Origin of the sequence: Streptomyces sp. NPDC029674 (assembly GCF_044903205.1) — a bacterium.
Taxonomy (GTDB): Bacteria; Actinomycetota; Actinomycetes; order Streptomycetales; family Streptomycetaceae; genus Streptomyces.
Genome location: NZ_JBJDPY010000003.1, coordinates 290053 through 345684, shown reverse-complemented (window position 1 = coordinate 345684; position 55632 = coordinate 290053). Strand labels below are relative to the sequence as shown.

Sequence of the window (55632 nt, the reverse complement as noted above, 5' to 3'; positions counted from 1 at the left end):
GGTCCGCGAACTCCTCGCGCACGGCGCCGACCCGAACCTCCGCGAGGACGACGGCACGGGTGGCTCGCCCCTGCGCTGGGCCCGCCAGGGCGCATCGGGCCCGCACCCGGAGACGGAGGCGGTCTTGGTCGCGGCAGGGGCGACGGAGACGCCGCGGGCCGCTGGCTAGGCTGCCCGCATGGTCACCGAAGAGAGCACAGGCAGCACAGGCACACCCGAAGCGCCCGTCACGTTCATCAACGTCTTCGAGATCGAGGCCGACGACGTGGACGCGTTCGTGGCGAAGTGGGAGGAGCGGGCCCGCCTCATGCGGGACAAGCCCGGCTTCATCGACTCCCGCATGCACCGGGCCCGTTCGACGGAGTCCCGCTTCCAGCTCGTCAACGTCTCCCACTGGGAGACCCGCGAGGCATGGGAGGCGGCCACCTCGGACCCGGCCTTCACGTCCCGCACGCAGGCCGCCCGCGAGCAGACCACCCGCCCGGTCACGCCGAACGCCGCGGTGTACGACGTAGTGGTGGAACTGACGGCGCCATAGGGCCAGGCCCACATAGAGCCACGCCCGCACGGGGCAAGGTCCACCGGGTGGAAAACCGTCACTCGCCTTCCCTTGCCGCGCAGTTCACGGCTCAATACCAGGGTTGCACGCACCACCCACGTCACCACCGACACCCTGGGGAGCCGCAGCATGTGTGAGGACGTACACCAGCCGGAGACGCGCGGGCCGAACCGGCGCGGACTGTTCGTGACGGGAGCCGCCGCCGCGATTACGTTGGGCAGCGTGAGCTTCGCAAGCGGCGCCGAGCGGCGCGCTCCCGCGGGGGACAGGGCGCCGGGGAGCAAGGAGACGAGAACGGTCCGCGGGACGCTCCCGCCCGGCTCCCCCGACTTCGTGTACCTGCCGGTCGAAGTCCCGGACGGAGTACGCGAGTTCCACGCCTCGTACACCTACCAGAAGCCGACCGTGCCACCCGGCACCCAGGGCAACGCCCTCGACATCGGCGTCTTCGACGAGCGCGGCACGGAGCTCGGCGGCAAGGGCTTCCGCGGCTGGTCGGGCGGCGCCCGCACGGAGTTCTTCATCCGCGCCGACGACGCGACGCCCGGCTACATCCCGGGCCGGATCCGCGCGGGCACCTGGAACATCGCGCTCGGCCCGTACACGGTCGCGCCCGAGGGCCTCCCGTACGAGGTGACGATCACCCTCACCTACGGCGCGCCGGGCCGCACCCCGAAGCCCGTCTACCCGCCGGAGCGCGCGAAGGGCCGCGGCCGCGCCTGGTACCGCGGCGACTGCCACCTGCACTCCGTGTACTCGGACGGCAGGCGCACCCTCGCCGAGATCGCCGCCCTGGCGCGCGCGGCGGGCCTCGACTTCATCAACAGCTCCGAGCACAACACGCACTCGGCGCACGCGCACTGGGCCGAGCACGCGGGCGACGACCTCCTGATCATGCTCGGCGAGGAGGTGACGACGCGCAACGGCCACCTGGTCGCCCTCGGCACGGACCCCGGCACGTTCGTCGACTGGCGCTACCGTGCCCGCGACAACCGCTTCGGCAGGTACGCCCGCCGGATCCGCGACGCGGGCGGCCTCGTCGTCCCCGCCCACCCCCACGCCACCTGCGTCGGTTGCAACTGGAAGTTCGGCTTCGGCGAGGCGGACGCGGTCGAGGTGTGGAACGGCGCGTACACGCCCGACGACGAGGTCTCCCTCGCCGACTGGGACAGCATGCTCGTCGCGTCCGTGCGCGGCGGCAGGCCCTGGATCCCCGCCATGGGCAACAGCGACGCGCACCGCGACCCCGACCGCATCGGCGGCCCGCAGACCGTCGTCCTCGCCGACGACCTGACCCGCGAGGCCATCCAGGACGGCATCCGCCGCGGCCGCTCCTACATCGCCGAGTCCAAGTCCGTCGAGCTCACCTTCACGGCCGCGGGCGGCAAGGGCAGGCACGCGGGAATCGGCGGCCGCCTCGACGTCGCCCGCGACGCCCCCGTCACGGTCCGCCTGGACATCAAGGGCGCCCCCGGCTGCACCCCCCGCTTCGTCACCGACCAGGGCGTCCTGCACACGGGCCCCACCCTTCCCGCCTCCGGCACCGGCACGCTGGAATGGCGCACGACGGCGTCCTACGCCGCCTACGTACGAGCGGAAGTCCGCCACGCCCCGGTGACACCGGGCCTCCCGGGCCCCCTGTGCGCGTTCACGAATCCGATCTTCCTGGGCGACTAGGGCGACCCGGCCACCCCGGCCCGGCTGGGGTGATCCCTCACCCCGGCCAGACCACCGACTGCAGTTCGCTGTACGCGTGCAGGGCGTACGAGCCCACGTCGCGGCCCACGCCGCTCTTCTTGAAGCCGCCGAACGGGGCCTCCATGTTGCGGCCGATCGTGTTGACGCCGACGCCGCCCGCGCGCAGGCGGTGGGCGACGCGGAAGGCGCGGGCGATGTCGCCGGACCAGACGTAGTCGATGAGGCCGTAGTCGCTGTCGTTGGCGAGGGCTATGGCGGTCTCCTCGGCCTCGTCGGGGGTGGTGGCGTCGAAGGGGACGGCGGAGACCACCGGGCCGAAGATCTCCTCGCGGACCACCCGCATGTCGGGTGTGCAGTCGGCGAGGAGGGTGGGGGCGACGTAGAAGCCGGTCGTGAGCGGTGGGCGTGCGCCGCCCGTGACGACGCGTGCTCCCTCCTTGCGGGCGTCCTCGACGTACGCCTCGATGCGGTCGCGGTGTGCGGCGGAGATCACCGGGCCGACGACGGTGCCGGGCGCTGCGGGGTCGCCGACCGTCAGGTACCCGGCGTAGGCGGTGAGCTTGTCCAGCAGCTCCTCGTACACGGCCCGTTGGACGATGACGCGCGTCGGGGCCGTGCAGATCTGGCCGCTGTAGAAGGAGAACGTCGTGCCGATCCCGGCCACCGCCGCGTCGAGGTCCGCGTCGTCGAGGACGATCGCCGCGCCCTTCCCGCCGAGCTCCATCAGCTGCCGTTTCAGGTCGCGGCCGCACACCTCGCCGATGCGCTGTCCGACGGCGGTCGAGCCGGTGAAGCTGACCATGTCGACGTCCGGGGAGGCGACGGCCGTCTCGCCGACGGCCACGTCCGTGCCGGAGACGACGTTCACGACGCCGGGCGGGACGCCCGCCTCCTCCAGGGCCGCCGCCATCCCGTACACCGACAGCGGGTCCTGCGGCGCCGGTTTCACGACGACCGTGTTGCCCATCGCGAGGGCGGGCGCCACCTTGCCCGCGGGGTTGGCCCACGGGTTGTTGTAGGAGGTGATGCAGGTGACGACGCCGACGGGGCGGCGGACGGCGAGCGCCCCCATGACACCGGCCCTCCCCATGGGCCCTGCCTCGTTGATCTGCGGCGGGAGCGCCGACTCGACCGGCTCCAGCGCCCCCTTCGCGTACCGCTCGAAGCGCGAGACCGCCACCGCCACCTGCATGCCGCGCGCGGTCGCGGCTGTGGCGCCGCTCTCGGCCCGCGCGAGTTCCGCGTACGCGGTGGAGTCGCGGCGCAGGATCGCGGCGGTGCGGGACAGTACCGCCGCGCGCTCCTCGGGCGTCGTGCGCGACCAGCTCGCGAAGGCCTCGCGAGCCGCCGCCGTGGCCGCCAGGACCTGCTCGGTGCTCGCCTCGGGCGCGAGACCGACGACCTGCTCGGTCGCCGGGTTCACCACCTCGTGATGACCGCGGTCGGGCTCGACCCACTCCCCGCCGATGAACAGCCGCCGCGCCCGCCCGGGTTCACTCACTTGGTGCTCACCGTCCGCGTGTCGCGCCCCGAGCGCAGCACCTTGCCCGGCACGGCGCCGGTCACCACGTCCTCGCGGATCGTCTCGACCCCGTTGACCCAGACCGCGTTGACGCCGATCGCCTTCGAGTCCAGGCGTGGGCTGTCGCCGGGCAGGTCGTGGACGAGGGTGGCCTTGCCCGCGTCGATGAGCTCGGGGTCGAAGAGGACGAGGTCGGCGTGGTAGCCCTCGGCGATCCGGCCACGCTCGCGAAGCCCGAAGAGCTGGGCCGGGTCGTCGGTGAGCATCTTCACAGCCTGTTCGAGGCTCGCCAGCTTCCGGCCGCGCAGGCAGTCACCGATGAACCGGGTCGTGTACGGGGCGCCGCACATGCGGTCCAGATGCGCGCCCGCGTCGGAGCCGCCCAGCATGACGTCCTCGTGCTGCCAGGTCTCGGCGCGCAGGGCCCACGAGTCGGGGTCGTTGTCGGTGGGCATGGGCCACAGGACGGTGCGGAGGTCGTCGGCCGCGCAGATCCCGACCAGGCACTCGAACGGCTCCTGTCCGCGCTCCGCCGCGATGTCGCCGACGACGCGGCCGGTGAGGCCTTCGTTCGCCGCCGAGTACGTGTCTCCGATGACGTACCGGTCGAAGCGGGAGAGCCGCCGGAAGACGCCCGCCTCCTTGCTGCCCGCACGCCGCAGCATCTCGGCGCGCACGTCCGGGTCGCGCAGCTTCGCGATCCGTTCGGGCACGGGCAGGCCGAGGATGTCGCCCCAGCCCGGGATGAGGTTGAGGGCGCAGAACGTGCCGAGCGACATGTTCATGGGCGTGAGGATCGGCATGGTGAGCGCGACGACGCGGCCGCCGGCCTTGCGGGCGCGCTCACTCGGCACGAGCTGGCGGGGCACGCGTTCGGGGACGGCGGCGTCGATGGTGAGCACGTTCCAGTTGAGCGGCCTGCCCGCCGCCGCGCTCATCTCCACGAGCAGGTCGACCTCGTCGTCGCTGAACTGGTCGAGACACCCCGCGACGATGGCTTCTATCTGCGTGCCCTCGTGCTCGCCGACGGCCCGGGACAGCGCGAGGAGCTCGTCGGCCTTCGCGTGCCGCGAGGCGACGGGCTGCCCGTCGCCGTCCGAGTGGGTGGACGACTGGGTGGTGGAGAGCCCCCAGGCCCCCGCGTCCATGGCCGCGTGGAGGAGGCTCAGCATCTCCTCCAGCTGGTCGCGGGTGGGCTGCCCTCCGACGGCATCCGGCCCCATCACGTACCGGCGCAGCGCGCAGTGCCCCACCATGAACCCCGCGTTGACGGCGATGCGCCCGTCGAGGGCGTCCAGATACTCCCCGAACGAACTCCACGACCAGGGCGTGCCCTCCTCGAGCGCCACCAGCGACATCCCCTCGACCTTCGACATCATCCGCCGCGTGTAGTCGGCGTCGCCGGGCCGGTCCGGATGCAGGGGCGCGAGCGTGAACCCGCAGTTGCCGCCCGCGACCGTCGTCACGCCGTGGTTGAGCGACGGCGTCGCGTACGGGTCCCAGAACAGCTGGGCGTCGTAATGCGTATGCGGATCGACGAACCCGGGCGCGAGGACCCGCCCCCGCGCGTCCTCACTGGTCCTGGCCTCCTCGCCGACGCTGCCGGGCTCGGTGACGACGGCGATCCGCCCGTCCCGTATCCCGACATCGGCGACGCGCGCGGGGGCGCCGGTCCCGTCGACGACGGTCGCGCCCTGGATGAGGTGGTCGAGCATGACGGGAGGTCCCCTTTCGGAAGGCGTAAGGAATTCAGCCCGTCCGGCGTTTGAGGACGAGCCCGCAGGGCGATGGACGGGGTCCGGGGCGGGGCCCCGTGTCGGCAACCACCACCCCGCCCCCGCCCCCGCAAGGGCCCCGGCCTCCGTCCGGGAGGGGAAGCCGGGGCGGTCGGAGGACTACGCCCCGGCAGCCTGCCGGAACCGCGTAGTGCGGTGGACGGGATCCGTGTCGATCTTCGGAATCACGTGCTCACCGATCAGCCGGATCGTGTTCTTCGTGTCCTCGGGCGACACTCCGATCGGCAGCCCGAAGCTGAGCTGGTCCGCCCCGGCCTGCTCCCACCGCTTGCACTGGGTGAGCACCTCGTCCGGATCGCCGCAGATCATCAGCTCCTCGGCGATGAGGAGCTCGATGAGCTCCTCGGTGTACTCGGGGAGCAGCTCGGGCCACTCGGGAATGCCCTCGGGCCGCGGGAACGTGTCGTGGTAGCGGAAGAGCAGCGACTGCAGGTAGTTGAGCCCGCCGCAGACGGCGATCTCGACGGCCTTGGCGTGCGTCTCCGCACAGATCGCCGTGGACGTCACCATGACGTTGTCGTTGACGAAGCCGCCGATCGCCTCCGCCTCCTTCACGGCCGTCTTGTACGACTCGACGACCCACTCCATGTCGGAGACCTTCTGCACGCTGAAGCCGAGGACGCCGAGCCCCTTCTTGCCCGCCATGGCGTACGAGGAGGGGGACCCGGCGGCGTACCACATGGCCGGGTGCGACTTCCCGTACGGCTTGGGGAGGATCTTGCGCGGCGGCAGCGACCAGTGTTTGCCCTGGAAGCCTACGTACTCGTCCTGGAGCCACATCTTGGGGAATTCGGCGATGGTCTCTTCCCATATCTCCTTGGTGTGGTTCATGTCCGTGATGCCCGGCATGAAGCCGAGGATCTCGTGCGAACCGGCACCGCGCCCCGTCCCGAACTCGAAGCGCCCTTCGGAGAGGTGGTCGAGCATGGCGACCTTCTCGGCGACCTTCACCGGGTGGTTCACGGGCGCGAGCGGGTTGAAGATGCCCGAGCCGAGGTGGATGCGGTCGGTGGCGTGGGCGAGGTATCCGAGGAAGACGTCGTTGGCGGAGAGGTGTGAGTACTCCTCCAGGAAGTGGTGCTCGGACGCCCAGGCGTATTTGAAGCCGGACTTGTCCGCCTGGATGACGTACTCGGTCTCCTCGATGAGCGCCTTGTGCTCCGCTTCGGGGTCGACCTTGGCCCGCTGGGCGGGCACGTATCCCTGTACAAAGAGACCGAATTCCAAGGAGGTTCACCGTCCTCGTGAGGTCCGACGGTTTCTGACGAACCGTCAGATTGCGATGCGTCGACTGTTCCACCGCCCCGGGAGGCCGTCAAGGGGCGCGGGCCCGGCTCGCTGACGTAGCGTCAGATGACGCTCACCCCGGCCAGCCACCCCCCGTCGATGACGAACGGCTGGCCTGTGATGTACGCCGAGTCCTCCCCGGTCAGGAAGAGCGCGAGGGCGGCCACCTCCTCGGGCCGGCCGACCCGGCCGAGCGGCACGAGCTTCTTGTAGAGCCCGGCGACCGCCTCCCGCGCCTCCGTGGGGTCGGCGGTGGGGTCCAGCTGCGCGGGATTGGTCATGGGGGTGTCGACGGCCCCCGGGCACACGGCGTTGACGCGGATGCCCTTGGCGGCCAGCTCCAGGGCCGCGACCCGGGTGAGCCCGAGGATGGCGTGCTTGGTCGCGGCGTACGCGCCCACGTACGCCATGCCCGTGAGCGCCGTGTACGAGGCGGTGTTCACGATCGTGCCGCCGCCCGCCGAGCCGATCTCGGGAGCGACGGTACGGATGCCGAGGAAGCAGCCGATCTGGTTGACCTGGATGATCTGCTGGAACTCTTCGAGGGGCGTGCTGACGATTTCGTTGAACCGGAGGATGCCGGCGTTGTTCACGAGCCCGTCGATCTTCCCGAAGGTGTCCTTCGCGATGGCCGTGGCGGCCTGCCAGTCCGCCTCTGCTCCTACGTCCAGGTGGACGTAGACCGCGGAGTCCTCACCCAGCTCCTTGGCGAGCGCCTCGCCCTGCTCGTCGAGCACGTCGGCGATGAGTACGCGGGCGCCCTCCTCCACGAAGAGGCGCGCCTCCTGCTCGCCCTGTCCGCGCGCGGCGCCGGTCACGATGACGACGCGGCCGTCCAGCTTGCCCATGTCCTGCTCCCTGCTCTCGTCACTCTCGTCGTCAGTCGTTGAGGTTCGGGGCCACGTCGGCGGCGAAGGCCGCCATCTGGTCGGTGAGTTCGGTACGGCTCCGGGTGCGGAAGCGCACCTGGATCTGGTCGACGCCCATCGCGGCGTACTCGCGCAGGGACTCGGCGAGGGCCTCGGGCTTCCCGGAGAGCGTGCGGCGGCCCACGGGGTGGGCGGGCTCCCCCACGTACAGCACCTCGGTGATGGCGCCCACGGTGACCGGCTCCCGGACCCCCGCCTCCTCGCGCAGTTGCTTGAGCCGGGCTATCTGCGCGGGCAGCGCGTCGCGCAGGTCGCCCTGCGGCAGCCAGCCGTCGCCGCGGGTGGCCGCCCTGCGCACGGCGGCGGGCGATGAGCCGCCGACCCAGATGGGGACGCGGGCCTGGGCGGGGCGTGGCCGCTGCGCGAGATCCTGGAAGCCGAAGCGCCGGCCGTGGTGTGCGGGGTACTCGTCCGGGCCGAGGGCCGCCCTGAGCGCGTCCACGGTCTCGTCGAGGATCTGGCCCCGCCGCGCGAACTCGACGCCGAGCGCCTCGAATTCCTCCTGTACGTGTCCCGCGCCGACCCCGAGGATCAGACGCCCGGCGCTGAGCCGGTCCAGGGTGGCGTACTGCTTGGCGGAGAGGAGCGGGTGCCGGAGCCCGACGATGGCGACGTGACTCATGAGGCGGACGTTCTCGGTGACGGCGGCGAGGTGGGCGAGGGTCGCGACGGGGTCGTACCAGACGGTGCCCATCGCGTCGGCGAGGCGGCGGGGGATCGCGACGTGGTCGCAGGTGGCGAGGTAGGCGAAGCCGGTGCGGTCGGCGGTGCGGGCGATCTCCACGAGGTCCTCGGGGCCGGCTTCGGCCTCCCATGGCTCGGCGTACAGCGGGCTCTGCGACTGGACCGGCAACTGCATTCCGTAGACGACCACGGGCGCCTCCACGCTCTCCGTCTTGACCTGACGCCCCGTCATGCAAGGCGCTGGGCCATAGTCGTAGCTGACGCTGCGTCAGACAAGGGTTCTGGCGGGGCGCGCTTGGCGGGTGCGGGTGGCGCCTATTGCCCGTCTGTGGGGCGGGGGCGCGGGGGTATGTGCGTACTCGCCATCCCTGCGCCACGCCTCAAGTCCAAAGACGCCAGAGTGCGCTCGGTGCTCCGTTCGCACATACCCCCACACCCCCTCGGGAGCGTGTGCGGCTGCGCCCCGGTGGGGCGACTCGCTCCTACTCCCGCGGGGCGTCGCGGGGTGCACGGGCGGGTGGGTGGGATACATCCGCCGCGAAGCGGCGGGCTCGGTGCTCCTACCCCCACAGGACGTCGCGGGGCACACCCCGCTCCTACCCCCGCGGGACGTCGCCGGGCGCACCGGCACCCGCCCCAGGCCAGAGGCCAGCCCCCGTAAGGCCGAGAAGCTCGACCGCGTTGCCGCGGACGATGCGGTCGACGACGCCGGGGTCGAGGTGCCCCATCTGCGCCTCCCCGACCTCCCGCGACTTGGGCCAGGTCGAGTCGGAGTGCGGATAGTCCGTCTCGTACAGCACGTTCCCCACCCCGATGGAGTCGAGATTGCGCAACCCGAACGCGTCATCGAAGAAGCAGCCGTATACGTGCTCGGTGAAGAGTTCGGACGGCGGTCGCGTGACCTTGTCCGCGACCCCGCCCCACCCCCGGTTCTCCTCCCACACGACGTCCGCGCGCTCGAGGATGTAGGGGATCCAGCCGATCTGCCCCTCGGCGTACATGACCTTCAGGCGGGGGAAGCGTTCGAACTTGCCGCTCATCAGCCAATCGACCATCGAGAAGCAGCAGTTGGCGAAGGTGATCGTGGAGCCGACGGCGGGCGGCGCGTCCGCCGACGTGGACGGCATCTTGCTGGACGAGCCGATGTGCATGGCGACGACCGTGCCGGTCTCGTCGCAGGCGCGCAGGAAGGGGTCCCACTCGTCGGTGTGGATGGACGGCAGTCCGAGGTGGGGCGGGATCTCGGAGAAGGCGACGGCCCGTACGCCCCGCGCGGCGTTCCGCCGTACCTCCGCGGCGGCGAGCTCCGCGTCCCAGAGCGGAATGAGGGTGAGCGGTATGAGGCGGCCGTGGGCCTCGGGCCCGCACCACTCCTCCACCATCCAGTCGTTGTACGCCTGGACGCTGAGCAGGGCGAGCTCCCGGTCCTTCGCCTCGGTGAACGTCTGCCCGCAGAAGCGCGGGAAGGTGGGGAAGCAGAGGGCGGACTGGACGTGGTTGACGTCCATGTCGGCGAGCCGGTCGGGGACGGAGAAGGACCCGGGCCGCATCTGCTCGTACGTGATGACCTCGAGTTTGATCTCGTCCCTGGCGTAGCCGACCGCGGTGTCGAGGCGGGTGAGGGGGCGGTGCAGGTCCTCGTAGATCCACCAGTCCCCGATGGGCCCGTCCTCGCCCTGCTCGCCCATGACGGGGGCGAATTTCCCGCCCAGGAAGGACATTTCCCGCAGCGGGGCGCGGACGATCCTGGGGCCGCGGTCCTGGTACTTGGACGGGAGCCGGTCCCGCCAGACGCTGGGGGGTTCGACCGTGTGGTCGTCCACCGAGATGATCTTCGGGAAGGGCTGCGGGACGGTCTGCGGGCCGGGCTGCGAGAAGGTCTGCGGGCTCTCCGTGGTCTCCATGAGGCTCACGGTAGCGCCGATCTGACGACCCGTCAGCTGGCTGTGATGCGGAATGTCGTGCGAGGACCCTGTGAGAGCCGTCTCCCACGGCTGACGCATCCGCCATGGACAAGGCAAACTGGCGGGGAGCAAGAACCGGGCACGGAACCACAGCACCACAGAGCAGCAGAGCCACACAGCAACAGAGCCACAGGCATACGCACCACCGCGGGCGGGCAGACCCGCGACCGGCAGGATTGGGAACGGCAGGGCGGCAGGGGGAGCGATGGTCGATGTACCGCGCGTACCGGAGCAGCGGCGTCCGGCCTCGGGGGACACCCCCGGGGAGCGGACCGAGGGGCACCCCCCCGAGGTTCGGACGCCGCGCTTCAGCGTGCTCGGACCGGTGCGCGCGTGGCACGGCTCGGAACAGCTCAACACCGGATCCCCCCAGCAGAGGGCGCTGCTCGCGGCCCTCCTCCTGCGGGACGGCCGCACGGCCACCGCGTCGGAGCTGATCGACGCGCTCTGGGGCGAGGAGCCGCCGTCGCAGGCGCTGGCAGCGGTACGTACGTACGCGTCCCGGCTCCGCAAGGTGCTGCCTGCCGGCGTCCTCGTCAGCGAGTCCGGCGGCTATGCCGTCCAGGTCGGGGACGGCGCCCTCGACCTGGCCGTGGCGGAGGACCTCTGGGCGGCGGCCGAGAAGGCCCGCAGCGTCGGCGACCTCTGCCAGGCGCGCACGCTGGTGAACAAGGCACTGGGGCTCTGGGACGGCGAGCCTTTGGCCAACGTTCCCGGTCCCTACGCGGACACCCAGCGCACCCGCCTCGACGAGTGGCGCCTGCAGCTCGTCGAGACCCGCCTGGACATGGACCTCGAACAGGGCTGCCACGCGGAGGCGGTGTCGGAGCTGACGGCCCTGACGGCGGCGCACCCGCTGCGGGAGCGGCTGCGCGAGCTGCTGATGCTGGCGCTCTACCGCAGCGGTCGCCAGGCGGAGGCCCTCGCCGTCTACGCGGACACGCGCCGCCTGCTCGCCGACGAACTCGGCGTGGACCCGCGACCGGGCCTCAAGGAGCTCCAGCAGCGCATCCTCCAGGCCGACCCCGCCCTCGCCGAGCCCGCCGCCCCCGACCAGGAACCGGCGACGACGGCGGTACGCCCGGCACAGCTCCCGGCGACCGTCCCCGACTTCACGGGGCGCGCGTCCTTCGTTGACGAACTGAGTGACATCCTCTCCACCTCCGAGGGCCGCGTGATGGCGGTCTCGGCGCTCGCGGGCATCGGCGGCGTCGGCAAGACGACCCTCGCCGTCCACGTCGCGCACGTCGCGCGCACCCACTTCCCCGACGGCCAGCTGTACGTGGACCTCCAGGGCGCGGGCGCGCGGGCCGCCGAACCGGAGACGGTCCTCGGCGCCTTCCTGCGCGCCCTCGGCACGGCCGACTCGGCGATCCCGGACTCCCTGGAGGAGCGGGCGGCCCTGTACCGCTCGGTCCTGGCCGGCCGCAGGATCCTCGTCCTCCTGGACAACGCGCGCGACGCGGCCCAGGTCCGCCCGCTGCTCCCCGGCATGGAAGGCTGCGCGGCCCTGGTGACCAGCCGCGTCCGCATGGTCGACCTGGCGGGCGCGCACCTGATCGACCTGGACGTGATGTCCCCCGAGGAGGCCCTTCTCCTCTTCACCCGCATCGTCGGCGAGGAGCGGGTGACGTCCGAGCGCGAGGCCGCCCTCGACGTGGTGGCGGCCTGCGGTTTCCTGCCGCTCGCCATCCGGATCGCGGCGTCCCGCCTCGCGGCCCGCCGCACCTGGACGGTCTCCACGCTCGCGGCGAAGCTGGCGGACGAGCGGCGGCGCCTCGACGAGCTCCAGGCGGGCGACCTCGCGGTCAAGGCGACCTTCGAGCTGGGCTACGGCCAGCTGGAGCCGGCCCAGGCCCGCGCCTTCCGCCTCCTCGGCCTCGCCGACGGCCCCGACCTCTCCCTCGCGGCCGCCGCGGCGGTCCTCGACCTCCCCCTGGAGGAGACGGAGGACCTCCTGGAATCCCTGGTCGACACGTCCCTGGTGGAATCCGCCGCCCCCGGCCGCTACCGCTACCACGACCTCGTACGCCTCTACGCGCGTGCATGCGCCGAACGCGACGAGCAGCCCCCCAGCGAGCGGGACGCGGCGATGTCGCGGTTGCTGGACTTCTATCTGGCGTCGGCGGCGCGGGTCTACGCGATCGAACGCCCCGGCGACCGCACGGTGGACCACCTGGCGCCGACGCAGCACGCGGGCCAGGACTTCACGGACGACACGAAGGCCCTGGACTGGCTCCACTCGGAGGCGGCCTGCATCCTGGCCTGCGTCCAGCAGTCCCTGGGCGCGGGGACGCTGCGGCGGGCGGTGGACCTGCTCCTTGCCTCCAAGGATCTGGCGGAGTCGGGGGCGAGTTCGCTGCGGTACGAGGCGGCGACGTGCGCGGCACGGGACGCGGCGGCGGAGGTGGGCGATGCCCGTGCCGAGGGCCGCGCGCGGGTGACGCTGGCCCAAGTGCACAGCAACGCGGGGCGGTTCGACGAGGGCAAGCTGGAGGCGGAGCGGGCGCTGGCGCTCGAGGGCACCGCGAACGACCCGTGGACCAGCAGCAACGCGCCGAACGAACTGGGGATCATCGGCAACTGCACCAACCAGCTGGAGGCCAGCGAGGCCTACCTGCTCCGGGCGATCGAGGCCTTCCGCGCCGACGGCAACCGGCCGGGTGAGGCGAGCGCCCTCTGCAACCTCTCCCGCGCCCTCGTCGACCTGGGCCGCACGGCGAAGGCCATCGAGCTCGCCCGGCAGGGCATCGCCATCTACGACGACCTCGGTCTCACGTTCCGGCTGGCCAATGCCCGGTACGCGCTCGGGGTCGTCCTCGGCCATGCCGGTCGCCACGGCGAGGCCCTCGACCAGCTCACCGAGGCGCTGCACGTCTTCGCGGAGAACCGGCAGCGCCTGTGGGAGGGGACCACGCACTTCCGCCTCGCGCAGGTACACCTCTCCTCCCACCGTGCGGCCCTGGCGGCCCAGCACGCGGAGCAGGCGCTGACGACGGGGTGCATGGGCGGCGACTGGATGCGGGCCAACGTCCTCGTCCTGCTGGGAAGGTGCCTCGACAGCCTGGGCCAGGTCGACCGGGCGAGGGCCTGCTGGCGAGAAGCCCTGGTCATCCACGAGAGGGCCGGCGCCGCCGAGGTCGACGAAGTACGCGGACTCCTCGGCCCGCTGGCCGCCGCCTGACGCTCCCCCTCGGCGCGTTCATCGAACGTTTATGGCGGGCTGCCACTCTCTACTTATCGATCCGTCGCGTCGGGGGGCAGACGGGTCGCCTCGGGCCCCACAGATAGGGTGAGCGGCCCTGGAACACCCGTTCAGCGACCCTCGGGGGAGTTGCTGAGCGGGTGTTCTGCCCCAGCGAACCGTCACATCCCTTAGGAGTTCCGACATGAGCGACGCCAAGACGAACCAGGGCATCACGACGATGGGCGACAGCCACACGCCGGCTCCGCCGAAGGACGGCGGGGCCACCACGCAGGGCGACAGCCACACGCCCGCCCCGCCGAAGGACGGCACGGCCACCACGCAGGGCGACAGCCACACGCCTGCCCCGCCGGCCAAGGACGCCTGAGAACTTCATTCCCGACGGGGGTCGGCCGCGGCGGCGCGGTGGGGGAGCCGCCGCGGCCGACGCATGTCCGGACTCGGTTCAGGCCAATCGCTGGCGGGAACCAGGCAAGCAACCCGAACAGCCGTGCCATTCACCAGTAGCGTCCCCAAGCAGCAACAGTTGCGCTTTTCAAGGGAGTTGGAATGACCCGCACCAAGAAGGTCTTCGTCACACTGGCTGTCGCGGCCGCCGTCGCCGGTGGCGCCGCGAGCCCCGCCCTCGCCACCGACGGCCACACCCCGGTCACCCCGCAGGGCGACAGCCACGTGCCGGCCCCGCCCCGCGACGGCCACACGCCGACCGCGCCGCAGGACTGACCGGGGGCCACCGCCGCGGCGTGGGGCGCCGGACCGGCGGTGGCCGCCCGCGCGCGCCGACGCCGTGGCTCCCCTCCGATGTCGGCGCGCGCCTGCCCTCACGGCGTCGGGGAGTGCGGGAGAACGCCCCGTTCGGAACTGGCCGGGAGGGCACGAACCGGAGCCGACGGGATCGGTGGCACAGCTCCGGCCGTCCGTGGGCCGATGCGCGGCCCCTCTCGACGTCACCCCCTTGCTGTGGGGAAAGGGCAGAACGACGCGTCCGGGGTCCGGGGACCGGGAAGAGCGGCGACCGCGCTGCCATGCTGCCGCAGGCTCTCCTCCTTTGTGAGGCTAGGCCTGTACGCGACGGGGCGGAAGACGGGACGCGGCACCAGCCGGTCTGCGTCAAACGGCTGAGGTGAGGGACCTCTTCAGGGCCCCCTTCAGGGCCGACACGAACGTGTCGCGCGCTTCCTCGTCGAGGAGGTCCAGCGAGAGGTACGGGTTGAGGTCCTCCAGTTCGACGAGGAGGAGCTCCCCGGCACGGGTCCTGCACGCGTCGACGCGCTGGATGCCGTGGTCGACGGTGTTCCAGTCGACGAAGGCGCGGGCGAAGGCCAGGTCGGCCGCGGTCGGTTCGTACCGCTCCAGGTGCCAGCGCCTGGCGGGGTCGGGCGCGTGCAGCGCGTACTGGAAGGTGTGGTCGACGAAGTAGAACGAGACCTCGTACGTGAAGTCGACGCACGGCTGGATCAGGATGCCGGACTCGGGCCGCAGCCCCGCCAGCTCCTCGCGGGACAGGAATTCCAGGCCTATGGAGTCCGCGCCCGCCTTCGGCTTGACCACGTACGTGGCGGTCTCCGGGAGGCGGCCGACGTCCCGGGGGTCGTCGACCGTGGGGATCACGGGGTAGCCCGCCGCCGTCAGGTCGAGCAGGTACTGCTTGCCGGCCATGTCGGCCTTGCCGGTGAGCTGGTTGTAGACGCGGGCTCCGCACCTCGCCGCGCGTTCCTTGAAGTCGTTCCACTGCGCCTCGTAGTGGAGGACCGGGCCGCTGTTGCGGACCACGACGGTGTCGAAGGCGCCCGTCTCCATCAGGGGCGCCGCGTCCAGCGGGTGGCACAGGGCCACGTCGAAGTCCTCGCGGAGGCGGGCGGTGAGGTAGACGTCCTCGTCGCAGTAGCGGCGGCCCTTCGCCTCGTAGGCGAGGTCCGTGACGAAGAGGATGCGGGGGCGGGCGGCCGAGTCGGGTCGTGCGGTGTGCATCGGGCAATCCTGGCAGAGTCGCTCACCCGTTCGTGGCAGAGTCGTGGGCATGGTCCCCTCGACGTATCGAACCCACCGAAGACGCCTCAGTGCCTGTGCGCTCCTCCTTGGGGGCGGTCTCGTCCTCACCGCCTGCGGTGACGAGCGACCCGGCACGGATACTGCCGCCCCCATCACCGGCACCCCGTCCGCCTCTCCCGAGACCACACCCACGCCCTCCTCCGGCGCCTCCCCCTACGTGGAGCCCGGAGTCATCGACGGCGCGCCCCACAACGGCGAGAACAACGCCTACCGCCGCCCCGGTGAGATGTCCGCGGCGGACGCGGAGGCGGCACGGGCCGAGGCGGCCCGCATCAAGCCCGTCCTGAAGCGGCTGTGGAAGGCACAGAAGTGGGACCCGGACAGCGTGCGCGCCGCCCTCACCGGTGAGCTCGGGTACGAGGTCCGGAAGACGACCGAGAAGGGCGAGCTGGTCGGCGGCGAGCTCGACGTGCAGGCGATGAACTCACGCTACGAGGACGGGGACCAGGTCACCCCGGAGGGTGCGGTCGTCGGGCTCTACGTGGGCGACAGCGCCTGCATCACCGCCTTCGTGCAGAAGACCAACTACGAGGCCACGGCGAACGGGCGCTTCATGGAGACCGGCTGCTTCGAGCCGCCGTCCGGCCACTAGAGCCCGACTGTATTTCCGTGGACAACCCCGCCCCGCACCGCGAATAGTGCCGCCCATGACTTCTCGCGTGCGCCACCTCACGTTCGACGCCCACGACGCCTACCGGCAGGGCACCTTCTGGGCCGAGGTGCTCGGCGGCAAGCTCGCCGACGACGACTTTCCCGGTGATCCGGAGGCCCTGGTCGAGGCGGACGGCATCACGCTGCTGTTCGTGACCGTCCCGGAGACCAAGACCCTCAAGAACCGGGTGCACGTCGACCTCCAGCCGCAGGACCGCACCCGCGACGAGGAGGTCGAGCGGCTCCTCGCGCTCGGCGCGAAGCTGTACGAGGACCACCGGAAGCCCAGCGGCCGCGGCTTCGTCGCCCTCACCGACCTGGAGGGCAACGAGTTCTGCGTGGAGTGCAGCGCCGCCGAGCGCGCGGCACTGACGGCCGCAGGCGTATAGCCGGCCGCAGGCGTATAGCCGGCCACTGACGGGTGGCCCGCCGGCTAGCGCGTGCGCCGCCCCCGCAGCTCCCCCTTCACCACCTTCCCGCTCGCGTTCCGCGGCAGTTCCGCCATGAACTCGACGGTCCTCGGCACCTTGTAGTTAGCCATCTCCCGGCGCGCCCACGCGATCAGGTCGTCCGCCGTCACGACGGCCCCGGGCCGCCGCACCACGTACGCCTTGCCGACCTCGCCGAGCCGCGGGTCCGGGACTCCGATCACGGCGACGTCGGCCACCTCCGGGTGGACGCCGAGGAGTTGCTCTATCTCGGCTGGGTAGGCGTTGAAGCCGCCGACGATGAACATGTCCTTGATCCGGTCCGTGATACGGAGGTTGCCCTCCTTGTCGAGGACGCCGACGTCGCCCGTGTGCAGCCAGCCGTCCGGCGTCAGGCACTGTGCCGTGCCGGCCGGGTCCTCGAAATAGCCCCGCATGACGTGGTGGCCGCGGACGAGGACCTCGCCCGGGTGGCCCGGCCCCAGCGGTTCCCCGGCGGGACTCACCACCCGTACCTCCGTGTCGGGGATGGCGCGGCCCGACGTCGCCGCGATGACGTCGGCCGGGTCGCCGCGGCGGCACATCGTGACGATGCCGCTCGCCTCCGAAAGTCCGTACGCGGTAAGGACGGTGGCGATGCGAAGCTCTGCGCGCAGCCGCTCCACGAGCCGCAGCGGCACCACCGCGGCACCCGTCACGACGAGCCGCAGCGCGGACAGGTCGTGCTGGTCGCGCGATGGGTGGTCGAGGATCGACTGGTGCAGGGTGGGCGGTCCCGGCAGGACGGAGATGCGTTCGGCGGCGACGTTGGCGAGGACCGTGTCCACGTTGAAGACCGGCTGCGGGATCATGGTCGCGCCCCGCATCAGGCAGGCGATGATCCCGGCCTTGTAGCCGAAGGTGTGGAAGAACGGGTTCACGATCAGATAGCGGTCGCCCTCGCGCAGCCCGGCCAGCTCGCTCCACACGTCGTAGCAGCGCAGGGTCTGGGCGTGGGTGATGACGGCACCCTTGGGGCGGCCCGTCGTGCCCGAGGTGAAGATGATGTCCGAGGGCGCGGAGCCGTCGACGGACGCGGCCCGGGTGCGGACCGCTTCACCGGTCACCCGGCCACCGCTCGCCAGGAAGTCCTTCCAGGTGCGGAAGTCCTCCGGGGCGTCGTCGGAGAGGACGACCACCTCTTCCAGGTGCGGCAGGCCCGGCAGCGGGCCGTGCCCGGGGCCGTCGGCGGCGGCGCGGCGCAGCGAGGCGACGTACGACGTACCGAGGAACGTGCCGGTGACGAAGAGGAGTCTGGCCCGGCTGCGCGCCAGGACGTCCGCCGCCTCGGCGCCCTTGAAGCGGGTGTTGAGGGGGACGAGGACCGCGCCTGCCGAGACGGCGCCGAGCGCGGAGACGATCCAGTCGAGAGTGTTGGGCGCCCAGACGGCGACGCGGTCGCCGGGTTCGACGCCGTTGGCCATGCAGGCCGCCGCGGCGTGCTCCACGCGTGCGCCGAGTTCCGCGTACGTGACGCGGGTGCGGCCCTCGACGACCGCCTCCCGCGGGCCGTACCGCTCGGCGGCCGCCCGTACCAGTCCCGGGATGCTGCCCCACTCCAGGTCGCCGCGCATCGCAAGCCCCTCCCGCAGAGAACCCAGTAGCTGACTAACCGTCAGATTAGCTGTAGCCTGACGCGCTGTCAGCAGTGGTGACACGCTCGCGACCCGGCGGAGGTGCCGTTGCCCATGGCTTCACTCAAGGACGCTACTGCGATAGTCGGGATCGGCCAGACCCCCTTCGCCAAACAACTCCAGGAGTCCGAAAAGACGTTGGCGTGCCGCGCCGTCATCGCCGCGCTCGACGACGCCGGCATCGCCCCGTCCGAGGTCGACGCCTTCGCCTCGTACACGATGGAGGAGACCGACGAGGTCGAGGTCGCCAAGGCCATCGGCGCGGGCGACGTCACCTTCTTCAGCAAGGTCGGCTACGGCGGCGGCGGTTCCTGCGCCACCGTCGCCCACCTCGCCGCGGCCATCGCCACGGGCCAGGCGAGCGTCGGCGTCGCCTGGCGCTCCCGCAAACGCGGCAGCGGCCCCCGCCCCTGGAAGAACACCACCGTCCAACTCCCCACCCCGGCCCAGTGGACGCGCCCCTTCGGCCTCCTCCGCCCCGCCGACGAGATCGCGATGCTCGCACGCCGCTACATGCACGAGTACGGCGCGACCCGCGACCACCTCTTCAACGTCGCCCTCGCCTGCCGCAACCGCGCCAACCAGAACCCGGCCGCGATGATGTACGAACGCCCGCTGACCCGCGACATGTATATGACCTCGCGCTGGATCAGCGAGCCGCTCTGCCTCTTCGACAACTGCCTGGAGACGGACGGCGCGCTGGCGTGCGTCATCGTCTCCGCCGAACGGGCCCGCGACTGCCGCCGACGCCCCGTCTACGTCCACTCCGTCGCCCAGGGCCTGCCCGCCCAGCACCACGGCATGGTCAACTACTGGAACGACGACCCGCTCTCCGGCCCGGCCTGGACAGCGGCCCGCCACCTCTGGAAACAGGCGGACTTCGGCCCCCAGGACGTCGACGTCGCCCAGATCTACGACGCGTTCACCCCGCTCATCCCCCTCTCCCTGGAGGGCTACGGCTTCTGCGGCCGAGGCGAGGGCGGCGCCTTCACGGAGGGCGGCGCCCTGGAGAGCGGCGGCCGCCTCCCCATCAACACGGGCGGCGGCGGCCTGAGCGAGGCCTACGTCCACGGCTTCAACCTCATCAACGAGGGCGTGAAGCAACTACGGGGCACGTCCACGGCCCAGGTCCCGGACGCGAAGACGTGCCTGGTGACGGCAGGCGAGGGAGTCCCCACGTCGGCGCTGCTCCTGAGGACCTGACAAGCGCCCTGGGGGCCCCGCAGGGGCCTTCCAGGGGCGCGGGGAACTGCGCGACCAGCCACAACAAACCCGCACCCGGCAGAGGACGATCACATGGCAGACGCGACGACCGAACCCCTCCTGACGCCAACCATGGACGACGACGGCGCCCCCTTCTGGGCCTACGCCGCCCGAGGCGAACTCCGCATACAGACCTGCACCGCCTGCCGCGAACCAAGATTCCCGCCCCGCCCCTGCTGCCCCCACTGCCAGTCCTTCGAAAGCGAGTGGCGGCTCATGAGCGGCCACGCCCGCATCTGGTCGTACGTCTTCCCGCATCCGCCCCTCCTCCCCGCCTACGCCGAACAGGCCCCGTACAACGCGATCATCGTCGAGCTGGCCGACGCCCCCCGCATCCGCCTCGTCGGCAACCTCGTCGCGGCGCCGGACGCCCCCCTGGACTCCGTCGCCCCGGAACGGCTCCGCATCGGCGCGAAGGTGCAGGTCGTCTTCGCGGACGTCGGCGGAACCGTGGTCCCGCGCTGGCTCCTGGAGCGCCCGTGACCCCGGCCGCCGCCGCCCTGCGCACGGCGGTCGACGAGGACACGGGCGTGGCGGTCCTGACCCTGGACCGCCCCGGGCGCCACAACGCGATCGACGTACCGACGGCGGCCGAACTGGCCGCGACCTGGCGGCGGTTCAGGTACGACGACACCGTACGCGCGGTCGTCGTGACCGGCGCCGGCGAGAAGGCCTTCTGCACGGGCATCGACCGCGACGCGGACGTCCCCCAGCCGCCCTCCCCCTACACGATCGACGACCCGCTGATCGCGATCGGCCCGAAGGCGAACGACCTCTGGAAACCGGTGATCGCCGCGGTCAACGGCATGGCGTGCGGCGGCGCCTTCTACCTCCTCGGCGAGGCGGAGTTCGTGGTGGCCGACGAGCACGCCACGTTCTTCGACCCGCACACCACGTACGGCATGGTCAGCGCGTACGAGACGATCCACCTCGCGCAGCGCATGCCGTTCGGCGAGGTGGCGAGGATGGCGCTGATGGGCACGGCGGAACGGATCTCGGCACGTCGGGCGTACGAGACGGGCCTGGTCTCCGAACTGACGTCGCCGGGCGGCGCGTTGGCGGCGGCGGTCCGTGCCGCGGAGACCATCGCGTCGTACCCGACGGAGGCGGTGCAGGGCACGGTCCGGGCGATCTGGTCGGCGAAGGAGGCCTCCCGCACCCAGGCCCTGGCCCACGCGCCTCACCTGATCGCCTTGGGAAACCTGCCCCCGGACCGCCAGGCGAAGCTGTTCGTACAACGCCGCGGGAACGACTTCCGGACCAGGTAAGGGGGTGGCTCCTCAGCCCCTCAGCTCGGCCACCCGGGGCACCCGGGCCTTCGGCGAGTCCAGGCTGAACGCGCGGGCGTCACCGAGCTCGTCGCGCACGAACGACTCCGTGGCGGTGACGGCGGCCCGCAGCGCAGCATCGTCCCGCAGCGCCGCGTCGAAGACGCGCCACACCACCTCGGCCGCGTCCACGTCGTACTCCCAGAGCCCGACGAGCCGCCCCCGGTCCACGATGATGTGCGCGGGCGCGTCGGCCAGGCCGCCGAGCCGCTTGCCGCCGAACTCCCGCTCCGCGTCGGCCGGTTCGATGATCCTGCCGAGGTCGCGGTGCAGCAGGTGGATGCCGTCGGTGCCGGCGAGGAGGGCGTACGAGGGTTCGTCGGGCACGGCGTACGCCTCGAAGGCGTCGACGAGCCCCGGCGGCATCAGCAATCCCTCCCCCACGTCCACGAGCCCGAGCCCGGCCACCGCAGCCTTCGCGGCCGCCACCGTGCAGCCGGAGAACCAGCGGAAGTGCGCGAGGGAGGCGGGCGCCGCCCAGTCGAAGTAGCGGCGGGCGAGCTCGGCGCGGGCGGTCTCCGGGGTGCGGCCGCCGAGGTCGAGGTCCCAGGCGACGTATCCGTACCGCTGCTGGTCGAGGCGCCCGCTCACCGGCACGCGGCGGATCCGCCCGCGCGCCTGCAGCAGTCCGAGGGCGAGCGGCAGGGTGGTGCTGAGGCCGCGCTTCTTCCCCTCGGGGCCGAGGCCGCGGACGGCGTCGCCCGTCGCGGCCTTGATCTTCGCGGGGTCGAGCGGTACGTCGCCGAGTGCGCCCCGCACGGCCTCGCACAGGCCGTCCAGCTCCGCCGGGGTGACCCCCAGGTGCTTGGCGGCCTGCCGGGCCTCCGCCTCCGGGGCGTGGGCGCCGACGGTGAGGCCGAGGGCGTAGTCGGCGGCGGGCAATACATAGGCGCAGCCGCGCGCGGACGGCAGCTCATGGATGTCGACCCGCGCGACAGCGGCATCCATGTCCTCCCGTGAGGCCCCGCACCGGGCCCGCAACCCCAGATACGGCCCCGAGCCGCCGACGGACCTCGCCCAGCCGGTCCGGGCGAGCACCTCCGCGGGCGGGGCGCCCATGAGCGCCCCGTCGAGCCCTTGCCGGTGCGCCCACCAGGCACGGAGGCGGTCGCGGCGGTGTCGTTGCGCATCCATGGACATGGGCCAAGTCTCGCCGCATGGCGATGCCCACGCACCCGGCGTAGCGTCGATCTTGAGAGACGCGTACGGATGCGCACAGCGAGTCGCACGCACAGGAGGAGGCCCCATGGTCCGCAACGTCCTCGGGTCGATCTTCGCTCTCGCCGGAGCGACGGCCGCCGTATGGAGCCCCTTCCGAGCCTGGTACGACGGCCGTCACGGGCGCCACTTCCGCATCGACGAGCTCTTCTCCGGGGGCGGGGTCACCGACGCGAAGGCGGAGCTGTTCGGCTCGGTCTTCCTGCCGTTCGCCTTCGCCGCCCTGCTGACGCTGATCGGGCTCGTGCTCAGGTCACGGCTCCTCGTCGCTCTCGCGGGCGTGCTCGTGCTGGGCTTCACCGTGCTGTGGATGGTCCGGCAGGGGCAGGCGCGGGGCAGTCTGGCGGTCGCGGGTGACGGTTCGGGCCTCGGCCAGGGCGTGCTGCTCGGCCTCGGTGGCGGGGTGGCGCTGCTGCTGGGCGCGGCGCTCATGGCGGGGCGGCGTCGCAGGCGCGGACGTGAGCGTGACCTGGAGCCGGTCCCGGCTCCGGACCCGTACCCGGAGCCCCCTCCCTACGGCGACCCCTACTACCCGCCGGCCCCGTACCCGTCGGACCCGCCCACCGCCCCGCCCCCTTGGCAGGACCCGGACCCGCCGACCACACCCCCGCGCTGAGCGCCCGCTATGCCCTCGGCGACGTCCCCGTCCCCCGCTCCGCGTCCAGGGCATACACACAGCGGTCCTTGCTGCACGCGTAGACGACGCCGTCCCGCACCACGGGGGCGCCCGTGATCTCGCCGCCGGTGGCCAGCTTCCAGCGGAGGCGGCCGTCGTCGGCCTTGAGGGTGTAGAGCAGGTGGTCCGTGGAGCCGAAGTGGATGCGGCGGTCGGCGACGACGGGTGCGCCGACGACCTCGCCGCCCGCCTGGAAGCGCCACTTCGGTGTGCCGGTCACCGCGTCCAGCGTGTAGAGGCCCTTGCCGCTGCCCACGTGGACGTGGCCGTCGGCGACGAGGACCGGTTCGATGGAGGAGCGGGACTCCGTGGCGATGCGCCACCGGTCGCGGCCGTCGGTCGCGTCGAGGGCGTACACCGTGCCGAGGTAGTCGGCGAGGTACACGCCGCCGCCGGTGACGGCGGGTCCGGGCGCGAAGGCGGGCGGGCAGAGGAAGGCGGCGGGTGCCTCGAAGTGCCAGCGGACGTGACCGCTGGCGACGTCGATGGCGAGGACACGCGTGCCGGCGGCCACGTACACGTAACCGTCCTGCGCCTGCGTGAGCCGCACGGGCACGCCGCCGCAGGAGGCCGCGTCGCCGACGGGGTACGACCAGCGTTCGTCGCCGGTCCGCGCCTCCAGGGCCCGCAGCCGCGCGCCCTTCCAGACGTACACCGTGCCGTCGGCGACGAGCGGCCCTGCCTCGGGCGTCTCGAAGTCGGTCTGCGCCCCGGTGATCTCCCAGAGCTTCTCGCCGTTGGCCGCCTCCCACGCCTGGACGCCGCCGCCGCGCGTGCCGGTGACGACGGTGCCCCGGTCGGCCTGGAGGGAGTACACCCAGGCGTCGGTCGGCAGCCGCCACAGGTCGGAGCCGTCGGCGCCGTCGAGGGCGTAGAGCGTGGGGCCGTCGGACGCGTGGATGCGGCCGTCGGCGACCGCCATGGACCAGGCGACGTCCCGCGTCTTGAAGCTGCGGCGGCCCGTGCCGACGTCCAGCGCGTGGACCTCGAAGGAGGTGACGTAGACGAGGTCCCCGGCGACGGCGGGCGTGCCCCAGACGTCGTTGGACATGCGGAAGCGCCACGGGCGCCACGACGTGGCGGCGTCCGGGGCCGGTGCGGGGGCCGGTACCGCGGGCGCCGGGTCGGCGCCGTTGCCGGGCGGCCGGTGGCCCGCGGAGCGGGACCAGGAGGCGGCGAGCCCGGACGCGCCGGGCGGCGCGACGGCCGGGCGTGCGTCGGCGACCCTCGGTCCCGGCCCGATCGGCACCTTCGCCCCGGCGAGCCGCACGGGCCCGGAGTCGGGGCCGCCGCCGAAGGGCGGCCGGGAAGGCGGCGCGGGCGGCGGCTGCTGCGGGGGCGGCGGCGCGGTGACGGGGGCCGCGGACATGGCGGGGGCGTGGGCGGCGGCGCCACGGCCGCCGCTGCGTCCGGCGGAGACGGGCACGCGGGCCGGCGGGCGGCCGCCGCGCCGGGCCTCGATGAGGGCGACGGCGCGCTCGGGCAGCCACGCGGACGCGGTGCCGCTGTCGTCGTTGTCGGCGCTCTCGGAGGCGAAGAGGTGCGGGGCGAGCTGCGCCTGGAGGTCGGCGGGGCTGGGCCGCAGCGTCGCCTCCATCTGCATGCAGGACTCGATGAGGGGCCGCAGCTCGGCGGGCAGGCCCTCGAGGTCGGGGCCCTCCCTGAGCAGCATGAAGACGGTTTCGACCGGGTTGGCGCCGTGGAACGGCGCGTGCCCGGTCGCGGCGAAGACGAGGGTCGAGCCGAGCGAGAAGACGTCGCTCGCGCCGGTCACGCTGCGGGAGTCCTTGGCCTGCTCGGGCGACATGTAGGCGGGCGTGCCGACGGCGACGTTCGTCATGGTGAGCCGCGTGTTGGAGACGCCGGACGCGATGCCGAAGTCGATGACGCGCGGCCCGTCCTCGACGACGAGGACGTTGGACGGCTTGAGGTCACGGTGGACGAGGCCCGCGCCGTGGATGGACTCCAGGGCCTCGGCCACGCCCGCCGCCAGCCAGCGCACGGCCTGGGTGGGCAGCGGCCCGTGTTCGTTCACTATTTCTTCGAGGGAGGGCGCGGGGACGTACGCGGTGGCGAGCCAGGGCACGGCGGCCCGCGGATCGGCGTCCACCACGGCCGCCGTATAGAAACCGGACACGGCGCGGGCCGCCTCGACCTCGCGCGTGAAGCGGACACGGAACAGCTGGTCCTCGGCGAGCTCGGTCCGCACCGTCTTGATCGCCACGCGCCGCCCCGACGCGGAGCGCGCGAGATAGACCAGACCCATGCCACCGGCGCCCAGCCTGCCGAGGACCTCGAACGGGCCGATCCGCCTCGGATCGTGCTGCGTCAGCTGATCCACCACTTGCCCTGCCACCTCCCCGTACGCGGCCGCCGAAGAAGACAGCCCCGTGCAGCGTCTCACCACCGAGCCGCTACGGCGGCACGCACCCTGATTCTTCCTGTCCGGGGCGGCGGTGGCGAACCCGGGGCGGGATCGGGGTGTCTACGGACAAATTGTCCGGCCTTCAGTCCTGGAGGACCGCGAAGGTGGCTCCTTGGTTGTCGGTGAACACCGCGATCCGCCCGTACGGGGTGTCGTGGGGCGGCACCTGTACGCGTCCGCCGAGGCGGGTCACCGCGGCGGCGGTCGCGTCGGTGCCGTCGACGTTGAAGTAGACGAGGAAGTGGGCGGGCATCTCCACGGGGATGCGCATACGGGCGCCCGCGTCCCCGGCATCCGGGGCCGGGGGGATCAGGCTGCGGCCGCCGATCGCCGTGTCGGGTCCCGGCTCGGCGCCCGCGGGCGACCAGGTGCGGAAGTCCTCGCCGTCGAGGTCGAGGTCGAAGCCGCCGTAGCCGAAGACGCGCTCGTAGAACGGGTCGACCAGGTCCTTGTCCCGTGAGTACACCTCGGCCCAGCAGTACGACCCGGGCCGCTGTTGCTTGCCGAAGCCGCGGTGCGTGCCGGCCTGCCAGAGTCCGAAGACGGCGCCCTCGGGGTCGGCGGCGAGCGCCGTCGTCCCGGCGGGCCCGACCTGCCTGGCCTCGGTGATCACGGAGCCGCCCGCGTCCCTGACGCGTTCGGCCAGAGCGGCCGCGTCGGGGGTGGCCAGATACACCGTCCATACGGTGGGCATGCGGCCGTCGGCCTTGGGCGCGAGCGCGGCGACGGGCAGGCCGTCGCTGTACGCGTACGCGTACGCATGGTCGAAAGTCCACCCGAAGAGCTCACCGTAGAACCGCTTGCCGCCCTCGACGTCGGGCAGCATCGCGTCGACCCAGCAGGGCACGCCCTCGGCGTAGTCGCCCCCGGTGTACCGGTGGCTGCCCCCTGTGTCCCGGTCCGCGTAGTCCATGACTGTCAAGCTAGCCGCCCGCCCCGGCCCCCGCAGCACGGAGACCCGAACACTTGGCCGATTCCTGTAGGCGGACGTCGAGGTGCGCCCCGCGCCGCTCTCACGCGCCCCAACCCCATTTGCACTCGGCCGAATCGCGCTCCGATCACCCCTCGGTAAGCTGACGGCATGACAGGACAGGTACGTACCGTCGACGGCCGCGTGGCCGGCCGGCGCGGTCAGGCGACGCGACAGAAGCTGCTCGACTGCCTCAGCGAGATGCTCAGCTCCTCGCCCTACCGGGACGTCAAAGTCATCGACGTCGCCCGGAAGGCGGGGACTTCACCAGCGACCTTCTACCAGTACTTCCCCGACGTCGAGGGGGCCGTCCTGGAGATCGCGGAGCAAATGGCCGCGGAGGGCGCCGAGTTGACCCAGCTCCTCGACGGACGCTCGTGGGTCGGCAAGGCCGGCTGGCAGACCTCCCAGGACCTGGTCGAAGGCTTCCTCGACTTCTGGCGCAAGAACGACGCGATCCTCCGCGTCGTCGATCTGGGCGCCGCGGAAGGCGACAAGCGCTTCTACAAAATCAGGATGAAGATCCTCAACTCGGTCAACAACTCCCTTACGGACACCGTCAAGGAGCTCCAGGCCAAGGGCAAGGTCGACAAGGACATCAGCCCGGCGGCCATGGCGGGCTCCCTGGTCGCGATGCTCGCGGCGGTCGCCTCCCACCAGCGGGGCTTCCAGACGTGGGGCGTCAAGGGAACCGAACTGAAGCCGAACCTGGCGATGTTGGTACATCTGGGCGTAACCGGCAAAAAGCCGACGAAGTAGCGTTTCCTTCCTGTCAGCCGTGGCGGATCACCCCTTGGTGATCCGCCGCTGTGCTTTCGGGGGCGGTCCTTCTGCTGCGGGTCCGCTGTGGTTGCTCGCGCAGTTCCCCGCGCCCCTTGACCCCCTTACGGGGCCGTCAACGGGGGGTCAGGCGGAAGAGGCGGATCTCGCGGTCTATCCGGGACTGGTAGGCGGCGTACGGGGGCCAGAAGCGTAGGGCGGCCGCCCAGGCCGATGTGCGGGCCTCGCCCGTGAGCAGTTGTGCACGCACCGGGATGTCCTTGCCGTGCCAGTTCACCTCGGCGTCGGGGTGGGTGAGGAGGTTGGCGGTCCAGGCGGGGTGGCCGGGGCGGCCGAAGTTGGAGCCGACAAGCACCCAGCTCGCGCCGCCTTTCCCGTCCTCCTCCGGCATGCAGGCCAGCGGCGTACGCCTCGGGAGACCCGTCTTCGCGCCGCGCGCGGTCAGGATGACGCCGGGCAGCATCCGCGCACTGAGCAGCACCTTGCCTCGGGTGAGGCGGTGCACCGCCCGGTCCATGGCGGGGACGAAGTGCGGCGCGATCTTCGCGAAGGTCCGGGTGGCCGACACCTTCTGCACCAGCCGCAGGCCCACCGGCATCAGACCGCCTCCCCGACTTCGGCGGGCTCGAAAAGACCCGCCCGGTCCGCCGCCCGCGCCCGCAGCCGGTGCACCGGACCGAAGAGCAGCTCGTCCCCGGCCGCCCGCTTGAAGTACAGATGCGCCTCGTGCTCCCAGGTGAACCCGATGCCGCCGTGCAACTGCACCGCCTCGGACGCGGCGGTCCGCAGCGCGTCGAGGGCCTGCGCGAGCGCGAGCCCGCCGGCCCGTTCGGCGCCCTGCCCGCCGAACCCCGCGGCCTCCGCACCCGCGGCCCACGCCGCGTAGTACGCGGCGGACCGCGCCGCCTGCACCTGTACGTACACGTCGGCGAGGCGGTGCTTCACCGCCTGGAACGACCCGATCACGCGCCCGAACTGCTCACGCTGCTGCACGTATTCGACGGTACGTTCCAGGGATCGTTCCGCCGCTCCGACCGCCTCGGCGGCGACGACGGTGGCCGCGACGTCCCCGACGCCGCAGAGCGCGGCCGGTACATCCGCCTCGTCGACGCCCAGCAACTCACCCTCCACGTCGCGCAGTTCGACGCGCGCCTGAGTGCGGGTCTCGTCCAGCGCGGTCTGCCGCGTCCGCACCATGCCGGCCGCCCCCTCGCGCACGAGGAAGAGGAGCGTACGGGACCTGGCGAAGCCTCCCGCGTGCGCGGCGACCACGAGCAGCCCCGCGCTGTGCCCGTCGATGACCTGCTCGGCCTGCCCGTACAGCCGCCACACCCCACCGGTGAGCCGCGCCTGCACGCCACCCGCGCGCCCGCCGCCCGCCCAGTCGCCGCCGTTGTCACCGACGAGACCGAGCGCCGTGGCGAGCCCGGTGCCGGGGACGGCGAGGGCGGCGGTCAGCTCTCCGGCCGCGATGCGGGGAAGGGATGCGGCGCGCTGCTCGTCGGTGCCGAGCGCGAGGATCAGGGGGGCGGCGAGGACGCTGGTGGCGAAGAGGGGCGTGGGGGCGAGGGCGCGGCCCAGCTCCTCGCAGCCGAGGGCGAGCTCGGCCGACGTGCACCCGACCCCTCCGTACGCCTCGGGGAGAGCAAGGCCGGGCAGCCCGAGCTGGTCGGCGAGGGCGGTCCACAGGGCGGTGTCGTGCCCGCCCTGGGTACGCACCGCCGCCTTGACCTCGTCGGGCCCGCACCGCTTGGTGATCACTTCGCGCAGAGTGCGGCGGATCTCGCCCTGTTCCGCACTGAAGGCGGCGTCCATCGGCAGGCTCCTCCCCGGGCCCCGGGCACGGCGGCCCGGAGTCCCCGATCTGACGGGCCGTCATGTTAGGACGGTGAGGATGATATGCACAGAGCGGCGGCAGGCGGGCCGCCAACCTGCTTACTGCGGAGCCGAGCTGATGTACCGTCAGATTTATGCATACCTCCGTCCGCCCCACTCCCCGCAAGGTCGCCGTCGTCGGTGTCGCCCTCTCGGACTGCGGGCGGGTCGACGAGGCCACGCCCTACGCCCTGCACGCCCAGGCCGCCCGCCGCACGCTCGCCGACTCCGGGCTCGGCCGCGACGTCATCGACGGCATCGCGTCGGCGGGCCTCGGCACACTGGCGCCGGTCGAGGTCGCCGAGTACCTGGGCCTCCGTCCCCGCTGGGTGGACTCCACCTCGGTCGGCGGCGCCACCTGGGAAGTCATGGCCGCACACGCGGCGGACGCGATAGCCGCCGGGCGGGCGAACGCCGTCCTTCTCGTCTACGGCTCGACTGCGCGGGCGGACATCAGGGCGAAACGGCGTACGTCCAACCTCTCCTTCGGCGCGCGGGGCCCGCTCCAGTTCGAGGTCCCGTACGGCCATTCCCTGATCGCCAAGTACGCGATGGCCGCCCGCCGCCACATGCACGAGTACGGCACGACCCTGGAACAGCTCGCCTCGGTCGCCGTCCAGGCGCGGGCCAACGCGGCGACCAACCCGGACGCGATGTTCCGCGACCCGATCACGGTCGACGACGTCCTCGGCGGCCCGATGATCGCGGACCCCTTCACCAAGCTGCACTGCTGCATCCGCTCCGACGGCGGCTGCGCGGTGCTGCTCGTCGGGGAGGAGTACGTGGCGGACTGCGCGTCCGAGCCGGTGTGGGTCCTCGGCGCAGGTGAACACGTCTCGCACACGACCATGTCGGAGTGGGACGACTTCACGGTCTCCCCGGCGGCGGTGAGCGGCCGCCTCGCCTTCGAACGGGCGGAGGTCACGCCGGGCGACATCGATGTGGCCGAGATCTACGACGCCTTCACGTACATGACGCTCGTGACCCTGGAAGACCTCGGCTTCTGCGCCAAGGGCGAGGGAGGCTCCTTCGTGGAGAAGGGCCGCCTGCTCCGGGACGGCGAACTGCCGACCAATACGGACGGCGGCGGCCTCTCCGCCCAGCACCCCGGCATGCGTGGCCTGTTCCTGCTGGTCGAGGCGGTACGTCAGCTCAGGGGGCAGGCGGGCGACGGCCAGGTCCGCCGCCCCGACGGCAGCCTGCCCGAGCTGGCGGTGGCGTCAGGGACCGGCGGCTGGTTCTGCTCGTCAGGAACGGTCGTACTCGGGCGCCGCTGACTTGAGGAACGTGGTCCACGCGGTGGGCGTGACCGTGAAGGTGGGCCCGCCCTCGTGGGCGGTCTTGGAGTCGCGGATGTGGATCGCGTGGGGGCAGGTGGCTACTTCTACGCACTCGCCGCCCTCGTTGTCGCTGTAGCTCGACTTGCGCCAGGTGTAGGCGACTTCGATGCAATCGCCGCCCTCGTTGTTGCTGTAGCTGCTCTTGAACCACGCCAACTCGGCGTTCATAGTTGCCCCGCCATCCTCTCGATCAGGTCTGCCGATTCCCGGGGCGTAAGCGCCTGGGCCCGCAGCGCGCCGAAGCGGTCGATGAGCTGGTTGACCTCCTGCGGCTTTGAGATCAACCTACCGCTGATCTGCCCCGCTTCGTAGGCGAAGTTGCGGCCCTCTGACGTGCTCAGAAGTTGGACCGGACCTGACATCCCTGCGTGCTCGCGGGTCTCCGTTGGCAGCACCTGCACCTTTAGATGGTGTCGACTACGCACGCACTCCAACACGTGCAGCAACTGCTTTCGCAGCACCTCCCGACCACCGATGGGGCGCTTGAGCACCGACTCCTCGATGACGTACCCGATCATTGGCGGTGGAGTACGGCTCAGCACCGCCTGCCGCTCCAACCGTGCCACCACGTTCTTCTCGATGACGTCATCGGCCAGCTGCGGCACCCGCTCCTCATACAGCGCACGGATGTAGTCCTCGGTCTGCAACAGCCCCGGGAACACCATGGTCTCGTACCCGCTAATGCTGGCCGCCGTTTTCTGGAGCCGCACCCACCCCACAAAGGTAGGCGGATACTTCTCCTCCTCCATCAGCGGAATGCACGCCTTCAGCGCGCCCCGCGCATCCAGCACCGCGTCCGCGTCCACCAAGTAGTTGGACGTGGGGATACGCTCGGCCCGCTCGTACGCGCCCGCCAGGGACTCCGAGACGAGCAGCCGCCCGGCGACGTCCTTGCGCGACATCCCCGACCGCTCGCGGAAGTTCCTGAGCAGGCCTCCCACAAGCCTCCGCGCCGGTGACGGGCCAGCCGTGCCCGCCCGCTCGGTCGTCGTCTTCTCAGTCTTCTCAGTCTTCTCAGTCTTCTCACCCATCACCACAACGCCACCACCCTCTCCACGACCTGCCGATGTGTCTCCTGCGCCTCTGGTCACGCTACGCAGTCACCCCGAACCTCGTAGTCATGACGAGAGAACTCACCCCTGATTGGGTACCGGCCTCCGGCCTCCAACTTCGACTGACGGGCGTGCACTTCGATGCCATCAGGGTCAGAGGCGTACGCGGCGAGGCCGTCCTGCACCACCTCGGCACGCTCACGGGGGGTGACCCGGGCCCGGTCATCCGCGAGGTGTCGGGGGGCCGCTGGAACTACTTCCTGCTCGCGCCCGGGACGAGCAAGGACTTCGAGTGGCCGCCGGGGGCGACGTGTCTGGGGCCGGCCGCGCGGGACCAGTACGTCGGCGTTCCGGCGCCGTACGGGAACACCTATCCGCTGAGCTGGCGGTGCGGCCCGCCACGGCTGGGGGTGTTCGTGGACGGGGAGCTGCTGCACGGCGTACTGATGGCACAGTTCGCGGAGGCACCGGAGTGGGCGGAGTGAGAGGGACGGCCGTCCCGCGCCACAATCGGCGCATGACCTCACCCGTTCCTCCCCCCGTCTCCCAGGAGACCTTCCGTGCGCTGCTCCGGTCCCAGAAGGTGTGGGACACCGAGCTCCCCGCCTTCGACCCGGCGCAGGCCCCGGCCGCGCCACTCCCCCTCTTCCACGCGTGGTTCGCGGATGCGGTGGCCGCCGGGCAGCCGGAGCCGCACACCATGCAGCTCGCGACAGTCGCGGAGGACGGCGGTCCCGACGTGCGGACCGTGATGCTGCACGACGCGGACGAGCACGGCTGGCACTTCGCCACGCACGCGAGCAGCACGAAGGGCCGCCAGCTCGCGGCACGGCCCGAGGCCGCCCTGCACTTCTACTGGGCGGCGCAAGGGCGGCAGATCCGGGTCAGGGGCCGGGTCACCACGGCGCCGCACGCCGAGAGCCTCGCCGACCTCCACGCCCGTTCGACCGGCGCGCTGGCCGCCGCGCTGGTCGGCCGCCAGAGCGAGGTCCTGCCGTCGTACGGCGAGCTGGAACGGTCGTCCACGGCCGCGTGGGAGCGCGCGCGGGCGGAGCCGGACGCGGACGCCCCGACGTGGACGCTCTACGTACTGGACCCGGTGGAAGCCGAGTTCTTCCAGGGTGACGCGCACCGCCGCCACCTGCGGCTCCGCTACCGGAAGGCGGCGGACTCGGCATGGGCGAGGGACCTGTTGTGGCCGTGACGGCGGCGGTGCGGGGCGCGGCCCGGGCGGCCAGGGGCCACCTCAGCCGGTGAAGTCGTACTGGGCGAAGTCCGCGACAGGGCGGTAGCCGATGCGCTGGTAGAGGCCGTTGCTGGTCGGGTTGGCCAGGTCCGTGAAGAGCAGGACCTCGGCCGCGCCCGCGTCGAGGGCGGCGCGGGAGACGGCGGCGGTGGCGGCGCCCGCGTAGCCGCGGCGGCGGAGGGGGGCGGGGGTGTAGACCGGCGCGACCCGGATCTGGCCCGCGACGGGGCGGGTGGCCCCGGCCAGGGCGACGGGGGTGCCGTCGGGGGTCTCCCAGAGGGTGGCGCCTCCGTACGCGAGGCGGGCGTCCGCCCAGTCGTAGGGGTCCATCGCGATGCGTTCGCCGGCCGCGGCGGCGAACTCCTCGTACCAGCGGGCCAGCAGTTCCCGGTCCGCTTCGGTGGCGACGCGGGCGCGGCCCGGCGGCGCGGGCTCGGGCGGGGTGAGGTCGCCGAGCCGGTACAGGCGCTGCCGCATGACGAGGGTGGCGCGGGCCCCGGTGCACTTCCCCCAGGCCTGCGCGAAGGCCTCCACGGTGGCCCGGTCGGCGCCGGCTCCGTGCGGCCGCGGACTGACGTCGGCGAGCCGCCGGGCGAGGGCGTCGGTGGCCTCGGTGGTGAGGGGCCCGAGGTACAGGCGATGCGGAGGCGTCCACATGAAGGTCCCCCGGACGACGCCGTCGTCCCCCTCGTACGTACCGAAGAGGGGCGCCTCATCCCCGTACGCCCGGGGCCCGTGCACCCGCATGGTGTCGGTGACGCTGAGCAGGACGGTGTGCAGGACGGGATCGCCCCGCAGGAACTGTCCACCACGGTCGATGAAGCGGTCGACGTCGTCGGTCAACTGCCACGAACCACCCGGTTCCTCCGGTGCTGATTCTGTAGTCATGGACGATGGTCCCGCAGAGCGCCGGTCGCCCGCCTCCCTATTCCGGGGCGGCCGGACGGGACGACGGGACGCGGGACGCAGCGGCGCGAAACACCGCGAACGAGACCCCTTCCCCCGCTTCCCCCGCTTCCCCCGCGTCACGGAATGTCACCTCCAACGGCATCCCGATCCGCAGCGCACCCTCCTCGCAGTCCACGATCTCGGTCATCATGCGGGGGCCTTCGGCCAAATCGACGACGGCGGCGACATAGGGGACGCGGCTGCCGAACGGCGGCAGATCGTTGCGGTGCACGACCGACCACGTGTAGAGCGTGGCCCGGCCGCTCGCCCGCTCCCAGGTGACGTCCTCGCTCCAGCAGCGCGGGCAGAACTCACGGGGATAGTGGTGCGCCGCCCCGCACGCCCCGCACCGGCGGATCAGCAGCCGTCCCTCGGCCGCCGCGTCCCAGTAGGGCCGGGTGAAGGCATCGACTTCGGGCAGATCGAAGCGCGGCGCGGCGCGCTGGTCCGTACGCATGCTCATCAGAGGTATCCGATCGCGGTCGACGGAGTGCGAGCCGACGGCTCACTCACCTGACGGTACGTCAGTTACCCACTCCCTGCCGCCCTTCACCCTCCCCCACCCTCCCCCCACCACCCCGTGATCGATTCGCAATGGGTTTCGGACTTGACCGTCACCCATCAAGTAATCACGCGGTTACTCTCCAGTCATGGCCGACTCCACCCCTCCGCTCACGCTCCGCCAGGACCGCCCGGTGTACGTCATCGGTGGCGGACCCGGCGGCCTCGCCGTCGCGGCGGCCCTGCGCGCACGCGACGTCCGCGCGGTCGTCCTGGAGAAGTCCGAACGCGTCGGCGCCTCCTGGCGCGCCCACTACGACCGCCTCCACCTCCACACCACGCGCCGCCTCTCCGCCCTGCCCGGACTCCCAATACCCCGGTCGTTCGGCCGCTGGGTCTCGCGCGACAACGTCGTCCGCTACCTGGAGAAGTACGCCGAGCACCACCGCCTCGACATCGTCACGGGCGTCGAGGTGACCCGCCTGGAGCGCACCGCCGACGACACGGGCTGGCTGCTGCACGCCACCGGCGGACGCGAACTCACCGGCAGCTCGGTGGTGGTCGCCACCGGCTACAACCACACCCCCCACCTGCCGGACTGGCCCGGCCGCGCCTCCTACACCGGCGAACTCCTGCACGCCGCCGACTACCGCAACGCCCGCCCCTACGCCGACAAGGACGTCCTGGTCGTCGGCGTCGGCAACACCGGCGCCGAGATCGCCGTCGACCTGGCCGAGGGCGGCGCCTCCCGGGTCCGCCTCGCCGTCCGCACCGCCCCGCACATCGTGCGCCGCACCACGGCGGGGTGGCCCGCCCAGCGCACGGCGATCCTGTGCCGGAGGCTGCCGGTCGCCCTGGTCGACCGCCTGGCCCGCCCCGTCACCCGAGCCGGCGTCCCCGACCTCTCCGCACACGGGCTCCCACGCCCCGACACCGGCCTGTACTCGCGAGTGAAACAGGGCTCGATCCCGGTGCAGGACGTCGGCCTGATCGACGCCGTCCGCAAGGGCCGCGTCGAACCGGTCGCCGCCGTGGAATCCTTCGAGCCCGACAAGGTCACCCTCACCGACGGCACCCGTATCGCCCCGGACGTCGTAATCGCCGCCACGGGCTACCGCCGAGCCCTCGATGACCTGGTCGGCCCCCTCGACGTACTGGACACACGCGGCCACCCGACCCCCCACGGCCCCCGCACCGCCCGCCAGGCCCCCGACCTGTACTTCACCGGCTTCACGAACCCCATCAGCGGCATGCTCCGCGAACTGTCCCGAGACGCGGAAAGGATCGCCAAGGCGATAGCCCGCCAACGGTAGGGGGCAGGCCGCCAGCGGCAGGGGGAGGCTGCCAGCGGTAGGGGGAGGCCGCCCGAAGGGCGCCTCCCAGGGGCGCGGGGAACTGCGCGCCCAGCCACGAACCAGCCCGCACCCAAAGAACAACCGGGAAGGCCGCCCGAAGGGCGCCTTCAGGGGCGCGGGGAACTGCGCGCCCAGCCACAAACCAGCCCGCACCCAAAGAACGCCCCCACCACCAACGGGGCCCGAGGCCGATTCGCGACCTTGGCACCGTGCGGATTCTGCGCTTCCGTAGACGCGTACAGCTGAGCAGACAAGTACCGCACCCGCAGCCGCCCGAGGCTTTGCACGCAACCCCGTTCCTGACACGCCGTCAGTTCAGTAACCTGACTGGGCGTCAGATAAAAGGCGCCGGGCAAGGCGCCAGACACGTGCTGTCACACAGGGAGCGGGCGGACCGATGCTTGGATCGACTCACGGCACCTTCACCACCGACCCCCGCCGCGCCCACGTCGTGGCCTGCGGCGAACTCCCACCCGGCGCCGTCCACGGCAGAGCCGTCACGGCGGACGACCTGGACGTCAGCGGTCGCCCGCTGTACTCCGGCGTACCGGACCTGGACCGCTTCTTCCGCCCGAACTCCGTCGCCGTCGTCGGCGCCTCGGACGCCGAGGGCCGGCCCAACACCGGCATCACCCGCCAGCTCATCGCCTGGGCGGAGCGGGTCGGCGCGCGCCTGCACCCCGTGCACCCCACGCGTCAGTCCGTCTTCGGCATCCCCTGCTTCCCTTCCGTCGCGGACCTGCCCGAACAGGTCGACCTGGCCGTGCTCCTCGTCGGCGACCCGCTGCCCGTCATCGAGCAGCTGGCCGAGGAGAAGGTGCGGTTCGCCGTCGCCTTCGCCTCCGGGTTCGCCGAGACCGGCGAGGAGGGGGCTGCCGCCCAGGCCCGCCTCGCCGCCGCCGTCCAGCGCTCGGGCCTGAGACTGCTCGGACCCAACACCAACCTCAACGCCTTCGAGCACTTCCGTGCAGACCTCGAAGGACCCGCCATCGCGCTCATCACCCAGTCCGGCCACCAGGGCCGGCCCGTCTTCGCCATGCAGGAGCTCGGCGTACGCCTCTCCCACTGGGCGCCCACCGGCAACGAAGCCGACCTGGAGACCTCCGACTTCATCTCCTACTTCGCCGAACGGCCCGAGGTCGGCGCCATCGCCTGCTACGTCGAGGGCCTCAAGGACGGCCGCGCCTTCCTGCTCGCCGCCGACCGGGCAGCCCGGCGCGGCGTGCCCGTCGTCGCCGTGAAAGTCGGCCGCACCGAGACCGGCGCCCGCACGGCCGCCTCACACACCGGCAAGCTGACCGGCGCCGACGCGGTGGTGGACGCGGCGATGCGGCAGTTCGGCGTGGTCCGCGTCGACGGGCTCGACGAACTCCAGGACACCGCGGCACTGTTGGCGCGGGCCCGCCCGCCCGCGGCCGACGGCGTCGCCGTCTATTCGATCTCGGGCGGCACGGGCGCGCACTTCTCGGACCTGGCGACGGAGGCCGGACTCTCCCTGCCCACGCTCTCCGAGGCCAAGCAGGCGGAGCTCCACCAGTGGATACCCGAGTACCTGAACGTCGCCAACCCCATCGACAACGGCGGCCACCCCGTCGGCGACTGGCGCGGCCGCAGAATCATCGACGCGATCCTCGACGACCCTCAGGTGGGGGTGTTGATCTGCCCGATCACGGGCCCCTTCCCGCCGATGAGCGACAAGCTCGCGCAGGACCTGGTGGACGCGGCGGAGCAGACGGACAAACTGGTGTGCGTGGTGTGGGGCTCGCCCGTCGGCACCGAGGACGCCTATCGCACGACGCTCCTCGGCTCCTCGCGCGTTGCCACCTTCCGCACCTTCGCCAACTGCATCACGGCGGTGCGCGCGCATCTGGACCACCACCGCTTCACGACCGGCTACCGCTCCCCCTTCGACGAGGCGCCCCGCACCCCTTCGCCCTCCTTCCGCAAGGCACAGGCCCTGATGCGGCCCGGCCAGCAGCTCAGCGAGCACGCGGCGAAGCAGCTGCTGCGCGCGTACGGCATCCGGGTGCCGCGGGAGCAGCTGGTGACCAGCGCGGCGGCGGCCGTCCGGGCGGCCGGACTCGTCGGCTATCCCGTCGTCATGAAGGCGTCGGGGCCGCAGCTCGCGCACAAGACCGAGCTGGGCCTGGTGAAGATCGGCCTGACCTCGGCGAGCCAGGTGCGGGACGCCTACCGGGAGCTCACGGACATCGCCCGCTACGAAGGCGTCGCGCTGGACGGCATCCTGGTCTGCCAGATGGTCGAGCCGGGCGTCGAGATGGTCGTCGGCGTCACGCACGACGCGCTCTTCGGGCCGACCGTGACGGTCGGGCTCGGCGGCGTGCTCGTCGAGGTGCTGCGGGACGCGGCCGTGCGGGTGCCGCCCTTCGGCGAGTACCAGGCGAAGGCGATGCTGTCCGAGCTGCGCGGGCGCGCGCTCCTCGACGGGGTCAGGGGGGCGGCGCCCGCCGACGTCGACGCGCTCGTCGAAGTCGTGCTGCGCGTCGAGCGGATGGCGCTGGAACTCGGCGACGACCTCGCGGAGCTCGACATCAACCCCCTGATGGTGCTGCCGCGCGGGCAAGGGGCTGTCGCCCTCGACGCGCTCGCCGTCTGCCGGTGACCTACGGCGTACCCACGCCCGCACCCACGCCCGCACCCATCCCCGCATCCGCCCCCGCGCCCGCCCCCGTACGAAACGGAGCCACTCCCCCATGACAGCCTCCCCCGAACCCCGCGACCGACCGGACGCCGATCCCCACGACGCCCCCCACGAACCCCTCGACTCATTGATACGGCACACCACTGACAAAGCCGTCTCGTGGATCACGCTGAACCGGCCCGAAGCCATGAACGCCCTCACCCCCGACCAGCGCGAACGCGTCATCACGCTGCTCGGCGAGGCGTCCGGCGACCCCGCCGTACGGGCCGTCGTGATCACCGCGACCGGCAAGGGGTTCTGCGCGGGCGCCGACCTGCGCGGCGCATCCGTCGACCCGGGCGAACGCGTGCCCGGTGACGTCGCCCGCACCATCCGGCAGGGCGCCCAGCGGCTGATCGCGGCGGTCCTCGACTGCGAGAAGCCGGTGATCGCCGCGGTGAACGGCACGGCGGCGGGCATCGGCGCCCACCTGGCGTTCGCCTGCGACCTGGTCATCGCGGCCGAACCGGCCAGGTTCATCGAGGTGTTCGTGCGCCGCGGCCTGGTACCGGACGGCGGCGGCGCCTACCTGCTGCCCCGCCTCATCGGGCCGCAGCGAGCCAAGGAGCTGATGTTCTTCGGGGACTCCGTGTCCGCCGCCGACGCCGAACGGATGGGGCTCGTCAACCGCGTCGTACCGGCCGACGAGCTGGCGAAGACCGCACGGGAGTGGGCGGAGCGGCTCGCGGCCGGGCCGACCCGCGCGCTCGCCATGACCAAGCAACTGGTCAACGCGTCACTGGAGTCGGACCGCGCGACGGCGTTCGCGGCGGAGGCGGCGGCCCAGGAGATCAACATGACCACGGCGGACGCGAACGAGGGCGTCACGAGCTTCGTCACCCGCCGCACCCCGGCGTACCAGGGCCGCTGACCTCTTCACATCTGACGCCCCGTCAGCTTCAATGGTCGGTGTGATGGGACACGCAGGGATGGCGGCCACCGCTGTTCGATACCTCAGGTCGGTCGGGGCCCGCACCACTACGGCTTCCGTGGACACACCACCGCAGGCACTGCCCCGCCCTCAGCTGCGAGCGGTCGGCGACGACGAGCGGGCGCCGCTCGACCGGGGCGAATTCCGGCGCGTGCTGGGGAACTTCGCGACGGGCGTCACCGTGATCACGGCCCCGCCCGCGGGAGACGCCGGGGAAGGCGCGGGCCCCGCCGGCTTCGCCTGCCAGTCCTTCGCCTCCCTCTCCCTCGACCCGCCCCTGGTCTCCTTCATGGTGGCGCGTACGTCGACGACGTGGCCGCGCATCGCGCGCGCGGGCGTCTTCTGCGTCAACATCCTCGGCGCCGACCAGGGCGACCTGTGCCGCGCCTTCGCGGTGAGCGGCGCCGACAAGTTCGCCGGGGTGGCGTACGACGCGGCGCCGGTCTCCGGCTCCCCGCGCCTCGCCGGGGCGCCGGCCTGGGTCGACTGCACGATCCAGGCCGTGCACACCGGTGGCGACCACCTCATCGTGGTGGGCAGGGTGGACGCGCTCGGCGCGACCGAGGACGACGCCGACCCGCTGCTGTTCCACCGGGGGGCGTTCGGCCGCTTCACCCGCTGATAGCCGGAACCGACTGCTCCGAGTCGCGGCGCCGGATCACCAGCGCCATCAGCGCCGCCGCCGCGCACAGCGCCCCCGAGGCGTACCAGACCACGTCGTACGAGCCGAAGGCGTCCCGCGCCACGCCCCCGAGGAACGCGACCAGGGCGGCGCCCACCTGGTGTGAGGCGAGGACCCAGCCGAAGACGATCGCGCTGTCGTCGCCGTACTGCTCGCGGCAGAGGGCGAGGGTCGGCGGGACGGTGGCGACCCAGTCCAGGCCGTAGAAGACGATGAAGAAGATCATCGGCGGGTGGACGGTGGGCGCGAGCAGGATCGGCAGGAAGAGCAGCGAGCCGCCGCGCAGCGCGTAGTAGACGGCGAGCAGCCGCCGCGCGTCGAAGCGGTCCGTGAACCAGCCCGACGCGACGGTCCCGATGATGTCGAAGACGCCGATGACCGCGAGCAGCGATGCGGCGGCCGTGACGGGCATGTGGTGGTCGTGCGCGGCGGGCACGAAGTGGGTCTGGATGAGGCCGTTCGTCGAGGCGCCGCAGATCGCGAAGGTGCCCGCGAGCAGCCAGAAGGGGCCCGTGCGGGCGGCCTTGAAGAGGACGGTGACCGCGCGCCGCGCCGCTCCGGGGACGGGCGCGGGCTTGGGCACGAACTCGTCCGAGCCGTAGGGCTTCAGGCCGACGTCGGCCGGGTGGTCCCTGAGCAGCAGCCATACGAAGGGGACGACCACCAGGGCCGCGAGCGAGACCGTGACGGTGGCGGGCCGCCACTCGTGCGTCTCGACGATCCAGGAGAGGAGCGGCAGGAAGATCAACTGGCCGGACGCGGAGGCGGCGGTGAGGATACCGGTGACCAGACCGCGCCGTTCGGTGAACCACCGGTTGGTGACGGTGGCGGCGAAGGCGAGCGCCATCGAGCCCGAGCCGAGCCCGACGAGCAGGCCCCAGCAGAGCAGCAGCTGCCAGGCGGAGTCCATCCACACGGTCAGACCCGACCCGCACGCGATTACGACCAGCGCGACCGCGACGACCTTGCGGATGCCGTAGCGGTCCATGAGCGCGGCGGCGAACGGCGCGGTGAGTCCGTAGAGCGCGAGGTTGAGTGAGACCGCGAGCCCGACCGTGCCTCGCGACCAGCCGAATTCGTCGTTCAGCGGATCGAAGAGGAGACCGGGCAGCGAGCGGAAGGCGGCGGCGCCGATGATCGTCACGAAGGTGACGGCGGCGACGAACCACGCGCGGTGGATACGAGGGGTACGACGCCGGGGCGTGCTGCTCGGCGGGGTGCTCCGCGCGGGCGTCTCGGTTGTCTGGGTCACGTCATTCAGGATCCGAGAGTGGTCCGTCCCGAACGAGTGGCCCGAGGGACAGCGTTCGCTAGGATCGGGCCATGGCCCACGCACCGGAGACCGCCACCGCCACCGACGCTCCCCAGGACCGGCACCGCGTCGTCGTTCTCGCCCTGGACGGCGTGATCCCCTTCGAACTGGGCATCCCGCAGCGGATCTTCAAGGGCGCGCGCACCCCGGAGATGCGGCGCCTGTACGACGTCGTGACCTGCTCGGTCCGCCCGCCCGGCCCGATCCGCACGGACGCCGACTTCGCGATCCTCGTCGAACACGGCCCGGAGGCGCTGGCCACCGCCGACACCGTCGTGATCCCGGCGTCGTACGAACTGGGCCCCGTCTACGAAGAGGGCCGCCTCACCGAAGAACTCGCCGCCGCCCTCGCCCACATCCGGCCCGGCACACGGCTGGTCTCCATCTGCACGGGCGGCTACATCCTGGCCGCCGCAGGCCTCCTCGACGGCCGCCCCGCGACCACACACTGGTCGTCGGCCGACCACTTCCAGCAGCTCTTCCCCAAGGTCGACGTCGACGCGGACGTGCTGTTCATCGACGACGGCGACATCCTGACGTCGGCGGGCGTGGCCTCGGGCATCGACCTGTGCCTCCATGTCGTACGCCGGGACCACGGCACCGCGGTCGCCAACGAGGTGGCCCGCCGCACCGTCGTACCGCCCCACCGCGACGGCGGCCAGGCCCAGTACATCCACCGGCCGCTCCCCGACCCGCAGTTGGCGACGACGCGGACGGCGCGGGCCTGGGCGCTCGGCCGTCTCGACCAGCCGCTGCAACTACGCGACATGGCCGAGCAGGAGTCGATGTCGGTCCGCACGTTCACCCGGCGGTTCCGTGAGGAGGTCGGCATCAGCCCCGGCCAGTGGCTCACCCAGCAACGCGTGGAGCGGGCCCGCCACCTCCTGGAATCCACCGAACTCTCCGTCGACCAGGTGGCGCGGGACGCCGGATTCGGCACGGCCCAGTCGATGCGGCAGCACCTACAGGCCGCGCTCGGAGTCACCCCCACCGCATACCGCCGCACGTTCCGCCACGTCATCACGGGCTGAACTCCCGCGCCCCGCCACGGGCTTGGCCTCCCCCAGCACACCGACCAACGTCAGTACGACGCCGAGCGCCACGCCCGCCAGGATCGCCGTCGACGGCGAGACGACGCTCAGCAGCCCGCCGGCCAGCGAGCCGCTCGCCGCGTAACCGGCGCCCACGGCCGCGTACATCACCGAATAGCCCGCGGCCAGGGCGCTGGGCGGCAGCAGCTCGCGCAGCGACAGGTTCCGGGTGAGCATGGCGCCCGCCTGCAACACCCCGGCGGCCCCCAGAACACCGAACATCCACCACACACCCGGCACCACGGCCACCAGAGCCAGGCACCCGCAGAGCCCCGACATCAGCACCGCGCTCTGCGTCCGCAACCGCCCCGGCCACCGCCGCAGCCCGTACACGAACGACCCGCCGGCCGACCCCACCGCGAGCACCACCAGCAGCGGGCCCGCCCAGCCGACGGCGATCCCGCGCTGCTCGAGCAGCGCGGGCAGCAGCAGCTCCGCGAGCGCCAGCATCGACAGACTCGCCGCGCCCGTCACGAAGACCGGCCAGGCCCGCACGAGGATCCGCGCCATCGACTCGCCGCCCCGGTCTCCCGCGTCCGACTCCCACCCCGCGGGCAGCATCCACAGGCCCGCCACCGAGGCGGCCATCAGCAGCCCGGCCCCCAGCAACGGCAGGGCCGGGTCCACGCCCAGCGCAAGGCCCGTCACGGCGGCGGGCGCGACCGCCCAGATCCCGAAGGTCAGCATCGACTCGAGCGCCAGCGCCTGGGCGACGGCCTTCTCCGGCACGAGACTCGTCAGCAGCGCGCGCAGGCCGCCCGGCGCGGCGGCGGGTCCGGCACCCGCCAGGAAGGCGAGTCCCCCCAGTACGACGGGGTGCGTGCCCGGCAGGGCGCCAAGGCCCGCGAAGGCGAGCGCCCCCACGGCGAGTCCCACAGCGAGCTGTGGGCGCGCCCTCTCCGGCCTCATCCGCATCCCGAGCAGCGGGGCGCCGACGATCTCGCCCACGACGTACGCGGCGGCGAGGGCCGCGCCCAGGGTGTAGCCGCCCGGGCGCTCCCTCACCAGAAACACGAGGGCGAGCGGCGCGGCCGCCACGGGCATCCTGGCGCCCACCGCCACGATCCCCCACCGCGCGACGCCCCCCGAAACAACCTCCCGATACCCCATCCCCCGACGCTAACCACCCCGCTCCGTCGGGGCGCCCCATTTTCCGTCCCCCGCCTCTGAATGCCCAACTCCCTCAGGCCAGAACAGACCCGCCGCTTCGCGGCGGATGCATCCCACCCACCCGCCCGTGCGCCCCGCGACGCAGCTGCCAGGTAGGGGCAAGGACGGGAGCCCCCACCGGGTCGCAGGCGCACGCGCTCGCGAGGGGGTGTGGGGGTATGTGCGAACGGAGCACCGAGCGAACTCTGGCGTCTTTGGACTTGAGGCGTGACGCAGGGATAGCGAGTACGCACATACCCCCGCGCCCCCGCCCCACAGACGGGCAATAGGCGCGCCCCGCCAGACCCCTCAGAACGTAAGCACCCCCCGAGCCACCCTCCCCGCCCCCGCATCCGCAACCGCCTTATCGAAGTCCTCCAGGGCATACGTCGCCGTCACCAACTCGTCCAGGAGCAGGTGGCCGGTCCGGTACAGATCCGCGTACAGAGCGAAATCGCGCTGGGGGCGCGAACTCCCGTACCGGCAGCCGAGGATCGACTTGTCGAGGAACATCGAGGAGACGACGAAGGACGCCTCGGCCGTGGCGGTCGGCATGCCGAGCAGGACGGCCTGACCGTGCCGGTCCAGGAGGTCGACCGCCTCGCGGACGAGCTCCACGCGGCCCACGCACTCGAAGGCGTGGTCGGCCCCGGGCGGCAGTATGTCGCGCACCCCCTCCGTAGAGGAGAGGAAGTGCGTCGCGCCGAAGCGCCGCGCCACCGCCTCCTTCTCCGGATTCGCGTCGACCGCGACGATCGTCGCCGCCCCGGCGATCCGCGCGCCCTGCAGCACGTTGAGCCCGATCCCGCCCGCGCCGATCACCACCACCGTGTCGCCCCGCCCGACCCGCGCCCGGTTGAGGACCGCCCCCACGCCCGTCACCACCGCGCACCCGATCAGCGCCGCCGAGGTCAGCGGGATGTCGTCCGGGATCTTGACGGCCTGTACCGCCTTGACGACGGTGCGTTCCGCGAAGGCGGAGTTCGCCGCGAACTGGTACACGGGGGTGCCGCCCCGGGAGAACGGCTGGTCCGGCATGCCGATGGCCCGTCGGCACATCGTGGGCCGGCCCCGGTGACACTCGCCGCACGTACCGCAGTTGGCGATGGTGGAGAGCGCCACATGGTCCCCGGGCGCCACATGCGTGACCCCTGCCCCCACCGCCTCGACGACCCCGGCCCCCTCGTGCCCGAGCACCACCGGCACCGGGAAGGGGATGGTTCCGTCGATCACCGAGAGGTCGCTGTGGCACAGTCCGGCCGCCCCCACCGTGACCAGCACCTCCCCCGGCCCCGGCGCCCGTATCTCCAGGTCGTCGACGACCTCGGCCTGCTTCCCGTCGAAGACAACGCCCCTCATCGCGCACCCCTCACCGAGACCCCTTGGCCTCTCTCGGCAGACCGAGCACCCGCTCGGCGATGATGTTCCGCTGGATCTCGTCCGAGCCGCCGTAGATGGTGTCGGCCCGGGTGAAGAGGAAGAGGCGCTGCGTGGAGTCGAGTTCGTACGGAGTGGTCGGGGACCAGGCCTCCGGTCCGACGGCGGCCGCAGCCCCCCGCACCTCCATCGCCAGCTCCCCGAGCCGCTGATGCCACCCACCCCACAGCAACTTGGCCACGCTGGCCGCCCCCGCGCCCCCACCAGCACCCCCCAACGTCCGCAACGCGTTCCACCGCATCACCCGTAACCCCGCCCACTGCCGCACAAGCCGGTCCCGCAGCACCGGGTCCCGTACCGCCCCGGAGGAGACGGCGTCGCGGACCACGCCCGCGAGTTCCTCCGCGAAGCCGATCTGCTGCACGAGCGTGGAGACGCCGCGCTCGAAGCCGAGCAGCCCCATGGCGACCCGCCAGCCGTTGCCCTCGCCGCCCACCACATGGGCGGCACGCACGCGTGCGCCGTCGAAGAAGACTTCGTTGAACTCGCTCGTGCCGGTCAGCTGGCGGATGGGGCGGACCTCGATCCGTCCCGGCTGGTCCATCGGCACCAGCAGGAACGACAGCCCGTGGTGCCCCCGCCCCAGCCCCGGTCCCCGGGAGCCCTCCTCCGTACGCGCGAGGACGAAGCACCAGTCGGCCTCGTGGGCGAGTGACGTCCACACCTTCTGGCCCGTGATCCGGTACGTGCCGTCGCCGTCCCGCACCGCGCCCGTCCGCAGTCCGGCGAGGTCGGACCCGGCGCCCGGCTCGCTGTACCCCTGGCACCACAGGGTCTCGCCGCGTGCGATGGGCGGCAGGAACTCGTCCTGCTGCTCCCGGCTGCCGTACGCGAGGAGCGTCGGCGCGAGGAGGTTCTCGCCGATGTGTCCGTAGCGGCCGGGCGCCCGCACGCGCGCGTACTCCTCGGCCCAGACGACCTGCTGGGTCAGCGTGGCTTCCCGATTTCCGTACGAGGTCGGCCCCCACCCGAGCCCGATCCATCCCCCCTTCCCCAACTCCCGCTCCCAGGCACGCCGCACCGCCCCGTCCTCGTGCTCACTGCCGGGCCCGCCACTCCCCGCCACATCGGCGAACCCACCGGTCAGATGCTCCGCGAGCCAGGTCCGCGCCTCCGCACGGAATTCCTCGTCCTCGGGACCGAACCCGAAATCCACAGCCCCGCCCGCCTACGCGTCCGGCCGTTCCCGACCAGCCGCCGCCTTAGCCGCCGCCTTCGCCATCGCCTCCAACTGCGCCAGCAACGGCATCGGGTCCGTGCCCACCGTCCCCGGCAGGAAGTCCGCGATCTTCTCCGGGGTCCACGCCCCGTCGGCGTACCCGGCGCGCAGCTCGCGCGGCTGCGCCCATACGGCGATCTTGGGCCCGGCGATCGTGTAGACCTGCCCGGTGATCTCCTCCTCGCGCGCCCGGTCGCTCAGCAGATACACGACCAGCGCGGCGACGTCCTCCGGCTCGCCGATCTCCTTCAGCTCCATCGGTACGTTCGCGGACATCCGCGTACGCGCGACGGGTGCGACCGCGTTGGCCGTCACCCCGTACTTGTGGAGCCCCAGCGCGGCGCTGCGCACCAGCGAGATGATCCCGCCCTTCGCGGCGCTGTAGTTGGCCTGCGCGACGGACCCCTGGTGGTTGCCGCTGGTGAAGCCGATCAGGGTGCCCGAGCCCTGCTTCCGCATCACGGCCGACGCGGCGCGGAAGACGGTGAAGGTGCCTTTCAGGTGGGTGGCGACGACCGGGTCCCACTCCTCCTCGGACATGTTGAACAGCATCCGTTCGCGCAGGATGCCGGCGACGCACACCACTCCGTCGACGCGCCCGTACTCGGCGAGGGCGACGTCGACGATCCGCTGGCCGCCCGCCATGGTCGAGATGTCGTCGGCGACGGCGACGGCGTCCCCGCCCAGCGCCTGGATCTCCTTGACCACGGCGTCGGCCACCTCGCTGGTCGGCTCGCCGCCCGCCACGGAGACGCCGTAGTCGTTGACGACGACCTTCGCCCCCTCGGCCGCCGCGGCGAGCGCGACGGCCCTGCCGATGCCGCGTCCGGCGCCGGTCACGGCCACCACCTTGCCTGCCAAGAAGTTCCCCACGCCGGCCCCTTCCCGAGGTTTCTGACGACCCGTTAGATTTTATGGCCCGTCAGACGGCGGAAGACAAGACCCAGGGAGGGCCCATGTCACTGCCCCCGGAGTTCCACGACATCGCCAAGCGCGTGAACAACTGGGGGCGTTGGGGCGCCGACGACGAGGTCGGCACGCTCAACCTCGTCACCGACGACGTCGTCCGCGCGGCCGCCGGCGAGATCCGCTCCGGGCGCCGCGTCGCGCTCGCGCTGCCGCTCAAGGAGGACGGCGTACAGACGGGCCTGATCCCCGGCCGCGTGAACCCGCTGCACACCATGGTGCAGATCAACCAGGAGCTGTTCGGCCCCGGCACGGTCGCCACCAGCGACGACGCGGTGACGATGGGCCTGCAGACGGCCACGCACTGGGACGCCCTCACCCACGTGTCGCACTCGGGAAAGATCTACAACGGCCGTCCCGCGACGAGCATCACCGCCCACACCCGCGCCCGGTTCAGCGGCATCGACAAGGTCCCGCACATCGTCTCGCGCGGCGTCCTGCTCGACGTCGCGCGCGCCAAGGGGCTCGACCGGCTGCCCGGCGATCACGCCGTCACACCCGAAGACCTGGACGAGGCGGCGGAGTTCGGGGGCGTCACGGTCCGGGCGGGCGACATCGTGCTCGTACGCACGGGACAGATCCAGGTCTACCTGGCGGGCGACAAGCACGCGTACGGCTATCCCTCACCGGGGCTTTCGGTGCGTACGCCCGAGTGGTTCCACGCGCGGGACGTGGCGGCGGTCGCCAACGACACCCTCACCTTCGAGATCTTCCCGCCGGAGACCGAGAACCTGTGGCTGCCCGTGCACGCGCTCCACCTGGTCGAGATGGGGATGCTCCAGGGTCAGAACTGGAATCTGGAGAACTTGTCCACAGCCTGTGCACAAGTTTCCCGCTACACGTTCCTGCTCTCGGCGATGCCCGAGCCGTTCGTCGGCGGGACGGGCACTCCGGTGGCGCCGGTCGCCGTGCTCTGAACGCACCACGCGTCACCAAGAACCGCACCGCGAACACCGCACCCGCCCCGGACGGCGGCGCGTCGGCTTCCGCCCCGAGCGCGCCGCCGCGCACGCCACCGTCCGGCTCCGGCACTCGGTCCCGTCCTCTGCGGCCACGAAGGGACTGACGCCGAAAGCGCGACCCACACTTCGTCGAGGACCCCCGTCACTGGGCACCCTCGACGTCCCCTCGCAGCGAATCGCTGCACACAAGCGTGATCAATCGGACACCGCACGTCAACACCCGCTCGGGGATTAGTGAGGTATGCCCCTTTTGTCACACCCGCGCACAGGCGCGCGCACCGTGGCACAGGACGGCGCATACGGGCTCAGGGCCCGGCTCAGACCGCCTCGTAGGCGATGTCGGCGTCGCCGTAGGCCGTCCTGTTGTAGACCGTCCCGCCGTAGGCCTTCGCGCCGTAGACGGCCCCGGCCCCGTCACACGCCGTGACGCCGTGCGGCGTCGCGTCGTAGGCCCGCGCCACGCAGGGTGCCGCGTCGTGGGCCTGGACGTCACAGGTCGTCGTGTCGTAGGCCCTCGCGTCGTAGGCCGCCCCGTCGTGGGTCGTCCCCTCGAACGCGACCGCCGCGACACCGGGCTCGCACCGGTCCACCTCGCACCAGATGCTCTTGCCCGAGCCCTCCGGCTGCCAGCCCCAGCGGTCGGCGAGGCCGTCGACGAGCTCCAGGCCGCGGCCGTTGGTGTCGTCACCGTCCGCGTGCCGCTGCGCCGGTGGCCGGGCGCTCATGTCCGCCACCTCGACCCGGACCGTCCCCGGCACGTCCGGGCCTGTCTCGTCGGCCGGGCCGCCCGGAAGCAGCATGCGCAGCACGGCCGGGCAGCCCGTGTGCACGACGGCGTTGGTGACGAGCTCCGAGATCAACAGGATCAGGGTCTCGGCCACTGGCTCATCGGCTTCTATCCCGGAGCCCGCCAGTCGTGAACGGGCCCAACGCCTGGCCCGTCCCACTTCTGCGGGGTCGGCCCCGACCTCCAGCTGAACTTGAAGCACCTGCACCGCTCACACCATCCGAACCGGCGGACACATCGCCTCGCGACTCCACAGGGTCACCGAACGTGATCCCCTTGGGAGACAGCATGATTGACGTTCAGTCACCCCAACAAGCGCTTCGGGCATATTCCAGCGCGAAGGAGTACGCGTGCTGCATACTGTGCGACGCGCGCCGCGGGGGGTCGAACAGGCGGTGGCATCGCCCCGCCCTGTCCTGCGAGCGGCGCGCATTGCCGGGTGCGGCGCCGCCACATGGGCAGCACCGGCATGGCTCGGCCTCTGAACCACTCGCATCTCACACAAGGTACCCGAGCCGGACACCGACTCCATGCCGTGACGAGTCACGCGTAGGACACAACCCGATATCGACGCTCAGTAGTCTCCGCGCGAGCGGGCCCAGCCGCACACAACAACCTCCGAAAACCCCTTATATCGGGCAGACCAATTTTTTGGGGCGGCCCCTCAGAGCGCCTCGGCCAGCTCCTCCTCGGCGTCCCGCGCCGACCGCCCCAGCTCGGCCCGCACCCAGGCCCGCTTGAGGTGCAGATGCACCTCTGCCTCCCAGGTGAACCCCATGCCGCCGTGCACCTGGAGGCAGTCGCGCGCGTTGCGCACGGCCGCGTCGTCGGCGAGCAGCTTGGCGGCCGACGCGTCCAGCGTGTCCCCGGTGACGGCCGCCGCGTACACGGCGGCGCGGGCCAGTTCGGACCGTACGAGCATCTGTGCGCACAGGTGTTTCACCGCCTGGAAGGCGCCGATGGGCCGGCCGAACTGCTCACGGCGCCGGGCGTGTTGGACGGCCGTCTCGCAGCTGCGGGTGGCGCTGCCGAGCTGTTCGGCGGCGTAGAGGAGGGCTCCCCGGGTGAGGCTTCCGGCGGGCGGCACCCGGTGCAGCGGCGTCAGCGGGTCGACGGAGCGCAGCGGCACCGCGTCCGTCACGTCGCCCCGCACCACGTCCGCCTCGTCAAGCCACGGCACCAGCGAGCCGTCGACCGCGGTCACCACGGCCTCCCCCGTCGCGGCGCCCGGCACGACCCCGGCCGCGAGGAACGACGCCACCGCGGGCCCCGGCAGCAGGGCCCGCCCCGCCTCCTCGAAGATCAACACGGCCTCCGGGAGCCCCAGTCCGACCCCGCCCTCCGCCTCGGGCAGGGCCAGCGCGAAGAACCCGGCCCGCCCAAGGTCGCGCCAGAGCACTCGGTCGACACGGGCCGTCAGGCCGTGAGCCATGGCGTCACGCAGGGAGAACCGTCCCTGGAGCAGCTGCCGCATGCCGTCCCGCAACGCGCGCTGTTCGTCGCTCAGTTGGAAGTCCACGCGGACGCTCACCGCCCCTTCGGCAGGCCGAGGATCCGCTCGGCCACGATGTTCTGCTGGATCTGAGAGGTCCCCGCGGCGATCGTGTACGAGAGCGAGGAGAGGCGGTCGAGGGTCCACTCGTGCCCGAGGTCGAGGGCGCCCGCGCCGAGGACCTCGGCGGCGGCGTCGTACAGCTCCTGGCGTGCGTGCGAGTAGCGCAGCTTGAAGACCGAGCCGCCCACGCCCGGCACCCCGCCCGTGCGCTGCGCCTCGCTCACGTTCCACTGCGTGAGCCGCCACAGCCCGGCGAACTCCGCGCTCAGGCGTCCGAGCCTGCGGCGCAGCGCCGGGTCGTCCCAGCGGCCGTTCGCGCGGGCCTCGCGGGCCAGCTCGCCGAGGACGCGCCGGCAGGCCACCACCTCCCCCACGAAGGCGGTGCCGCGCTCGTAGGAGAGGGTCACCATCGTCACGCGCCAGCCGTCGTTCTCGTCGCCGACGCGGTTGGCCACCGGTATCCGCACCTCGTCGAGGAACATCTCCGCGAACTCGGTGGACCCGGCGAGGGTGCGCAGCGGGCGCACGGTGATGCCGGGCGCGTCCATCGGCATCGCGAGCCAGGTGATGCCCCGGTGCTTGGGCACGGTCTCGCTGACCGGTGCCGTGCGCACCAGGAGCTCGCACCAGTCGGCGACCTCGGCGTGGGAGGTCCAGATCTTGGACCCGCTCACTACGTAGTGGTCGCCGTCGCGCCACGCGCGCGTGCGCAGCGACGCGAGGTCGGACCCGGCGTCGGGTTCGCTGAACCCCTGGCACCACACCTCGTCGCCGCGCAGGACGGGCGGCAGCCACCGCTCGCGCTGTGCGGGCGTGCCTTCGGAGGCGATGGTCGGACCGGCGTGCAGGAGGCCCACGAAGTTGGCCCCCACGTAGGGGGCGCCCGCCTTCTCCGTCTCCTCCAGGAAGATGAGCCGCTGCGTCGGGGAGGCGTCCCAGTGGACCTCTCCGTAGCCCGCGTCGTACAGCATGCGCTGCCATGCGGTGTCGTAGGCGCGGCGGCCCGGCCAGTCGTGGGGGGAGGGCTTGGCGGGGAGCTTCGGCAGCACCGCCGTGAGCCACTCGCGCAGCCCGGCCCGGAAGGCTTCCTCCTCGTCGGTGTACGTGAGGTCCATGCGGCTCCTACGTGTCCGATACGCGAGCTGACGCTCCGTCAGACGGCAGGCTAGCCCCGCGCCCCTGGACCGACAAGGCGCCGGGGCCTACGCTCTCGGCAGCATCTGACTGACCGTCAGTTCAGCGAGTCGGACCCGTCGGCCGGGAGGGGATCGCATGAGGACCTCGGAGAACGAGACCGCGTACGAGGAGAACAAGGCCGCCTACGAACTGGGCGCGTCCCGCACCCTCTGGGAGCTGGTCGCGCGCCGCGCCGCCCTCACCCCCGACAGGCCCGTCCTCATCCAGGCCGCCGACGATCCCGCGGACGACCGCACGCTCACCTTCGGTGAGCTGCGGGACCGCGCCGAGCGCGTCGCCGCCGGGCTGTACGAGAGGGGCGTGCGGCCCGGCACGGTCGTCGCCTGGCAGCTGCCCACCCGCATCGAGACGGCCGTGCTGTCCTTCGCGCTCGCCCGGCTCGGCGCCGTCCAGTCGCCCGTCATCCCCTTCCACCGCGACCGCGAAGTCGGCTTCGCCCTGCGGGAGTCGAAGGCCGAGTTCTTCGCCGTGCCGGGCGTCTGGCGCGGCTTCGACCACACGGAGATGGCGCGCAGGCTCCGCACGGGCCACGACATCGAGGTGTTCGAGGCGTACGAGTCGCTGCCCGAGGCCGACCCCGCCGTGCTGCCCCCGCCGCCCTCCGACGGCACGTCGGTGCGCTGGATCTACTGGACGTCGGGCACCACGTCCGACCCCAAGGGCGTGCTGCACACGGACCGTTCCCTCATCGCGGGCGGCTCGTGCCTGGCCCACGCGCTGCGGCTGACGGCGTCGGACGTCGGCTCGATGGCGTTCCCCTTCGCGCACATCGCGGGCCCCGACTACACCGTGATGCTGCTGCTCTACGGTTTCCCCGCGGTGATGTTCGAGCACTTCGCGCTGCCCGCCGCGCTCGACGGCTACCGGCGGCACGGCGTGACCGTGGCGGGCGGGTCGACGGCGTTCTACTCCATGTTCCTCACCGAACAGCGCCGGATGCCGGAGGGACGGAAGGTCATCCCGACCCTGCGCCTCCTCGCGGGCGGCGGGGCACCGAAGCCGCCGGAGATCTATTACGCCGTCGTACGCGAGATGGGCTGCCAACTCACGCACGGGTACGGCATGACCGAGGTGCCGATGATCACCATGGGCGCCCCGGACGACACCGCGGAGAACCTCGCGACGACCGAGGGGCTACCTCCGGAGGGCATGGAGATCCGCATCACCGACGCGGACGGCACCGTGCTGCCGCCCGACACGGACGGCGAGGTGCGGCTGCGCGGCGAGGCCGTCTGCCAGGGCTACGTGGATCCGGCGCAGAGCGCGGACGCCTTCGACGCCGACGGGTTCCTCATCACCGGGGACCTCGGCCGCCTCAAGAAGACCGGGCATCTGGTCCTCACCGGGCGTGCGAAGGACATCATCATCCGCAAGGGGGAGAACATCTCCGCCAAGGAGATCGAGGACCTGCTCCACCAGCACCCGGCCGTGGGCGAGGCCGCGGTCGTCGGACTGCCCGACCCGGAGCGCGGCGAACGGGTCTGCGCGGTGGTCGAACAGCGGGAAGGCACGGGTGTGTTGTCGCTGGAGGCGGTCACCGCGTACCTGCGCGGGGAAGGCCTCGCCACCTACAAACTGCCGGAGCAGCTGGAGCTGGTCGAGGCGCTTCCCCGCAACGACACGCTGCGCAAGGTCCTCAAGTACAAGCTGCGGGAGCGCTTCTCCGGCTCCCGGGCGTGACCCTACCGAGGCGCCGCGATCACTCGGGGACGGTGAAGTACTGGGCGAAGGCCGTCACGATCTCCTGCTCCGAGACCCGGCCGTCGTGGTCCACGTCCAGGGCGGCCGCGACGCCCTCGGCGATCTCCTCGGGCACGCCCAGCGCCTTGAGCGCGCGCTTGGCCTCCACGGGGGTCACCGCGGCATCCGCGTCACCGTCGGCGACGTCGATCGCCGCGTGCAGGAACGGCCGGGCGATCTCGGCGAACCGGTCCGGGTTGTCCCGCAGCCGCTTCACCGCGCCGCCCACGAACTCGTCGCGGGTGATGCGCTGGTCGCCGTCGCGGTCCGCGATCCCGGCCATGCCCTGCCAGAAAGCCTCGGCCCCGATGTAGAGGGCCTGCCCCTTCTCGGACCGCGCCGTCGCGTCGAACTCCGTGCACAGGGCCGCCGCCGCCGTGCTGAAGTCCTCACGGGAGATGTAGCCGTTGCCGTCCTGGTCGAAGGTGGCGAACCGGGCCGCGATCCTACGCTCGTACTCGGCACTGTCCATGATCTTCGGGCCGCCTCACTTCCGCGGTTGGGTGCGTGCTCAGGGGGTGTGTCCCCGGCAGCGAGCGTACGTCCTCGCAGGCCACCGGGGGGCGGGAAAGCGTCGCTTGTGTCAAGACCGCCGGAATTCCGGGACAAGAGCGTGCCACGGGAGTGATGTGCTGCACTGTCCTGCGTGGAAGCGGTAGCGGCGAGTGTCATAGCGGTCCTCGGAACCCTGCTGGGTGCGGGGATCACCCACTCCTTCCAGCGGAGGGCGATCGAACGGACGGAGCGGTTCACGCGGGGCGAGAAGCTGCGGCAGGAACGGATCGACGCGTACTGCGCGTACGCGGGCGCGCTGGTCAACTACCGGCGGATACTGGTCGACCGCTGGTTCAGCAGGGCGGAGAACCGGCACGAAGAGAGCGAGGAGTCCCGCTTCCGCTCGTACGAGATGCGGTCCGAGGCCCAGGAGGCGCTGTTCCGCGTGCAGTTGCTCACCAGCGACGACGACCTCGTACGGCTCGCGTGGGAGACCCTCGACCACGTCGCCGAGGTGCACAGGGCCGACGACCGCGACGAGCTCGCCGAGCGGCGCCGCGTCTCGCGCGACGCCATCAACTCCTTCGTGGCGATCGCGAAGCGGCACGTGTAGAACAGGCCCACAGGCCCCGCGTGCTAGGCGGAGAGCGGTGTAGCCCCGTCGTCCAGCGCCGCCGGCACGTCCGGGAAGACCTCGAAGAGCCTGCGCACGCCGAGCGCCGCGAGGACCCGGTTGACGTGCGAGCCGTCCTCGGCGCCCTGGGCGGGCAGTATCAGCCGCAGCCGGCCCTGGAAGGAACGGATCAGCCGCCGGGTGGCGATCAGCACACCGACGCCGCTGGAGTCGCAGAACAGCACTTCGGAGAGGTCGAGCACGATACGGCGGCGGCCGTCGGCCACGGCGTCGTGCACGCGCTGGCGGACCATCGGCGAGGTCATCAGGTCCATCTCACCGGAGACGCACAGCACGGCCCAGCCCGCCTGCTCGGCCACTGTCACCTTGAGCGTCACGCGCCACGCCTCTCGCTCGCCCTCACCTGCCCCGCCGTCGCGGAGTGATCCGGAAGCAGTCCTTACGTTTCGTTCAGCTTCGGCTGCCCCATCCGTCCCTCCATGAAACACCAGCAGGCCACCGTCAATATCATCCGGCCTCCACCGGGGAGCGGGCTTTGCCGCAATCAAGAGTGGTTCGTCAGCGGCGCCGACTACATTCGAGGGAGCGACAGCACCAGGAGCAGGGAACTCGAAGTACCGTTCGAGTAGGCAGCACAGGGCAAGCGCACGAGGGGGCCGCATGCCGAAGGACGCGCCGCGGCGCTGGGACCGCCGGATGCAACAGCGGCTCGCGCACGGAGAAGCCGCCGCGCTGGGAGAGCTCTACGACCGCTTCGCCTCGCTCGTGCACGGCCTCGCGCACCGCGTCCTCGGCGACGTGGCCGCCGCCGACCGCGTCACCCGCGAGGTCTTCGGCCACGTCTGGGAGAACCCCGACGCGTACGACCCGCGGCAGGGCCCCCTGCGCTCCTGGATCGCCACCCTCACCCACCAGCAGGCCGTCCGCCGGCTCCGCCAGACCGAGTCCGCCGCCCTCGCGCGCGGCGGCGAGGGCACCAGGGAGGACCTGGAGCGCAAGGTCCGCCGGGCCTCCGCCGCGGCCCGCGCGGACTACATCGTCACGGCCATGCCCACCCCGCTCCGGGCCGCCCTGGAGCTCGCCTACTTCCAGCGCCGCGACTACCGCCAGACGGCGGCCGACCTCGGCGTCACCGAGGACGAGGCCCGCCGCAGGCTCCGCCTGGGCCTGCAACTGCTCTCCACGGCCAACGACGCCCCCACCCGCTCGTCCGGCCCCGGAGCGGCGCTGTGACCGGCGCCGACCGCCCCGAGCCCCACGACGAGCCCGACCGCACCGAACCCGACCGCACCGGGCCCGACGGCACCGCGCCGCGCATACCGACACCGCGCGCCTCCATAGAGGACACC

The 55632-nt window shown here is 72.2% G+C and carries 51 protein-coding genes and 1 pseudogene (1 of these 52 only partly in view); 25 read left to right on the top strand and 27 right to left on the bottom strand.

Annotation, left to right across the window (positions count from 1 at the left end; genetic code table 11):
* From ACI2L3_RS09005 to ACI2L3_RS08995, 3 genes are all read left to right on the top strand, one after another.
* Window positions 1-169, top strand: partial view of an ankyrin repeat domain-containing protein gene (locus tag ACI2L3_RS09005; protein WP_404751641.1) — the final stretch only. It extends 275 nt beyond the left edge of the window; the window shows 169 of its 444 coding nt (coding positions 276-444); the start codon falls outside the window, past its left edge; its stop codon occupies window positions 167-169.
* A 9-nt stretch (window positions 170-178) separates the two neighbouring features.
* On the top strand, window positions 179-538 hold the full coding sequence (locus ACI2L3_RS09000) for an antibiotic biosynthesis monooxygenase family protein (protein ID WP_404751640.1): 360 nt from the start codon (window positions 179-181) through the stop codon (window positions 536-538).
* A 150-nt stretch (window positions 539-688) separates the two neighbouring features.
* Window positions 689-2236: a CehA/McbA family metallohydrolase gene (locus ACI2L3_RS08995; RefSeq protein ID WP_404751639.1), complete on the top strand. Its 1548-nt coding sequence runs from the start codon at window positions 689-691 to the stop codon at window positions 2234-2236.
* 37 nt (window positions 2237-2273) lie between these two features.
* Here the strand turns inward: ACI2L3_RS08995 and ACI2L3_RS08990 are convergent, their stop codons facing one another.
* The 6 genes from ACI2L3_RS08990 to ACI2L3_RS08965 form a co-directional block, all read right to left on the bottom strand.
* A complete protein-coding gene (locus ACI2L3_RS08990; RefSeq protein ID WP_404751638.1) occupies window positions 2274-3758 on the bottom strand; it encodes an aldehyde dehydrogenase family protein in 1485 nt (494 codons plus the stop codon).
* A complete protein-coding gene (locus tag ACI2L3_RS08985; protein ID WP_404751637.1) occupies window positions 3755-5494 on the bottom strand; it encodes an amidohydrolase family protein in 1740 nt (579 codons plus the stop codon). Before ACI2L3_RS08985 ends, ACI2L3_RS08990 begins: the two co-directional genes overlap by 4 nt.
* A 180-nt stretch (window positions 5495-5674) precedes the next feature.
* Window positions 5675-6802, bottom strand: coding sequence for an LLM class flavin-dependent oxidoreductase (locus ACI2L3_RS08980; protein ID WP_404751636.1), 1128 nt, complete (start codon window positions 6800-6802; stop codon window positions 5675-5677).
* A 122-nt stretch (window positions 6803-6924) separates the two neighbouring features.
* Window positions 6925-7710, bottom strand: coding sequence for an SDR family NAD(P)-dependent oxidoreductase (locus ACI2L3_RS08975; protein WP_404751635.1), 786 nt, complete (start codon window positions 7708-7710; stop codon window positions 6925-6927).
* Window positions 7711-7741: 31 nt separating this feature from the next.
* A complete protein-coding gene (locus tag ACI2L3_RS08970; RefSeq protein ID WP_404751634.1) occupies window positions 7742-8707 on the bottom strand; it encodes an LLM class F420-dependent oxidoreductase in 966 nt (321 codons plus the stop codon).
* A 364-nt stretch (window positions 8708-9071) separates the two neighbouring features.
* Window positions 9072-10379, bottom strand: coding sequence for an amidohydrolase family protein (locus ACI2L3_RS08965; protein ID WP_404751633.1), 1308 nt, complete (start codon window positions 10377-10379; stop codon window positions 9072-9074).
* 265 nt (window positions 10380-10644) lie between these two features.
* Between ACI2L3_RS08965 and ACI2L3_RS08960 the strand changes: the two genes are divergently transcribed.
* From ACI2L3_RS08960 to ACI2L3_RS08950, 3 genes are all read left to right on the top strand, one after another.
* Entirely contained in the window at window positions 10645-13623 is a 2979-nt protein-coding gene (locus ACI2L3_RS08960) for an AfsR/SARP family transcriptional regulator (protein ID WP_404751632.1), read from the top strand.
* Between the two features lie 205 nt (window positions 13624-13828).
* Complete coding sequence (locus tag ACI2L3_RS08955) at window positions 13829-14011, top strand: sigma-like protein (RefSeq protein ID WP_404751631.1); 183 nt, start codon at window positions 13829-13831, stop codon at window positions 14009-14011.
* Window positions 14012-14193: 182 nt separating this feature from the next.
* Entirely contained in the window at window positions 14194-14367 is a 174-nt protein-coding gene (locus tag ACI2L3_RS08950; RefSeq protein WP_404751630.1) for a hypothetical protein, read from the top strand.
* 387 nt (window positions 14368-14754) lie between these two features.
* On the opposite strand, the gene ACI2L3_RS08945 is transcribed toward ACI2L3_RS08950, so the two are convergent.
* On the bottom strand, window positions 14755-15615 hold the full coding sequence (locus tag ACI2L3_RS08945) for a hypothetical protein (protein ID WP_404751629.1): 861 nt from the start codon (window positions 15613-15615) through the stop codon (window positions 14755-14757).
* Window positions 15616-15664: 49 nt separating this feature from the next.
* Between ACI2L3_RS08945 and ACI2L3_RS08940 the strand changes: the two genes are divergently transcribed.
* Both ACI2L3_RS08940 and ACI2L3_RS08935 read left to right on the top strand, forming a co-directional pair.
* Window positions 15665-16288, top strand: a complete 624-nt coding sequence (locus ACI2L3_RS08940) for a hypothetical protein (protein WP_404751628.1) — start codon at window positions 15665-15667, stop codon at window positions 16286-16288.
* Between the two features lie 55 nt (window positions 16289-16343).
* Window positions 16344-16736, top strand: coding sequence for a VOC family protein (locus ACI2L3_RS08935; RefSeq protein WP_404751627.1), 393 nt, complete (start codon window positions 16344-16346; stop codon window positions 16734-16736).
* Window positions 16737-16780: 44 nt separating this feature from the next.
* Here the strand turns inward: ACI2L3_RS08935 and ACI2L3_RS08930 are convergent, their stop codons facing one another.
* A complete protein-coding gene (locus tag ACI2L3_RS08930) occupies window positions 16781-18388 on the bottom strand; it encodes a FadD3 family acyl-CoA ligase (RefSeq protein ID WP_404751626.1) in 1608 nt (535 codons plus the stop codon).
* A 114-nt stretch (window positions 18389-18502) separates the two neighbouring features.
* Here ACI2L3_RS08930 and ACI2L3_RS08925 point away from each other — a divergent pair, with 114 nt between their 5' ends.
* The 3 genes from ACI2L3_RS08925 to ACI2L3_RS08915 all read left to right on the top strand — a co-directional run bounded on the left by ACI2L3_RS08925 (window position 18503) and on the right by ACI2L3_RS08915 (window position 20979).
* Window positions 18503-19651 carry a lipid-transfer protein gene (locus tag ACI2L3_RS08925; protein WP_404751625.1) on the top strand — a complete coding sequence of 383 codons (1149 nt, stop codon included), beginning with the start codon at window positions 18503-18505 and terminating at the stop codon, window positions 19649-19651.
* Between the two features lie 93 nt (window positions 19652-19744).
* Window positions 19745-20194, top strand: coding sequence for a Zn-ribbon domain-containing OB-fold protein (locus tag ACI2L3_RS08920; RefSeq protein WP_404751624.1), 450 nt, complete (start codon window positions 19745-19747; stop codon window positions 20192-20194).
* Window positions 20191-20979, top strand: a complete 789-nt coding sequence (locus tag ACI2L3_RS08915) for an enoyl-CoA hydratase/isomerase family protein (protein WP_404751623.1) — start codon at window positions 20191-20193, stop codon at window positions 20977-20979. Before ACI2L3_RS08920 ends, ACI2L3_RS08915 begins: the two co-directional genes overlap by 4 nt.
* A 12-nt stretch (window positions 20980-20991) precedes the next feature.
* Here the strand turns inward: ACI2L3_RS08915 and ACI2L3_RS08910 are convergent, their stop codons facing one another.
* Window positions 20992-22179 (bottom strand): DNA glycosylase AlkZ-like family protein, encoded by a 1188-nt coding sequence (locus tag ACI2L3_RS08910; protein WP_404751622.1) that lies wholly within the window; start codon window positions 22177-22179, stop codon window positions 20992-20994.
* Window positions 22180-22285: 106 nt separating this feature from the next.
* Between ACI2L3_RS08910 and ACI2L3_RS08905 the strand changes: the two genes are divergently transcribed.
* Entirely contained in the window at window positions 22286-22873 is a 588-nt protein-coding gene (locus ACI2L3_RS08905; protein WP_404751621.1) for a hypothetical protein, read from the top strand.
* A gap of 7 nt (window positions 22874-22880) precedes the next feature.
* On the opposite strand, the gene ACI2L3_RS08900 is transcribed toward ACI2L3_RS08905, so the two are convergent.
* Together ACI2L3_RS08900 and ACI2L3_RS08895 are read right to left on the bottom strand one after the other, a co-directional pair.
* The gene (locus ACI2L3_RS08900) at window positions 22881-25277 is read right to left on the bottom strand and encodes a PQQ-binding-like beta-propeller repeat protein (protein ID WP_404751620.1); all 2397 of its coding nucleotides are present in this window, start codon (window positions 25275-25277) and stop codon (window positions 22881-22883) included.
* A 163-nt stretch (window positions 25278-25440) separates the two neighbouring features.
* A complete protein-coding gene (locus ACI2L3_RS08895; RefSeq protein ID WP_404751619.1) occupies window positions 25441-26271 on the bottom strand; it encodes a VOC family protein in 831 nt (276 codons plus the stop codon).
* Between the two features lie 168 nt (window positions 26272-26439).
* Here ACI2L3_RS08895 and ACI2L3_RS08890 point away from each other — a divergent pair, with 168 nt between their 5' ends.
* On the top strand, window positions 26440-27087 hold the full coding sequence (locus ACI2L3_RS08890) for a TetR family transcriptional regulator (RefSeq protein ID WP_404751618.1): 648 nt from the start codon (window positions 26440-26442) through the stop codon (window positions 27085-27087).
* Between the two features lie 136 nt (window positions 27088-27223).
* Here ACI2L3_RS08890 and ACI2L3_RS08885 read toward each other — a convergent pair whose 3' ends face one another.
* Both ACI2L3_RS08885 and ACI2L3_RS08880 read right to left on the bottom strand, forming a co-directional pair.
* Window positions 27224-27706 (bottom strand): nitroreductase family deazaflavin-dependent oxidoreductase, encoded by a 483-nt coding sequence (locus tag ACI2L3_RS08885; RefSeq protein ID WP_404751617.1) that lies wholly within the window; start codon window positions 27704-27706, stop codon window positions 27224-27226.
* On the bottom strand, window positions 27706-28923 hold the full coding sequence (locus ACI2L3_RS08880; protein ID WP_404751616.1) for an acyl-CoA dehydrogenase family protein: 1218 nt from the start codon (window positions 28921-28923) through the stop codon (window positions 27706-27708). The genes ACI2L3_RS08885 and ACI2L3_RS08880 overlap by 1 nt, the downstream gene beginning before the upstream one ends.
* A 155-nt stretch (window positions 28924-29078) precedes the next feature.
* On the opposite strand from ACI2L3_RS08880, the gene ACI2L3_RS08875 reads away from it, so the two are divergent.
* Window positions 29079-30260: a thiolase C-terminal domain-containing protein gene (locus ACI2L3_RS08875; RefSeq protein WP_404751615.1), complete on the top strand. Its 1182-nt coding sequence runs from the start codon at window positions 29079-29081 to the stop codon at window positions 30258-30260.
* Here the strand turns inward: ACI2L3_RS08875 and ACI2L3_RS08870 are convergent.
* Complete coding sequence (locus tag ACI2L3_RS08870; RefSeq protein ID WP_404751614.1) at window positions 30231-30491, bottom strand: DUF397 domain-containing protein; 261 nt, start codon at window positions 30489-30491, stop codon at window positions 30231-30233. The two genes, ACI2L3_RS08875 and ACI2L3_RS08870, sit on opposite strands and share 30 nt — an antisense overlap.
* Entirely contained in the window at window positions 30488-31354 is an 867-nt protein-coding gene (locus ACI2L3_RS08865) for a Scr1 family TA system antitoxin-like transcriptional regulator (RefSeq protein WP_404751613.1), read from the bottom strand. Before ACI2L3_RS08865 ends, ACI2L3_RS08870 begins: the two co-directional genes overlap by 4 nt.
* An 89-nt stretch (window positions 31355-31443) precedes the next feature.
* Here ACI2L3_RS08865 and ACI2L3_RS08860 point away from each other — a divergent pair, with 89 nt between their 5' ends.
* Both ACI2L3_RS08860 and ACI2L3_RS08855 read left to right on the top strand, forming a co-directional pair.
* Window positions 31444-31860: a hypothetical protein gene (locus ACI2L3_RS08860; RefSeq protein WP_404751612.1), complete on the top strand. Its 417-nt coding sequence runs from the start codon at window positions 31444-31446 to the stop codon at window positions 31858-31860.
* A gap of 32 nt (window positions 31861-31892) precedes the next feature.
* Window positions 31893-32579 (top strand): pyridoxal 5'-phosphate synthase, encoded by a 687-nt coding sequence (locus ACI2L3_RS08855; protein WP_404751611.1) that lies wholly within the window; start codon window positions 31893-31895, stop codon window positions 32577-32579.
* Between the two features lie 42 nt (window positions 32580-32621).
* Here ACI2L3_RS08855 and ACI2L3_RS08850 read toward each other — a convergent pair whose 3' ends face one another.
* Together ACI2L3_RS08850 and ACI2L3_RS08845 are read right to left on the bottom strand one after the other, a co-directional pair.
* Complete coding sequence (locus tag ACI2L3_RS08850; RefSeq protein WP_404751610.1) at window positions 32622-33509, bottom strand: GNAT family N-acetyltransferase; 888 nt, start codon at window positions 33507-33509, stop codon at window positions 32622-32624.
* A gap of 37 nt (window positions 33510-33546) precedes the next feature.
* Window positions 33547-34026: a Zn-ribbon domain-containing OB-fold protein gene (locus ACI2L3_RS08845; RefSeq protein WP_404751924.1), complete on the bottom strand. Its 480-nt coding sequence runs from the start codon at window positions 34024-34026 to the stop codon at window positions 33547-33549.
* Between the two features lie 193 nt (window positions 34027-34219).
* On the opposite strand from ACI2L3_RS08845, the gene ACI2L3_RS08840 reads away from it, so the two are divergent.
* The 4 genes from ACI2L3_RS08840 (at window position 34220) to ACI2L3_RS08825 (ending at window position 39679) form a co-directional block, all read left to right on the top strand.
* Window positions 34220-35383 (top strand): flavin-containing monooxygenase, encoded by a 1164-nt coding sequence (locus tag ACI2L3_RS08840; protein ID WP_404751609.1) that lies wholly within the window; start codon window positions 34220-34222, stop codon window positions 35381-35383.
* A gap of 439 nt (window positions 35384-35822) precedes the next feature.
* Window positions 35823-38048, top strand: a complete 2226-nt coding sequence (locus tag ACI2L3_RS08835) for an acetate--CoA ligase family protein (protein ID WP_404751608.1) — start codon at window positions 35823-35825, stop codon at window positions 38046-38048.
* Window positions 38049-38139: 91 nt separating this feature from the next.
* The gene (locus ACI2L3_RS08830; RefSeq protein ID WP_404751607.1) at window positions 38140-38997 is read left to right on the top strand and encodes an enoyl-CoA hydratase/isomerase family protein; all 858 of its coding nucleotides are present in this window, start codon (window positions 38140-38142) and stop codon (window positions 38995-38997) included.
* 58 nt (window positions 38998-39055) lie between these two features.
* Window positions 39056-39679 (top strand): flavin reductase family protein, encoded by a 624-nt coding sequence (locus ACI2L3_RS08825; protein ID WP_404751923.1) that lies wholly within the window; start codon window positions 39056-39058, stop codon window positions 39677-39679.
* Here ACI2L3_RS08825 and ACI2L3_RS08820 read toward each other — a convergent pair.
* Entirely contained in the window at window positions 39669-40991 is a 1323-nt protein-coding gene (locus ACI2L3_RS08820; RefSeq protein ID WP_404751606.1) for an MFS transporter, read from the bottom strand. The two genes, ACI2L3_RS08825 and ACI2L3_RS08820, sit on opposite strands and share 11 nt — an antisense overlap.
* Before the next feature lie 71 nt (window positions 40992-41062).
* On the opposite strand from ACI2L3_RS08820, the gene ACI2L3_RS08815 reads away from it, so the two are divergent.
* Window positions 41063-42082, top strand: coding sequence for a GlxA family transcriptional regulator (locus ACI2L3_RS08815; RefSeq protein WP_404751605.1), 1020 nt, complete (start codon window positions 41063-41065; stop codon window positions 42080-42082).
* On the opposite strand, the gene ACI2L3_RS08810 is transcribed toward ACI2L3_RS08815, so the two are convergent.
* The 4 genes from ACI2L3_RS08810 to ACI2L3_RS08795 form a co-directional block, all read right to left on the bottom strand.
* Window positions 42014-43252, bottom strand: a complete 1239-nt coding sequence (locus ACI2L3_RS08810) for an MFS transporter (RefSeq protein WP_404751604.1) — start codon at window positions 43250-43252, stop codon at window positions 42014-42016. The two genes, ACI2L3_RS08815 and ACI2L3_RS08810, sit on opposite strands and share 69 nt — an antisense overlap.
* A 348-nt stretch (window positions 43253-43600) precedes the next feature.
* Window positions 43601-44650 carry a Zn-dependent alcohol dehydrogenase gene (locus ACI2L3_RS08805; protein ID WP_404751603.1) on the bottom strand — a complete coding sequence of 350 codons (1050 nt, stop codon included), beginning with the start codon at window positions 44648-44650 and terminating at the stop codon, window positions 43601-43603.
* A gap of 10 nt (window positions 44651-44660) precedes the next feature.
* A complete protein-coding gene (locus ACI2L3_RS08800) occupies window positions 44661-45884 on the bottom strand; it encodes an acyl-CoA dehydrogenase family protein (RefSeq protein ID WP_404751602.1) in 1224 nt (407 codons plus the stop codon).
* Window positions 45885-45896: 12 nt separating this feature from the next.
* Window positions 45897-46820, bottom strand: a complete 924-nt coding sequence (locus ACI2L3_RS08795; RefSeq protein WP_404751601.1) for an SDR family NAD(P)-dependent oxidoreductase — start codon at window positions 46818-46820, stop codon at window positions 45897-45899.
* Window positions 46821-46903: 83 nt separating this feature from the next.
* Here ACI2L3_RS08795 and ACI2L3_RS08790 point away from each other — a divergent pair, with 83 nt between their 5' ends.
* A complete protein-coding gene (locus ACI2L3_RS08790; protein WP_404751600.1) occupies window positions 46904-47830 on the top strand; it encodes a cyclase family protein in 927 nt (308 codons plus the stop codon).
* 617 nt (window positions 47831-48447) lie between these two features.
* Here the strand turns inward: ACI2L3_RS08790 and ACI2L3_RS08785 are convergent.
* From ACI2L3_RS08785 to ACI2L3_RS08775, 3 genes and pseudogenes are all read right to left on the bottom strand, one after another.
* Window positions 48448-48870, bottom strand: a pseudogene (locus ACI2L3_RS08785) (ATP-binding protein); the annotation flags it as partial.
* A 456-nt stretch (window positions 48871-49326) separates the two neighbouring features.
* On the bottom strand, window positions 49327-50181 hold the full coding sequence (locus ACI2L3_RS08780; RefSeq protein WP_404751922.1) for an acyl-CoA dehydrogenase family protein: 855 nt from the start codon (window positions 50179-50181) through the stop codon (window positions 49327-49329).
* A gap of 8 nt (window positions 50182-50189) precedes the next feature.
* Window positions 50190-51332: an acyl-CoA dehydrogenase family protein gene (locus ACI2L3_RS08775; RefSeq protein WP_404751599.1), complete on the bottom strand. Its 1143-nt coding sequence runs from the start codon at window positions 51330-51332 to the stop codon at window positions 50190-50192.
* Between the two features lie 157 nt (window positions 51333-51489).
* Between ACI2L3_RS08775 and ACI2L3_RS08770 the strand changes: the two genes are divergently transcribed.
* A complete protein-coding gene (locus ACI2L3_RS08770) occupies window positions 51490-53094 on the top strand; it encodes an AMP-binding protein (protein WP_404751598.1) in 1605 nt (534 codons plus the stop codon).
* Window positions 53095-53113: 19 nt separating this feature from the next.
* Here ACI2L3_RS08770 and ACI2L3_RS08765 read toward each other — a convergent pair whose 3' ends face one another.
* Entirely contained in the window at window positions 53114-53626 is a 513-nt protein-coding gene (locus ACI2L3_RS08765; RefSeq protein WP_404751597.1) for an EF-hand domain-containing protein, read from the bottom strand.
* A 174-nt stretch (window positions 53627-53800) separates the two neighbouring features.
* Here ACI2L3_RS08765 and ACI2L3_RS08760 point away from each other — a divergent pair, with 174 nt between their 5' ends.
* Window positions 53801-54262 (top strand): hypothetical protein, encoded by a 462-nt coding sequence (locus ACI2L3_RS08760; protein ID WP_404751596.1) that lies wholly within the window; start codon window positions 53801-53803, stop codon window positions 54260-54262.
* 23 nt (window positions 54263-54285) lie between these two features.
* Here the strand turns inward: ACI2L3_RS08760 and ACI2L3_RS08755 are convergent, their stop codons facing one another.
* Entirely contained in the window at window positions 54286-54660 is a 375-nt protein-coding gene (locus tag ACI2L3_RS08755) for an STAS domain-containing protein (protein ID WP_404751595.1), read from the bottom strand.
* 283 nt (window positions 54661-54943) lie between these two features.
* Here ACI2L3_RS08755 and ACI2L3_RS08750 point away from each other — a divergent pair, with 283 nt between their 5' ends.
* Complete coding sequence (locus ACI2L3_RS08750; protein WP_404751594.1) at window positions 54944-55516, top strand: sigma-70 family RNA polymerase sigma factor; 573 nt, start codon at window positions 54944-54946, stop codon at window positions 55514-55516.
* Window positions 55517-55632 lie beyond the last annotated feature (116 nt).

What these genes read in the sequence shown, in the direction of transcription:
- ACI2L3_RS09000 (WP_404751640.1), top strand. Translation starts at nt 179, where the DNA reads ATGGTCACCGAAGAGAGCACAGGCAGCACAGGCACACCCGAAGCGCCC.
- ACI2L3_RS08995 (WP_404751639.1), top strand. Translation starts at nt 689, where the DNA reads ATGTGTGAGGACGTACACCAGCCGGAGACGCGCGGGCCGAACCGGCGC.
- ACI2L3_RS08985 (WP_404751637.1), bottom strand. Translation starts at nt 5,494, where the DNA reads ATGCTCGACCACCTCATCCAGGGCGCGACCGTCGTCGACGGGACCGGC.
- ACI2L3_RS08975 (WP_404751635.1), bottom strand. Translation starts at nt 7,710, where the DNA reads ATGGGCAAGCTGGACGGCCGCGTCGTCATCGTGACCGGCGCCGCGCGC.
- ACI2L3_RS08970 (WP_404751634.1), bottom strand. Translation starts at nt 8,707, where the DNA reads ATGACGGGGCGTCAGGTCAAGACGGAGAGCGTGGAGGCGCCCGTGGTC.
- ACI2L3_RS08965 (WP_404751633.1), bottom strand. Translation starts at nt 10,379, where the DNA reads ATGGAGACCACGGAGAGCCCGCAGACCTTCTCGCAGCCCGGCCCGCAG.
- ACI2L3_RS08960 (WP_404751632.1), top strand. Translation starts at nt 10,645, where the DNA reads ATGGTCGATGTACCGCGCGTACCGGAGCAGCGGCGTCCGGCCTCGGGG.
- ACI2L3_RS08955 (WP_404751631.1), top strand. Translation starts at nt 13,829, where the DNA reads ATGAGCGACGCCAAGACGAACCAGGGCATCACGACGATGGGCGACAGC.
- ACI2L3_RS08950 (WP_404751630.1), top strand. Translation starts at nt 14,194, where the DNA reads ATGACCCGCACCAAGAAGGTCTTCGTCACACTGGCTGTCGCGGCCGCC.
- ACI2L3_RS08945 (WP_404751629.1), bottom strand. Translation starts at nt 15,615, where the DNA reads ATGCACACCGCACGACCCGACTCGGCCGCCCGCCCCCGCATCCTCTTC.
- ACI2L3_RS08940 (WP_404751628.1), top strand. Translation starts at nt 15,665, where the DNA reads ATGGTCCCCTCGACGTATCGAACCCACCGAAGACGCCTCAGTGCCTGT.
- ACI2L3_RS08935 (WP_404751627.1), top strand. Translation starts at nt 16,344, where the DNA reads ATGACTTCTCGCGTGCGCCACCTCACGTTCGACGCCCACGACGCCTAC.
- ACI2L3_RS08930 (WP_404751626.1), bottom strand. Translation starts at nt 18,388, where the DNA reads ATGCGCGGCGACCTGGAGTGGGGCAGCATCCCGGGACTGGTACGGGCG.
- ACI2L3_RS08925 (WP_404751625.1), top strand. Translation starts at nt 18,503, where the DNA reads ATGGCTTCACTCAAGGACGCTACTGCGATAGTCGGGATCGGCCAGACC.
- ACI2L3_RS08920 (WP_404751624.1), top strand. Translation starts at nt 19,745, where the DNA reads ATGGCAGACGCGACGACCGAACCCCTCCTGACGCCAACCATGGACGAC.
- ACI2L3_RS08910 (WP_404751622.1), bottom strand. Translation starts at nt 22,179, where the DNA reads ATGTCCATGGATGCGCAACGACACCGCCGCGACCGCCTCCGTGCCTGG.
- ACI2L3_RS08905 (WP_404751621.1), top strand. Translation starts at nt 22,286, where the DNA reads ATGGTCCGCAACGTCCTCGGGTCGATCTTCGCTCTCGCCGGAGCGACG.
- ACI2L3_RS08895 (WP_404751619.1), bottom strand. Translation starts at nt 26,271, where the DNA reads ATGGACTACGCGGACCGGGACACAGGGGGCAGCCACCGGTACACCGGG.
- ACI2L3_RS08890 (WP_404751618.1), top strand. Translation starts at nt 26,440, where the DNA reads ATGACAGGACAGGTACGTACCGTCGACGGCCGCGTGGCCGGCCGGCGC.
- ACI2L3_RS08885 (WP_404751617.1), bottom strand. Translation starts at nt 27,706, where the DNA reads ATGCCGGTGGGCCTGCGGCTGGTGCAGAAGGTGTCGGCCACCCGGACC.
- ACI2L3_RS08880 (WP_404751616.1), bottom strand. Translation starts at nt 28,923, where the DNA reads ATGGACGCCGCCTTCAGTGCGGAACAGGGCGAGATCCGCCGCACTCTG.
- ACI2L3_RS08875 (WP_404751615.1), top strand. Translation starts at nt 29,079, where the DNA reads ATGCATACCTCCGTCCGCCCCACTCCCCGCAAGGTCGCCGTCGTCGGT.
- ACI2L3_RS08870 (WP_404751614.1), bottom strand. Translation starts at nt 30,491, where the DNA reads ATGAACGCCGAGTTGGCGTGGTTCAAGAGCAGCTACAGCAACAACGAG.
- ACI2L3_RS08865 (WP_404751613.1), bottom strand. Translation starts at nt 31,354, where the DNA reads ATGGGTGAGAAGACTGAGAAGACTGAGAAGACTGAGAAGACGACGACC.
- ACI2L3_RS08860 (WP_404751612.1), top strand. Translation starts at nt 31,444, where the DNA reads ATGACGAGAGAACTCACCCCTGATTGGGTACCGGCCTCCGGCCTCCAA.
- ACI2L3_RS08855 (WP_404751611.1), top strand. Translation starts at nt 31,893, where the DNA reads ATGACCTCACCCGTTCCTCCCCCCGTCTCCCAGGAGACCTTCCGTGCG.
- ACI2L3_RS08850 (WP_404751610.1), bottom strand. Translation starts at nt 33,509, where the DNA reads ATGACTACAGAATCAGCACCGGAGGAACCGGGTGGTTCGTGGCAGTTG.
- ACI2L3_RS08845 (WP_404751924.1), bottom strand. Translation starts at nt 34,026, where the DNA reads ATGCGTACGGACCAGCGCGCCGCGCCGCGCTTCGATCTGCCCGAAGTC.
- ACI2L3_RS08840 (WP_404751609.1), top strand. Translation starts at nt 34,220, where the DNA reads ATGGCCGACTCCACCCCTCCGCTCACGCTCCGCCAGGACCGCCCGGTG.
- ACI2L3_RS08835 (WP_404751608.1), top strand. Translation starts at nt 35,823, where the DNA reads ATGCTTGGATCGACTCACGGCACCTTCACCACCGACCCCCGCCGCGCC.
- ACI2L3_RS08830 (WP_404751607.1), top strand. Translation starts at nt 38,140, where the DNA reads ATGACAGCCTCCCCCGAACCCCGCGACCGACCGGACGCCGATCCCCAC.
- ACI2L3_RS08825 (WP_404751923.1), top strand. Translation starts at nt 39,056, where the DNA reads ATGGCGGCCACCGCTGTTCGATACCTCAGGTCGGTCGGGGCCCGCACC.
- ACI2L3_RS08815 (WP_404751605.1), top strand. Translation starts at nt 41,063, where the DNA reads ATGGCCCACGCACCGGAGACCGCCACCGCCACCGACGCTCCCCAGGAC.
- ACI2L3_RS08810 (WP_404751604.1), bottom strand. Translation starts at nt 43,252, where the DNA reads ATGGGGTATCGGGAGGTTGTTTCGGGGGGCGTCGCGCGGTGGGGGATC.
- ACI2L3_RS08805 (WP_404751603.1), bottom strand. Translation starts at nt 44,650, where the DNA reads ATGAGGGGCGTTGTCTTCGACGGGAAGCAGGCCGAGGTCGTCGACGAC.
- ACI2L3_RS08790 (WP_404751600.1), top strand. Translation starts at nt 46,904, where the DNA reads ATGTCACTGCCCCCGGAGTTCCACGACATCGCCAAGCGCGTGAACAAC.
- ACI2L3_RS08775 (WP_404751599.1), bottom strand. Translation starts at nt 51,332, where the DNA reads ATGGACCTCACGTACACCGACGAGGAGGAAGCCTTCCGGGCCGGGCTG.
- ACI2L3_RS08770 (WP_404751598.1), top strand. Translation starts at nt 51,490, where the DNA reads ATGAGGACCTCGGAGAACGAGACCGCGTACGAGGAGAACAAGGCCGCC.
- ACI2L3_RS08765 (WP_404751597.1), bottom strand. Translation starts at nt 53,626, where the DNA reads ATGGACAGTGCCGAGTACGAGCGTAGGATCGCGGCCCGGTTCGCCACC.
- ACI2L3_RS08750 (WP_404751594.1), top strand. Translation starts at nt 54,944, where the DNA reads ATGCCGAAGGACGCGCCGCGGCGCTGGGACCGCCGGATGCAACAGCGG.